The organism is Nitrososphaera sp. (assembly GCF_013388945.1).
GTDB lineage: Archaea > Thermoproteota > Nitrososphaeria > Nitrososphaerales > Nitrososphaeraceae > Nitrososphaera.
This window is the reverse complement of the sequence record NZ_JACAEH010000002.1, coordinates 109362-160708: the sequence shown is the minus strand read 5'-3', so window position 1 is coordinate 160708 and position 51347 is coordinate 109362. Positions and strand designations below refer to the sequence as shown.

Here is a 51347-nt window from a genome sequence, read left to right as displayed (position 1 = left end):
TCTGAATCTTTTTGGCCCTCAGCAACGCGTACATGAATTCCTTGCGCTTTTCAACCGTATGTATCTTTGGCCTAGCCGCGTTCCTCGCAAATTCCTGCAGTTTTGCGTTTTCAACGTCTGCCTTTTTGATCTCCTTGCGAAGGATGCGCTCTGCGCGAATCCGTATCTGGCGTGCCATTATGGGGCTCTTGCCAGAAGTGGATATCGCCACCTGCATGACGCCTTCGATGTTTATCACAGAAGCGTAGGAAAAGTCGCTGTATGCCGGGTCGTCGACTGAATACACAAACGCGCCTTTTTCGCGCCCCTTCTGGCATAATTTCCGGTTCAATTCTCTGTCGTCAGTCGACGCAAGCACCAGGAAAGGATCGTCATAGCCATCAAGGATGCCTGCGTCCTTTATCCTGGCCTTTACCGCCTCTATCTTGCCTGCCTTTGCCTGGGCGTTGAGGTACTTGTTGAACCTGCTGCTGATTACAGTTATCCTGCAGCCCTGGCCCAGAAGCGCGTTGACCTTCCTGACCCCTTCTGTGCCGCCGCCAATTACTATGACATGCTTGCCCTTCAGGTTCAGGTCGACTATCAACTAAATGACACCGAAAAGCCGGGAGTCACTTGTTATCATTGTCTATTTAACACTTCAGTGGGGTGCCTTTTTCAAGTAGTTGGCGTCAACCGTGACAGGTATCTGGTACGGCGAGTCCAGCAGGACGACTGTCGCTTCCTGCTTTTCATAGTCGACGCGGGTTATCTTGGCCTTCATGCCCTTGAACGGGCCGGCGATGACCTCTACCGTGTCGTCTATTGAAAGTTCCGTTACCGTCGGCTTCTTTACGAGGTACCCTTCGATGTCCTTGAAGGGCAGGTCGCCACGGATTTGGCCCCGGACGTGCCTGATTCCTGCCAAGCCCTCGTAGGCGACGTTGGAATCTGGCGCCTCGACTATGATGTAGCCCTTGAAGCTGTCAAGGACCATGACGGAGCGGATGCCTATCTTTTTCGCAGTGACTTTGGTGTAAAGCATGTCTGCCACCATGCGCTCCTGGCCGCCTGTCGTGCGTATCGCAAAGAACTTGCTGTCGCTTGCTGGCTTGTCGCTCACAGGCGCCGGCTTGGGTGCTTCTACCTGCACCTGTGCTGGCTGTTCTGCAGGCTTTACCTCCGCTTCAGCCTCTGCAGGCTGCTCGGCAGCCTCCATACCCTGTTCATCTTCAAAGCTGATATCTCCCAGGTCGTCTTCTTGGGAATCTTTTAGCTTATCGCTCATGTATAGCCAATCTACGCGAAGTGCCTTTGCAATATAAGTCTACTTTAAATTGGTGCCGAAATTACAACGGTTCTCAAGTGTCCCGCTATATACTGGTCGCCTCAAGCCAGGACCTCGCTGGCGCCACGATGATTGATCACCTCACAAGCGAGGAGGGGTTCGGGCCTGACGGCCTCTCACCCAGGTACGGCGACATTGCCCTGCACGTGACAAAAGAGAGCCTCCTCACACTTGAAGACCTGGACAAAACATACCCTGACGCCCGGGCGTTTGTTTTTCTCTCAAAGCACAGGTCTGATAGCGGTATACCTACCCTCACGTGCCACTGCACCGGCAACTTCTCCGACGCGCCCTTTGGGGGCAACCCCGGCGAGATTGCAATGGCGTGGCCCGCCCTGCAAAAGGCGTACCTGAAGGCCATAGCGAAGGCAGGGGTGCCCGGCTACGACGTGATAATCGAGGCCACACACCACGGGCCCACGTCGCTTGCAAAGCCCGTGCTGTTTATCGAGCTTGGCTCGTCGGAAAAGCAGTGGGCCGACAGAAATGCCGCAAAGGCGATGTGCAGGTGTATACTTGGTGTGCTGCAGAACGTCGAGCCGTGCAAGAAGGTGGGCGTCGCAATAGGCGGAACGCATTATCCGACAAAGTTCAACAAGCTCTTGCTTGAATCCGACTTTGGGCTTGCAGCCGTTGCGTCAAAGCACAGCCTTGGCGCAATCGACGAGCGGATGCTTGACCAGATGATAAGGAAAAGCTCTGAAAAGGTGACGCACGTCATCCTTGACGCAAAGGGGCTTGGCAGCCACAAGGACAGGATAACCAAACTTGCAGAAAAAACAGGCCTTGAGGTCATGAAAGTTTGAAATATCATGGGTGCCATAATGCAGGCATGAGAGGCGCACTTTTCGCAAGCGACGTTTACGCGCTTTTAAGGACGGTCCCAAAAGGCAAGGTCACGACCTACGGCGACCTGGCAAAGGCACTTGGGCACCCGCGCGCTGCACGCGCAATCGGCAGGATAATGAACGCAAACCCTGACCCTATAGTCGTCCCGTGCCACAGAGTCGTCGCGTCAGACGGCGGAATAGGCGGCTACGCCTACGGGACGAAGGTGAAAAAGGACATACTTGAAAACGAGGGCCTGTCGTTTGAAGGCGACAGGATTAAAGATTTTGAAAAAAGGCGCGCAGTCCTGAAAAAGAACTAGCGTGCCTTGGATGCCGCTACAAGCTCGCGCAGGTGTGCAAGCGACCTCACGTGACCGCCGTTGACCTGCTTGTACAGGTGCCAGTACACGTCGTTTGGTATCTCCTTGCGGTCCTTCATGACCTTGAGGTGGTAGCGCATGGACCTGACGCGGATGACATAAACCTGCTTCTTGCCGGTCCTTGCAGTCCCCTTGCCCTTCTTTGAGCCCGGGCCCTTGCCGTGGATCTTCCAGACGGAGCGCTTTTCGTGCGCACGCCCCCTTGAAGTCCCGCGGGTCTTGACGGTCCATATCGCGCCGCTTTTCACAAGCGAGCGTATGTTGTCACGCGTGATCGAGTCTGCGACGTCTTCCAGCTTGTCAGGCTCAAACCTCACGCGGTTCACGCCGACGCCGAGTATCCTTGCGACCAGCTCGCGCTTTTTGCCGATGTTGACTACCATTTACTTGTCCTCCTTCTTCGGGGCAAGCTTGCCCGCGTTCAGGATCTTGAACTTTGCCTTTGTGGCCTGTTCGATTATCTCCTTGCGCTTGCGGGTGCCCACCGTGCGCGCAAGCCTAACCGCGTCCTTTTTCGGGTCAAGCCCTGCAAGGTCTGCAGGATTGTATACGATGTTATCCGTGTAGCCTGACGGGTGTAGGCCCCTTGCGTCCTTCGGGCCGCGGTAGCCTATCTTGACTATTGCAGGCACGCCTGCCTTCTGCTTCCTCATCTTGTTGTCCTTGCCCTTTGGCTTACGCCAGTTCTCTGCAAGCCTGTCGTACCTCCAGCTCTCCTGCCTGATGAACTTGGGGCGCTTGCTTGAGACCTTTTTGCGCGCGGCAAGTAACTCCTCGTTAATCACCATAGCGATACGTAGGCATGAAAACCCGTTTTTAATAAATACCTTTGCCCGGGGCTCTACTTGAAGATAAAAAGCGTGAGCGCGTAGCACCTGCCGTTGTACGTTACGTCGACTGTGCGCGACGCCGACCTGTCGTCGTCGCTTGCCGCGCCCTCTGAAAACAGGCCCGACAATTCACGGATTTCATTTTCTTGAAGCCTTATCGAATATTCCCAGTGCTTGCTTCCCTTTCTCTGCGCGTCCTGGACGGCGTTTTCTGCCACCTTCATGGCTTCTGACAGGGCGGGGACGCGCAGCACAGTCTCTCTGTCAAGCTCTTTTTTGCTCTCGGTACAGGACCTGACCTCGAGCCACGCGTCTGCCATCACCTCGAGTCGTTGTGGCGCACGTATAACGGTTAGCCCGCAGCTGTAATTAGCAAGGATGAGCAAGTTACACCAATGTGGGAAAAGCTGGAACGAGAAGCCGCCAGGGCCGGGCTCGACGGGTTTTCGCAGGTCGTCGAGCAGGCAACGGCTGCGATGCTTGCTGAAAGAAGCGCCGGCATGATGGAAGGCGGCCTTGTAAAGGGTGGGCTTGTGGAACTTGCCTGCGTCAACAAGCTGGCCGTAGTAAGCGACCTGCACGGCGACTCGCAGACGCTCTTTCGCATACTGGACGCGCTAGGCGATTTCCTTCAGGACAAGGGAAACAAGCTCGTCTTTCTTGGCGACTATGTCGACAGGGGCAGCGACTCTGCCTGCGTGCTGTATTCCGTGTGCCATTTGAAAAGCAAACACCCGGACTCTGTCGTTCTCATGCGGGGCAACCACGAGGCGCCAGCAGAGTTCCCGTTCTCGCCCCACGACCTCCCGTACGAGATGGAAGACAGGTTCGGCGCTTTTGCAAAGTCGCTCTACAAGCAGGTTCTCTCGCTTTTCAGGCTCATGACACTTGCGACAATAGTAAACGGCAAACTGTTGCTCGTGCACGGTGGCCTGCCAACAGAAGAGTCTGATCCGCAGGCGATTGCAGGCGCGCAGGAAAACCACGTGCGGAGCAGGGCGCTCGAAGAGCTCCTGTGGAACGACCCTCAGCCTGCAGGCGGCTGGGCACCGTCGCACAGGGGCATCGGCAGGTACTTTGGCCCTGACGTAACAGAGCGTTGGCTCAGGGCCACAAACACACAGGTCGTGGTACGCGGCCACGAGCCCTGCGATGGCTTTCGGGTCGACCACCACGGAAGGGTGCTCACGCTCTTTTCAAGCAAAGAGGCCTACCAGAGCTTTGGCGCCGCGTACCTGGTGGCAGGCGGAAAAGAGCTGGCAAAAGTGCAGTACGCAAGTGACCTTGCACGGTACGCGATAAGGCTATGACGGGTACGGTATGTCGACGACTTTCAGGTCTTCGGCGGCCTCGACGTTTCCGTGAATAGCCGACGCCTCCTGCACAAGCGCGGACGTCTCGTCGTAGCGGGCGCTAAAGTGCGTCAAAAACAGCTTCTTGACCTCCGCCTGCTTGGCAAGCGTGGCGGCTTCTGTCGCGGTAGAGTGCGACGTCTCTAGCGCCTTTTGCAGCTTGTCATGAGCGTAGGTCGACTCGAACACCAGTATGTCGCATCCTTTGAAAAACTGCGCCAGCTTGTCAGTCGGCCGGGTGTCGCCTGATATGCCTATCTTCCTTCCCGGCCTTGGCGGGCCGACCACGTCTGAAGATTTCACCACCCTGCCCTTGTGCTCCACGTCCTGCCCTCGCTGGAGCCTGCTGTAAAGCCCGCCTTCGGGGATGCCCAGCTTTTTCACGAGCTCGACGTTGAACTGTCCTGGCCTGTCGCGCTCGTCCAGCCTGAACGACAGCGCCGGTATGGAGTGCTTTGCCTCGCAGCACGACACCTGGTAGCCCTCCTCCTCGACCACGACCCCTTCCTTTTCGATTGTGTGTATTGCAACTTCAAACGTGAGGCCGAAGTTTATTATCCTCATGTTTTCAAGCAGGAACTCCTTGAGCCTCGGCTGGCCGTAGATCTCAAGGGGGCGCTCCCTGCCCTGCAGCGCCATCGTCTGCAATAGCCCGAGGAGCCCGACGCAGTGGTCTGCGTGCATGTGGCTGACAAACACCTTCATCTTCCTGTTCATTCCAAGGCCGGCCTTGATGAAGTTGCGCTGCATGCCCTCTCCTGCGTCAAACAGCAAGAGCTCGCCGTCGCGCAGTATGGCAACCGACGACAGACCGCGCTCGACTGTCGGGGCGGCCGACGACGTGCCAAGGAAGACCATCTGCATGTTTGCCAACGCAGATGCTACAGTGGGGCCGGATTTATGTTTGAATGGTCAGCTACCGGCGCCGGTGACGTTGCGAAGCGACGGCGGGACCTCCAGCTCCTTTGAGGTAAAACGCTCCCTCGGCTCCATGCCGTACTGCTCTCTCAGCTCGTCCTCCTGCTCCTGCTGCCTCTCGGCGGAAAACGACGGGCCTATGTGGCCGAACCATAGATACACGAGTATGATTGTCGCAAGCGACAGGCCCATCACCAGTATGGCTGCTGCCACGGTCTTCATGCTCTTGGAGTAGTCGGCTTCGCCCTTCTTCTGGTGAGACATCGCCACTGCAAATTCCGCAGAAATAAGACAAAAGCGTTCAGCAGTTTTTGACCGGTATTTTTATCTGCATCATTTGCGCGGCGCTAGAAAAGCGAGATGGCTGCCTCTGCAAGCGCCTTGCTCAGGTCGACCCTTGCATACTTGCCGGGAATAGAGTTTGTCGCCACTATCTCCTGCACGCCTGCAGCCTGTATCTTGGAGGCCGCGTCGCCTATCAAGAGCGCGTGGGCGCACATTGCGTAAACCCTTGCTGCTCCGCCTTTTTTCAGGACGCCTGCAGCCTTTACGATACTGCCCCCGCTGCTTATCATGTCGTCTACAAGGATTGCATCCCTTCCAGACACGTCGGCGCCTATCTCGGGGTCGACTGTAACCTCTCCTGTAGTCCTGTCGCGGGTCTTCTTCAGGGCCACAAAGTCTGTGTTTAAAAGCCGCGCAAACTCTTCGACCCTCGCCGCGCCGCCGGCGTCCGGCGAGACTGCTATCGGACGCGCCAAGCCCATGCCTGCCGCGTGCTGGGCAAGGAGCGGTATCGAGGAGATGTTCTTTATCCTTGCAAAGTGCGCAAGCCCAGCCTGGCTGTGCATGTCGACTGTCACAACAGACGACACTCCTGCTGCTTCGAGGAGCTTTGCGACAAGCGCGATGCTGACGACCTCGCCTTCCAAAAACGCCTTGTCCTGCCTTGCATAAGCAAGGTAGGGGATGACTGCGCACACCTTGGAGCCGGCGTCGGCGCACTTTCTTGCAATCATCATCGCCTGCATGAGGTGCGAGTCAGTCGGAGGGTGGGTGGACTGGACTATTATGCACCTCTCGCCGACAGGTCCTGCAAGCCTTATCTTGCTCTCGCCGTCGGAAAACACGCGGAGCTCTGCCTGCACCAGCGCGGCGTCAAGGTGGGCCGCCACCATGCCGGCAAGCTCTGGCGAGGAGGGCCCGGCGACAACTGTCAGGTCTGACAAGCGCTTTCCCCACTTGTTCGTCTGCGCATCCTATAATACCTATTCTTTTGACATAAATACCCCGAATTGCAGAAGGAGCATTGCCGATGCGTGCCCTCGCTGTCGCTGCAATCGCGCTCTTGCTCACGACGCTGCCGGCCTACGCTCAGGATTTCTCCTTTCAAAACGAGTCGTCGTACGTTGACGAAACCCGGATAATGCACGTGCTTGGGGAGGTGCGAAACGACTCGCAAAGCGCTGCCACAAACGTCAGGATAACGGCGTCGTTTTACGACAGCCAGGGCAACCTGCTTGCAGAGCAGACACAGGCTCCAAAAATCCGGGTGATAAATCCCGGCGGGGTCGCGCCCTTTGAGATGCGCTACATTGACTCTGCCACCGTGAGCCAGGTGGCAAGGTACGAGCTTACAGCAACTGGACAGGAGGCGGAGTCCAAGCCTGCAAGCCTGAAGATACTATCTGCAAGCTCGCGCCTTGACGTGCTCGGACTGTATTTCATAAACGTGAACGCCAGAAACGACGGGAGCGAGACTGCCACAAACCCGATAGTGATAGCAACACTCTATGACAAAGACGGCAAGGTAGTCGCAGTGGGCGAGGCGCTTGCCGAAGGGGGCGACAGGGTGACCGACCTGTCGCCGGGGCAGAACGCTGGCTTTGGCGTTGTGGTGTCTGAGCGACTGCAGACGTACAAGGCAGCGCGCTTTAGCCTTGTGGCAGACTCGGACCAGTACGTTTCTGAGGTGGCGACAGCAGAGGCAGCTGGCGTAGGTGTGAGCTCGAACAAGGACTTTACAGGCGCCAGCAGCGGCTGCCTGATTGCGACTGCCGCGTTTGGAAGCGAGCTTGCGCCACAGGTGCAGACCCTGCGCAACTTCCGCGACGGCATAGCGCTCAACACCCTGGCAGGCTCGAGCTTTATGGCAGTCTTTAACGGCTGGTACTACTCCTTCAGCCCGCAGGTGGCGGATTTCGAGCGGGGCCAGCCCTGGCTCAAGGAGGCAGTCAGGGCGTCCGTATACCCTCTGCTTGGCATACTTGACCTGAGCACACAGGTCTACGGCGCGCTTGCGTTCAACGGCGAGGCGGCAATAATTGGCGCCGGCCTCACAGCAAGCGCCCTCATCGGCCTGCTTTATTTTGCACCCCTCTCGGCGGTCCTTGCCCTGCAGGGCAGGCGCAGGCAGTGGAACATTGGCAGGGCAAAATACGTACTTGTCGCGGCCTGGGCGTCAAGCCTTGCGCTGCTTGGGGCCGGCGAGCTGACAGGCGGCGCGCTGCTCATGGCCGGCACCGCGCTCCTTGTGCTGTCGGCGATAAGCACCGTGATAATAGCAGTCGCAAGGGCTGCTAGATTGTGAACCGCTCTATCCTGCCTGTCTGCAGGATCCTGTTGACAAGACCTACGAACCTGTCCATGTCTATCCCGTGGTAGCTGCCGGAAGCGCCGTCCAGCTTTTTCATAGCCCTGCCAAGTATCGACAGGCAGATGTCGCGCTCGTCCTTCAGGTCGTGCACAAAGGCAGCCGCCACGAGGATGATGCCGTTTATCAGGTCCCGCTCGCTCCCCTTTGGAGTCGCCTTCCACACGGCCTCAAGCGCCTCGTGAGTACCCCAGTACTTTTCCTCGTTGAAGAGCTCTATCGCATGTTTTATGGCCTCGTCCTTTGGCAGGTCTTTTTCGACGATGTGCTCAAAGCTTGCAATCGGCGATATCTTTTGGAGCCTACCGACAAGGTTGTCGATGCCCATAGAGTCGGGGATGCTCGTGTCAAACTCGATGTACTTTTTGGATACCCGGGAGTCGCGCACGATGGCGCCGCGCACAAGCTCCCGCGCCCTTTCAAGGAGCACGGTCGCGTCCTTTGGAGTATATTCCTTGTTCTGCAGGTGGATGAAGTAGCGCTTCACCATTCTTGCCTTGATTTTCAGGAAAAATAAACGTCGCGCAAAATAGCATTGGCTAATAATGTTAGCCCAGGCTAACATTTATTACGCAGAATCCCGGATCCTATGTTGCAGGTTATGCTCAGCGCAAAGCTACTACTAGCGGCAGTTGTAGCCGCCGCTGTCCTCGGTACGGCTTTTGCCGCCGCCTCGCTTGGGTCGCCGGCACAGGCGCAGAAGGAGGAAAAGCTGGTGCAGGGCCACGCGCTCGAGTCATACACGACTACAGGCGACGTGCTTGACCCCGAGCACCAGGACACGAGGGCAAACCCTGCAGAGATAGACCCCGACAGGTACCTCCGCGAGTTCAACTACGGGCGCACGTCGACGCTTCCTGACGGCACGACCATGCGAGAGTTTACAATAATAGCCGACGACAAACAAACCCTTGAAGTCTCGCCGGGCGTGTTTTACAACGCGTGGACGTTCAACGGCACCATACCCGGCCCCACGATAAGGGCGACTGAGGGTGACCTTGTCAGGATTAATTTCATCAACAACGGCTCAAAGCCTCACACGATGCACTTTCACAGCATTCACGAGGCGCAGATGGACGGAGTCTTTGAAGTCATTGCTCCCGGCGGCCAGTTCACCTACGAGTTTAGGGCAGAGCCTTACGGGCTGTTTCTGTATCACTGCCACGTGCAGCCCATCGAGGAGCACATCGCCCACGGGCTGTACGGCGTCTACATCATAGACCCAAAGGAGGGCAGGCCTGACGCCGACGAAATGGTCATACTGATGAACGGCTACGACACCGACTTTGACACTGAAAACAACTTTTACACCGTGAACGGAATCCCGTTCTATTACATGCACCACCCGATACAGATAGAAAAGGACAGGCTGGTGCGCGTGTACCTTGTCAACATACTCGAGTTTGACCCGATAAACAACTTTCACCTGCACGGCAACGTGTACAACGTCTACAGGACTGGCACGGGCCTGACCGTCGACGAATCCACAGACATGATAACGATGAGCCAAGGCGAGCGCTCGATACTGGAATTCTCGTACAAGTATCCAGGCACGTACATGTTCCACGCGCACAAGACCGAGTTTGCTGAGAAGGGCTGGGTCGGGACGTTTCTGGTAAAGGAGTGAGGTAGATGCAAGCAACTGCCAGCACCGGGAAAATTGTCGCAAGCGCGCTGATACCGCTTGTCATACTCGGCGGCATGATAGCGTTCCTGTTCTGGCCGGGAAACGACATCCTGAACTTTGGGACGCCGCTGCCCGACGTCACGGTGGAGCGCATCGAATTCGGCGAGCGGCTGATAACCGCGCACATACGCAACACGGGGCCTGAAACCGTGGACATTGCGCAGGCAGACGTGAACGACAGGATAAGGCCGGCTGCAATCGAGCCTTCAAAGACACTTGAAAGGTACGGCGCGGCGCGGGTGGTAATCCCGTACGACTGGAACGAGGGGCAGCCCTACGAGGTGGGCATCACAACCTCTGACGGGACAAGGTTTGCAGGAAGCGTCGAGGCCGCGACCATGACGCCAAAACCAGACGCAGGGCAGGTCTCGCTCCTTGCGCTCCTTGGCACCTACGTGGGGATAATACCGGTGCTGATAGGCTTGCTGTGGCTGCCGTTCCTGAAGCAGCTGTCGCAGGGCAAGTACATGTTCTTTATCAGCCTGACTGCCGGTCTGCTCCTTTTCCTTGGCATAGACGCGGTTGTGGAGGCAAACGAGATCTCTGCACAGACAGTCGCAGGATCGGTTGGTGGCGCCGTGCTCATCGCGACTGTGACTGTCTTCTCGTTCCTTGGACTGCTCTACGTGTCAGAAAGGCTGGTTGAAAGAAACAACCAGCAAAAGGCCACAATCGCAGGCGCCTCCTCTGTCGCGCTCATGATAGCGATAGGAATCGGCCTGCACAACCTCGGGGAGGGCTTGGCAATAGGCGGCGCAATGGTTGCCGGCGAAGTCGCGCTGAGCACGTTCCTCATAGTCGGGTTCACGCTGCACAACACCACCGAGGGCCTTGCTATAGTGGCGCCTGTAGCCCGGCAAAAACCAAAGATTGCGTACCTTGCCCTTCTTGGGTTCATAGCCGGCGCCCCGGCAATCGCAGGCGCGTGGATAGGCGGCTTCGTCGCTTCCCCGATAGCATCGGTAGTGTTTCTGGCAGTCGGCGCGGGCGCGGTATTCCAGGTCGTCTATGCGATATTCAAGTTCGCAGGCGGAAAGGAAAAGCTGCTCAGCGGTCCGGTGGTCGCAGGCATAGCTGCAGGCATGATCCTGATGTATCTTACCGCGCTTTTGATATGAAGGTAAATATCCCGCGTCGGCTCATCCGGGAGCCATGAAGACGCTCACGCTTGACGACCAGACCTACAGGCGCCTCTCGTCTGTCCTGAGCGACATGATGCACGCCAAGGGGCATGACGTGGACTATGGCGACGTGATAAACGAGCTGATAAACGTGTACCAGGACAGCATTACATTCTCTGGCGAGAACGCGGGCGGATAGGCCTTAAATTGCCGGAACGCCTACCTCCGAACATGCGATTGGCTGCGTGGCCTGCGCTTCTTGCACTTCTCGCCGCGTTTCCTTCTGCTTACGCTCAGCCAAGCGACATCGAGCTCTTGAATTCTGATTATACGTTCATAGACGCCGAGGGCATGACAAACGTCGTCGGCGTCGTGAACAACAAAGGAGTGGAACCGATAAGCGTCGTCATGGCACTTGACCTTTCCGACGGGACGACTTTGCTTGAAGAGCCGTACGCAAAGGTGATGTTCCCTGACAGAGGCGCACCGTTCAAGTTCCGCGTGCCGGCGGGCCTGCAGGCAGATGGCAAGCCCTACGTGGCAAGCGTAGAGCGCGTCGACCAACCGCTTTACGACGAGCTGGTTTTCAACTATTCAAACATGGCGGTGGGCGAGGAAAGGGCTCTTTCGGGCACGGTGACCAACGCCGGACAATTCCCGTTCTACAACGTGACTGTGTTTGCGTCGGTGCACGACGACCAGATGGTCCAGATAGACTCGTCCAGAAGCGCCGCGATACCAGTGCTTGAGCCGGGGCAGACCGCAGAATTTTCCATGGTTCCAGACGACTCGATAAAGGAAGAGACCATGTACTACAGCTGCGCCGGCTACGACCCGAACGCGCCTATACCGACGATACCTGCCGGCGACGGCAAGTACATCGGGTACAACATGCAGACAATATCAAAGGTGAGCAGCCTGCGCTACGACAACGCGACTGACAGCCTGCTTTTTGGCATCAAGCCCTACATACCTTCCGGCGGTTCGCTATCGCTCAAATTTGCACAGGCGCAGCAGAACCAGACCATTGCAGTCTTTATGGACGACCAGCTGCGCGACGACGCGGTGGTGACCATGGACGGCAGGACCGTCTCGCTTGAGGTGTTTATCCCGCCCGGCGACCACCAGGTGCAGGTGCAGGGAATAAGGGCCATCCCCGAGTTTCCCTTTGCGGCGCTCGGGCTTGCGGCAATGACAGCGGCTGCAATAGCGGCAGCAAGGCTCAGGGCAGCACTTAAAATCCCCTGACATAGCATGCCATCCGTGCACTTTGCCAAGATAGTGAAGGGCCGGCAGGGGACGAGCCTGGAACTGTACGACTCGGACCTTCAAAAGATAGAGTCAGAGTCGTTTGCAGACCTCTACACGCTGAACTTTCACCTGCAGACGCTTGCAAGCAAGCACGGGATACAGGAGGCGCTGATGGTGGTGCACGACACAAAATCCGGCAGAGTCGACCTCGCCCTTGCGCGCGGGGAAAACTCGTTTTTCGTTAGCTAGCCCTGTAGTTGCGCTGCGCGACTGCGACCTTCATGATCGTGTGGCAGACCGGGCACTCGGCCCAACTGTGGCCTCCAAAATACTGCCAGGTGTAGCCGCACCTCTTGTAGGTGCAGGTCAGCCACTTGCCCCTGGGCGCTTTTGCCCAGTCGTCCTGCATCGGCTTTCTTGCCCTGCGCGCCGCGCGGGGGAACCTCTTGCCACCATAGGCCGGCATGGACGCATCATGGACGCGCCGCAATTTAAAACACGCCGTTGTGGATAATATCTATATAATATACATAGATTCTTTGTTTAGAACTATGTTCTATGAGTCACTATATTAATTTGGCAAATAATATATAGAACGTTACCACAACGGCAATCGATGAACAAGGCAATCATTGCAGGGATGGCTGCCGGTGTTCTGGTGGTGGGGCTTGTTTTTAGTCCGCTGTTTAACAGCCCCATTTTTGGATCGGCACAAGCTCAAAACCAAGGCACCGGCGTCACAAGGCACTACACCATGGTTGCAGACGAGATGGAAGTCCAGGTGGCTCCAGACAATCCTCTGCATCCAGGTGGCATCATGTACAACGCAATGGTCTTCAACGACACTATCCCCGGTCCGGTGGTCGCTGCTAACGTTGGCGACACAATAGAATTCACTCTTGTAAACGAGGGGACCACCATACACAGCCTCGACTTCCACGCAGGCATAGGCGACGCACTCTCTGGCAACGTCGCACCCGGCGAGAGCAAGACATGGACACTGCAAGCAAAAACGGCAGGAGCATTCCTGTACCACTGCGGTGCTGACGGCCTCTTTGGAGTGTGGGAGCACATTGCCAACGGCATGTACGGTGGCATCATAGTGCACCCGAAGAGGGAAGCTCCGGCAAAGGAGTTCTACATGGTTTTCGGTGAGATCTACAACGGCGCTGACAAGGGACTCTTTGAAGGTGCTGGAAATCAGACAGGAAGCTTTGACGTAGGTAAGCTTCTGGCTGACGACCCAGATCTGGTACTGACCAACGGCGTGGCACACAAGTACGTGCCGGGCATCGGACAAGCGACACCGCTACCTCTGAACCCTGACGCGCAGGTCTTCAAGGTCAAGCCGGGCGAGCTGACAAGATGGTACATCGTCAACCCAGGTCCTAACGGCTACGTCGGATTCCACTTCATCAATGGAATGATCGACGTAAGGGATGGCAACGTCCGGGGCAACTTCCTTGGCCGGCCTGTGCTGCAGGACGAGACTTGGACCATACCTCCAGGCTCTGCGAGCGTCATCGAAGCCACCTTCCCTGAAGGAACCTATGTGGGCGTTGACCACAACATGAGTCATGTGCTCAAGGGCGCGGCGTTCGTGGTAGTCTCCTCAGACGAGGCTCAGCCCGACGACCACCCAGAAGGCACACGGGTTCCCTCAAAGGCGGAGCTGGGCGGACGGACGTAATAATGGAAGGTTGACCTTCCACCCCTTTTTATTTTACCTCAAAGCTTTTCTATCCTGATCTTCGCTTCTAGCCGTTGGCCAAGCGCCAGTTCACGATTGACATCGGCAAGGAACAGATACCGGTGGAAGGCCACGTGCACAGAAACGTCGCCGTCAAATACCTCATGAAGCGCCGCCGCTCGGTTCTAATGACCAAAAACCCGGAGAAGGTGGAAAAGCTGTACGCCGACCTCCCGACGACTATAAAGATAATCGGCAAGCAGGTGACCAAAGAATACAAGGTAACCTGGCAGCGGGAGGGCACCGAGGACACGTACGCCGGCTCGCGCTTTGTGTTCACGATGGACGAGGTAAACGGAGCGGCCTAGAGCTCGTCCATCCCAAAGGCGTGAAAGCACTGGTTGCACTTGAACTTCTCTTTGCCAGGCGTGCCGCTTAGAACCACAAGGTCGCCTTTGGCCTTGCACTTGGGGCACCTGCCGTAGATGGTCTTCTTTACCACGCCTTTGAGTCAAAGATGTCAAATAAAAATCAGCTGCGCCACGGGGCTTTGTAAAAAAGTCTACCTTAAAAGAACTAATTCTGCGCACGAGATTGTCTTTGCCTCTTGCCATCCTGCAAAATTGTATCATTTTTTCGTGCTCAAAATGTTACATGATGTAACATTTTTTCTGCAGGTAGAAAAGGGGTCAGGACCTGTCCGGATTGGGTAGAGTCCAAGCTTGGCTTTGTAAATGTGCAGGCAGAGGCATCTAGAGGCGACTTTTTTTACAAAGCCGCGCCACGGTAAACCATTATACCGGCAAGCGTCCCAGCTTGTGCGTTGAACAGCGTCAACTTTGTCGTGCTAGGCGATCACGCAATTGCAGGCGAGCTTGGCAAGAAGGGGACTGCCACCGACCTTGCAATCTATGACCGCAAGACTGCAGAAACGGTCTACACCTGGACGGCGCCTCTGACGTTTCCAGACAAGATCCAGCCGCTACTGCAGGCAGTCAACATGGCAGAATACGCTATTTTGAACGTCGCCAAGCTGGACAGGTTTCTGGGCGAGCAGATACTTGCCCTTGACTACGCCGGCATGAGAGACGGCTTTATACTCCATTCCTACGAGGTGGACCGCGAAAAACTGAAAGGACTGCTAAAGAACACGTCGCTTGCAAACTATCGCTTCTTGGACAGCGCCGACGAGCTGAAGCAGGAAATATCGAAAGTGCAGCCCAAGCCCGGCAGCGGGCCGGTGATGATACCTGTAGACCACGCGTTTGACGTAAAAGGCGTCGGCACCGTCGTTTTAGGCGTCGTCAAGCAGGGAACGGTCAAGGCCTACGACGAGCTGACAATCCTGCCGCAGAACAAGGGCGTGCTGGTAAAGTCGATACAGATGCACGACGACCCTGTTGAAAGCTCGGCAAGCCCCGCAAGGGTCGGCCTTGCCATAAAGGGGCTTTCTGCAGCCGACATATCGAGGGGAGACATCATCTGCGCGCAGGGCGCGGCGCAGGTCTCGTCGGGGCCATTGAAGACAAAATTTGAAAAGAGCCCGTTCTTCAAGGGCGACCTTGCCGAGAACCAGATGTACATGCTGTCTTTGGGTCTGCAGATAAGGCCGGTCAGGATAAAGCAGGCAGGCGATGTCCTTGAAATGACGCCTGAAAAGCCGCTTGCCTGCGTGAAGGGGCAGGCATGCGTGCTCTTAAAGCCGGACAGCGCAAGCACGCGCATAATCGGCAAAGGCATCATCCAATAACGCTTATCACGGCGCGCTGCCAGCTATCCTTGTGCACCGGCGCGTACACTCGGAGAAAAAGGGCGTGCGGGTTTTTGCGATAGCGGAGAGCTTCAAAAAAGGCACCGCAAAATCGGTGCTTGCCGGAGTAGTCATGCGCCGCGACTTGGTGGTGGACGGCATGGCGTTTGGCACCGCCACGATAGGCGGGGACGACGCGACTGAGAGCATCATTTCAATGCACAGGTCGCTTGCACGCGACGACGTGAACTGCATCATCCTTGACGGGCTCGTGATAAGCATGTACAACATCATAGACGGCGGCAGGGTGTCTGACAAAACCGGGCTACCAGTGATAGCAGTCACGTTTGAAGACTCGCCGGGGCTTGAAAGCGCGATAAAGCACCATTTTCCAGATGGCTGGCAGGACAAACTTGCGCAGTACGAAAAACTCGGTACAAGGGAGCGCGTGACGCTCAGGACCGGAAAGCACCTTTACATCCGCTGCTGGGGCCTGAATGGCAAGCGCGCGGTCTCGGTGCTTAACGCTTTTACGCTGCAGGGCGCGATCCCCGAGCCGGTCAAGGTTGCAAAACTTGCGGCGCGCTCGGCGCTGTCGCTCTAAAAGTCAGAGTGGACTTCCTCCTGGTGCTTCTGCCTTTCCTTCTCGGTCTTGAAATACGCGTTACAAAAGTTGCACTTGAATTTCAACGGATGAGAGTTGTCCCAACCTTGACTGGGCATAGGAATTGTTGAACAGGGTTGTTATTATAACTTCACGAATGTATAAATTACAACCGCCGAGAATGATCGGCATCGGTGGGGTGGCAGAGCGGTCATGCGTTCGCCTGCAGTTGCCCAAGCAGCCAGCGAATTTAAAGGGGTTCGACTCCCCTCCCCACCTTTTCCAAACACCTAAAACCGACTGCACGTCTGTTGATATTGTTGAAAAAGTTCCTGCACTCTTTTGTGGTCCCGGCAGACATTGACAGGGTGTGGGAGTTTTACACCGACATCGGCCACCTTGAAGTCATAACGCCGCCGCACATGCGCCTTAGGGTAGTCAAGTCCAGCACTGGAAGCAAACTGCAGCAAGGAACCGAGGTGTGGCTGGAAGGAAACCTGGTGGTAAAAAGCGCGTGGCACTCTAGGATAACCGAGCTAAAGCCGTACGTCTACGTTGACGAGATGCTTGAGGGCAGGTTCAAAACGTGGAAGCACACGCACGCTTTTGAGCGCGCCGGCGGCGGAACAAAGGTCATCGACGAAATAGAGTTTGAACTTCGCTACGGTCTCCTTGGCGGGATGCTTGAAGGCTATGCCTACCGGCAGCTGGAAAAGATATTTGCACACCGCAAAACAGCGACGATAGAAGCGCTCAGATGACGCCGACTGACTTTGCAAGCAGCCTTGCGGATTCCTTGTCGAGCCTGACCTTGCTCAGGATTGTGTATCTGTCAGGCCTGAGCGACTGAGCCTTGACAAGCGCCTGCACCACGTCCTTTTCAGACAGTCCAATCTGCTTTGCCTTCGTGGGCGCGCCCATGTTCTCAAGGGTGTGTCTCACCTTCTGCCAGTCCAGGCCGTGCAGCTTTGCCATCATTATCGTACCAAGCCCCACGCGCTCGCCGTGGAGCCCGCAGTCAGAGCCGGCGACGTACTCGAGCGCGTGGCTGAACAGGTGCTCCGAGCCCGAGCACGGCCGGCTGCTGCCTGCGATGCAGGCCGCGACGCCGGCGCTGATCAGTGCTTCGACAATGGTCCTGACGCTGAACCTGTCCTTGCGTTTCAGCTTTTCAGACTCGTCAAGTATTATCTTGGCAGACATGTATGCCAAGTTTGCCGCATACGAGCCAAAGTACTCGCCCACTTCATCGCGGGCCAGCTCCCAGTCCTTGACTGCAGTTATTTTCGCCACCAGGTCGCCGCAGCCACCGGCCAAAAGCCTCGGGGGCGCCTGCGACATGAGGTGCGTGTCTGCAAGCACGCCTATCGGGGTGTTTGCCTTTATTGAATGAGGCTTGTCCGTGCCCCTCACGGAGACAAACGGGCTTGATATGCCGTCATGCGAGGCCGACGTGGGCACGCTCAGAAAAGGTCTAGCTAGACTGAAGGCGGTCATCTTTGCCACGTCGACAGAGCGGCCGCCGCCAAAGCCCAGCACGAAATCGGGATCGTCCTTTTTTATAGAGTCGTGCAGCTTTTTGACAGTCGCCATCGACGCGTCGCTGACTGTGTGCCACCTGCTTGCAATTGACCACTTGTCAAGAGATTCCTTACACTCTTTGCCCGCCCTCTTTTTCACCACCGCGCCGGTGATGACTGCCACGTTTTTTGCAGCGGGTCCAAGCGACGTCACGATGGCGCCCACGTCTGACACGACGCCGTCACCTATCAGTATCTTCCTTGGAAGCTCCATGAGGTGCGCCGGCGGCGAGGCCACCTTGAGGCCCTTACTCGTCAATGTCACCTGATGTCTCTGCCTCCCCTTCAAGCGGCTCCGCGCTGCTCTTGCCAATCACTTCTGATGCCGCAAAGCCGTTTCCAACCTTTGTTATCTTTATCCTAGGCGAGTCGCCCACCTTTGCGCCCGGCACGAAAACCACGAGCCCCTGGATCTTTGCGACGCCGCTGTCGCCCCTCCTGCTCATAGACTCTATCTTCACGTCGTACTCGTCGCCGACCTTGACTGGCGCAAGCCTGAAAGGCCTGGGGCCGCCAAATCTCCTCGGGCCCCTTGCGCCGGAACCTCTATCTCCCAAGACAACACCAAGTATGGATTGTTGATATTTCAACTTACTGGGCCGGCGAGACTTGTATCTCAAAAGAGTGGTGCCCTGACTGCCCGGCAGAGTCAGTCACGGTGACAGTAACTTCGTAGGTGCCCGGAGAATCAAACGCCCGGGTCGCGTTCATGCTGCGGACCACGCTCCCGTCGGGGAAGCCCCACTCGAACTGGTACGGCGGCTTGCCTCCGCTGGCAAGGCCCCTGAACGACCCTGCCTCGCCGACTGCAAGCTCGTTTTTCACCTGCCCTCCTGACTGCAGCGGCTTTATCTCCTCAGGCGGCGGGAAAAAGAGCTGGGGCATGTACGCCACTATGAGGACTGCCGCCACGCCGGCGCCAACCGCGGCTATCCATACAGCCGACTTTACCACGGCCCGTAGAGCCGGCCTTCTATTAATAAAAATAACCCATCCAGCGCCGGCTTTGTCAAAGAAGTCGAGTCAGATGTAGTGTTTACATTATCAAAGCATCTTCCGTTGTTACCTTGGATAGCCTTGTTTTGTACCCTCTCACCTATCTCTTCGGCTGAACGAAAGGTCGCGGATCGAAAAGAACCCTTATCGACCTTATTTTCCAGCCGTCGACGTGGACCAATATGGATGTAAAGACCGTTGCAGGCGGCTTGGCAAGAGTCGTCTCGTGGAAAATGCAGACGTCATTGCCATCGGCAAAAATCTTTTTGATATCCAGTTTCGGCAGGTGCAAGCTGAAATTATACTTCAGGTATGCTTCAGCATTGTCAAACGAATTAAGGGGCGACACGTACGATACGTCGTCCTTCAGGTAGCTTCTGGCAGATTCAAAGTCTTCGCGTTCTACTGCCTGCAGGTACTCCATCACTATTTCCTTCGCGCTTTTTGCAGATTCATTTTTTTGCATGACACTCTATAGGTGGCACTGGATTTATCTCCGCGTTATCTCGGGCTTTCGATTTAGGGAAGCTTGTTCAGACATGAACCGATTTAACAAAGCTATCAACGCCGCCTATCCAAATATTTAATACGGGCTCGGACCCACCTACCGGCGACTTCACCTACGTTATAGTGTGACGCCGATACAGTGACAATATTGCAGCGTAAACCTCCCTACCAAGAACCTGCAAGCCAGAACATAATGGCAGTGATACTGCAGAGTCTGCCCCAGGAGGCGGCGCTTACAAAGATAGAGTACGAAGGCCCCAAGATAGCGCTCTATTCCAAGAACCCGTCTTACCTGATGCAGAACAGCCAGCTGGTTTCCAACATGGTAAACACGATAAAGAAGCGCATCGTGGTCAGGACCGACGAGTCGATACGCAAGCCGCAGGGCGAGTCTGCAGAGATAATATCAAAATCGATACCTGTGGAGGCCGGCGCCGCCGGCACGTTCTTTGACCCCGTGCTTGGCGAGGCGGTTGTCTTTGCGAAAAAACCCTGGATGCTTGCGCAGACTGGCGAGGAGTTTGACAACATCGACCTTGCAGAAAAGACGGGCTGGCGCGTCAAGGTCCGGCGCGCCCCCCGAAGCATGGAGTTTGTGCAGTACGCCTACCGCATACTGGGCGAGACTGTTGCAGAGCGCACGCGCTTTTACCGCGAAGTAGGCGACAAGATATTCCGCGACAGGCTTGCCGAGTCTGCAGAGGCGTCGCTCATGACGCTCGGGGGGTTTGCCGAGGTGGGGCGCTCGTGCATGCTTCTTTCGACGCCAGAGAGCAAGGTGCTCCTTGACTGCGGCATAAACGAGACTGCAAAAGACACGCTCCTGGCTTACCCGCGATTTGACGTGGCAGCCGTTGCCATGGACGAGATAGACGCAGTGGTGGTAACGCACGCGCACATGGATCACGCAGGCTTTCTGCCGACGCTTTTCAAGTACGGCTACGCAGGCCCCGTCTACTGCACCGAGCCCACTGTCATGCTGATGGCAATACTCCAGCGCGACTATGTAAAGCGCACTTCGGGCGCGCTCTACTCCGACGCGGACGTCGAGCAGACGCTGGTGCACGCAATACCACTCCCGCACGGAATCGTGACTGACATATCGCCTGACGTAAAGCTGGTGCTGTCAAACTCGGGCCACATCCTGGGCTCTGCGTCGGCGCACCTGCACATCGGAAACGGCGGCCACAACCTCGTATACACAGGCGACCTGAAGTTTGGCAGGACGCTCTCGCTTGACAACGCCTCGTGGAACTTTCCACGCGTCGAGACCATGATAATAGAGAGCACGTTTGGAGGCAAGGAGGACATTTTATGCCCGCGGGAAGAGGCCGAGGCCAGCCTTGCCCGCGCAATAACGTCTGCAGTCCACACCGGAGGCCGCGTGCTTTTGCCAGTGCCTGCTGTAGGCATTTCGCAGGAGCTCCTGCTGGTGCTTGATGCAATGGCAAAATCAGGCAGGATACCGCAATCAAGGATAATGGTAGAAAAAATAGTCTCCGAAGCCACCGCAGTCTATGAAACCTATGTCGAGTTCCTGTCAAGGGAGCTTCGGCCGGTCATGGGCGAGTCGGAAGCAAGCCCCTTTGGCGCCAGGTTTGAGACAGTCGAGTTTGCCCAGATAAAGCAGGGCGAGCCGGCAGTGGTGCTTGCGCCCTCGTCGATGCTTGCAGGCGGCGCTTCGGCGCTTTACTTCAAGCAACTGGCAGGCGACCCGGCAAGCAAGGTGATACTCACTTCTTATCAGGCGGTAGACACGCCGGGCAGGCTGCTGCAGGACGGCGCAAGGCAGGTGACAGTCGACGGCGAATCTGTAAACGTGCGCTGCCACGTCGAGCGCATTGACGGGTTTGCAAGCCACAGCGACTACAACCAGCTGATGGCTTACGTCAGCAGGCTGCGCCCGAAGCTGCGCCGCGTTCTTGTCAACCACGGCGAGAGGCCCAAGGCGCAGAACCTTGCAAGCTCGATAAACAAGATCTTCAAGATACAGACGCAGCACCCGCTCGTGCAGGAAGCTATAAAGCTACTTTAGGTCGTAGGCGCCCCGCCAGACCTTGACGCCCGGTGGAGTCAGCACGATGCGCTCCTCGCCAAGGCGCGCAATGTCTCCGCCGATTGACTGCGCGTACGCGTACAGATCTTCAACAACCTTGCGCAGCTCTTCGACGTCTTTTTGCGCAAGCGGGGTCACGCGCAGGATAACTATCATGTGCTTTTTGATGTCCTCTTTGATGGCGGTGATGTCACTCACGTCCCGTAGTGTCAGTGCCTTCAGGTAGACCGGAGGCTTGTGGGTCGTGGTGGATCTGTCCGTCATCTGTTGAGGTGCAGCTTGATTCGCAGTCAGCTCTCAATAGTCTAGCTGGTCAATTCTCGTTCACCGGGTGGTCGATTTTAGCTTTAAAATGCCGATCCGTGTTCCGGAAATCAGATCCGGATGCTTTCAAGCCAGCCGTTGTCCGCAGGCGCTACTGCTATTTCCCTTTCAGAGCCGCCGGCCCTTACCCTGACCTTGGACCGCGCGTCCTTGGGCGCGTCGGAGTAGCGCAGCGCAATCGACGCGGCAGTAGCAATGGCGCTGTCGTCGCTTTTTCCGCGAAGTATGCAGACCGGGCCGACATAGTCTTTTGCTTCCAGTACGACGTCGGCGTCCTCTACAAGTGCCAGCATAACCTCGTTTTCGTCCTTGTTCCTGCCGACCACAAGCTTGGCGTCCCCTGTGAGCCTGAAATGCCTCCCGACTTTTAAGAGCTCGATGTCGTTTATAGACGGGATGTCCTGCGCGTGCTGCATCGCGTCTTCGACGCGCTTTGAAAACGCCGGGTCGGTAAGCAGGCAGCCGCCGGCGGCGTTTGGCGGCTCTTGCACGCCGAAATGCTTTGCAAGTGCCAGCTGACCCTTTCTCGACCTACCCTTGATGTCGCCCATGTTCTCGCGCTTTATCAGGCCGGATTTTTCCGCGTCTGTTGGCGGCATGTGCTTTGCAGAAAGCGGGCGCAACACCTTTCCTTCAAGCCCCGTCTCGCTCTCGATTATGTGGAGAGCCCTGTTGTTCTGGCTCATCGGGCGCTGGAACAGCACCTCTCCTGTTATTATGAAATCCGCGCCGGTCTTTTCCATGTGCTCCTTGGCCGCGCCGTACATCATCTGCCTGCAGTCGATGCACGGGTTCATCCCCGAGCCGTAGCCGTGCTTGGGGTCCTTTAGCATGCGCAGGTACTCTTCTCCAAAATACACCGTCTTTAGCTTGATTCCAATCTCGTCTGCGACCTCCTTTACCCGGTGTCCGCAGCCCTTGCCGCAGTCAAAGTCGCAGAAGGGCGTCTTTATCGCGACAGCTTCGACATCGACTCCCTGCTCCAGCATCATCCTTACGGCAAGGCTGCTGTCAAGGCCGCCTGAAAGCAGCGCTACTGCCTTTGGCTTTTTCTCTTCTTTCTGACCGTCCTGCGACATGATGGAAGCTTGCGTCACCGTGGGTATAAATTTGTGTGCCCCGTCTCTGACTCACACGCGATCACGGGTTAGCCTTTAGCTCCTCTGCGTGCTCTTTAAACGGGGTGAATGTAGTGCGACTGCATGGTATTTGTGGCTTTCTTACAAAAGCAAGGCCTGCAGGTCTACCTCAAACGCTGCGACAGGCACCCTCAGCTTGAAACTGTCGATTGCTAGGGGCGTTATCTCGCCTATGGTGCCCACTTGCCTGTCGCCCTTCATCACGGCGGCGCACCTGCCCTTGATGAAGAGCTGGTCCTGCGACGCCTTTGTTGTAACCTGCATTCCAAACGCGGACGCAAGCGCTTGGAGCGCCGATTTTATCTCCGTATAGTCGGCCTCGCCGTGCGCTATGGCTGCCGCAATGTGCCACGACTCTTCTATCCTGTCGGTTTTCCTGAAGACCTTGCCTATTTCAAACAGCCTCTGCGGGTACTCTTCGTGCACGTTTCTGGCAAGCGACTGCAAAAGCGACGGGACAAGTGCGTCCCTTAAAATGTCGTGCTCGGCGCTCTTGCTGCCGTCCACCGCAAGGATCTCTCCTTCGGGCGCCCTGCCTGCAAGCTCGTACTGCACCTGCCTGCTAGAGAGGGAAAAGTTGAACGCCTCTATCATGCCAAGGCCGGCCATCGTGTCGCGCGCGGCGTCAAAGCGCGCCGACATTTCAGAGCGCTGGCCTGCGACGGGGGAAGAAGGAAACGTCGGCTCGATGTTGTAAAGCCCGTAGCCTATCGCCACTTCCTCCGCAAGGTCGACGGGGGAAAAGATGTCCGTCCTGTAGCGCGGTATCGTGCAGGTTACACTGTCCTTTGCAGCCTTGGCGTCGAGCCTGCATTTTTTCAGGCAGCCAACAATCTGCGCCGGCGAAAGTTCCAGCCCCAAGATCTCGTTGACATAGCCTGCGTCGACTGACATCTTTACAGGCTTCATGTCCGGCGTATCGCGTTTTTTGCCGTCGACGATTGAAACGGACCTTATCTCAAAGCCCGCGTCTGCGAGGGTCATCGCAAGGACTGCAAGCACGTCGTCTGCAGCCTTTCTGTCAGTCGCAGTGACTTCTACAAACAGGTTCCTGCATTTTGCATCGACTTTTGTGGCCTCGCCGTTTATGATGGGCGGCAATGATAGCGTCGTGCCCTTGCCGTCGATTATTGCTGGATACTTGTTACCAAGCAGGTGGCCGTACTCGCGGCCCGTCTGGGTTTCTTCAAGGACCTGCTTTACAGTCATCTCGCCTTTTTCGCCAAGGGGCACAAACGAGTGGCCGCCGCTCACAAGCGTGTATTTTATCGGCCCCTTGATGGCGTCGAGGTTGTGGATCCCGATGGAAGCCTTTTTCCTGCGCCTGCCCGGTCCGTTGTGCAGGTCTTCCTGCATTGCGATTATCTGCTTTATCGACTCGTCGTCCAGCCTGCCGTTTCTGGCTACAAGCGCCGCCACAAAGGGCCTGACGCCTTTGACCTTCTTGTCGACCCTTACTGAAATGCCGCTCTTGCCTGACGCCTTGAACTTCGGCGCGCCTGTCTTTTTGCCAAGCAGTCCAGAGAGCGCCCTTGCGATGCCATAGTCTGACGAAAAGTCGGGCCTGTTTGGGTTGTACTCTACCCTCACTATGTTGCCGTCCGTCCCTTCTATGTCAAGGCCCACAAACGGCAGCATCTCAAGCGCCCTGTCTATTTTGACTCCGGGCACCATCTTTTTCAGCCTGTCAAGGGAGACGTTTACGACTGGCATCTTGGCACGCTCCTGAGCCATGACAGCCTGTTGCCGTATATGTCGCGCACGTCGTCAAGGTTGAACCGCAGCATCGCGATGCGCTCAAGGCCGCCGCCCCAGGCAAGGACGGGGTTTTTGATGCCAAGCGGTTTTGTCACTTCGGGCCTGAATATCCCCATCCCGAAAAGCTCCACCCATTTTTGCAGCCTGTCGTTGTATACCATGCTCTGTAGCGACGGCTCTGTGTAAGGGAAGAACGTCGGCCAGAACTTGACCTTCTTTATGCCCATGCGCGCGTAAAACTCTTTTTGCAGGCCCATGAGGTCGCGCAAAGACGCCTTTGGGGTGGTCGCGACTCCTTCTACTTGGTGGAACTCGACCAGGTGCTTGTACGAGACCTTCTCGTTGCGGAACACCCTGCCGACTGAAAAGAACCTGGCGCTCCCGGGTTTTTGCGCCGCTAGGTGCTGGAGTGTTACGGGAGTGGTGTGCGTGCGGAGCACTATGCGCTGTGCTTCTTTTGTGTCCCAGCCGCCCCAGCCGGCCCTGTGCACTGCCGACACCTTTGCTATCTGGTCCTTGCTTGCCGGTACGGGCTGGCTCTGCCCTGAAATGTAAAAGGTGTCCTGCATCTCCCTTGCCGGGTGGTCCTGCGGCGTAAACAGCGCGTCAAAGTTCCAAAAGCCAGACTGCACCATCGGCCCGTCTATTTCTGAAAAGCCGAGGCCCACAAAGATCTCTTTCACTTCCTCGATGATGTCAACCAGCGGGTGGCGCCTGCCCGGGTAGACGGCCGGCGCCGGCGCCTCGACATCAAGCGCGCTGAACTCGACGTTTTTCCATTTCCCGGACGTTATCAATTCTGGGCTGAGCCTGCGCTCCTGCGGCTTTTCGCTCTCGATCGCCGGAAGGATGGCCCTGCCTGCTTCTGTTATCGATATCTGCGTCTTTTTCTGCTCGCTTGAAGTTATGTAGCCGGGCCTCTTTTTCAAGAGTGCAAGCCCTGCCTTTTCCTGCTCGCTCAGCTGTGACTCGTCGGCGCTTCCCTTTGCCAGCCTTACAAGCGCAAGTTCTTCAGGCGACTGGGGCGCCTGCAACGCCGATATTGTGCCGCCCTGCCCGAACTGTATCCACTGGTTGCGCCTTGCGCCTGCGACAGCCGCGTTTACCTCGTCGCCCTTGAGCGCGCCGCTTGCAAGCACCTTTGCCATCGTGTCCCTGCCCTCCTTGACTGCCCTGACAAGCCTGCGCTCCGGCAGGCCGAATTGCGCGGCACCCCTGCCTTCTGCGTCAAGCGACACTGCAAAAGTGGAAGATTCAGAAACTGCAATCAGGCCCTTGAATTTCAGCCACTCGACTCCGCGCCGGGCCTGGTCTGCAGAAAGGCCGGACGCCCCCGCAAGCGCCTCGATAGACGCCTGCTCGCCCTGCGAGAGCGCCTTCAGGATTGCCCTTTCAATCGGGTGGAGCGCGGAGGCGTCGCTACTCATTGTTCAGGGTTGACATGTGGGAAGAGTTTTTAAACGTTAGCGCGATGTCTTTGCATCATGTCTTCTCCCGCGGAAGAACCGGCAGAAAAGGGCGACTTTACAGTCACGCCGTGGGAGGTCGAAGGCGAAATAGACTACAACCGCCTCGTGGAAAAGTTCGGCACGCAGCCCATAACGCCTGCTATACTGTCTAAAATGAAAAAGCTGACAGGAGAGGTCCACCCGATGCTGAAGCTTGGATACTTTTTTTCCCACCGAGACTTTGACTGGGTGCTTGACAAAAAGGAAAAGGGCGAGGATTTCTATCTGTACACCGGCCGGGGGCCGTCGGGGATGGTCCACATGGGCCACGTCATGCCGTGGATATTCACAAAGTACCTGCAAGACAGGTTTGGCTCAAAACTTTTGTTCCAGATAACCGACGACGAAAAGTTCCTGTACGGGCAGGACAGGACCCGCGAAGAGACGAGGCGCTACACGTACGAGAACATACTTGACATTATAGCCATCGGATTTGACCCAAAAAAGACGAGGATTATAGTCGACACAAAGCACATCCAGCACCTCTACCCGCTTGCGACAGAGATAGCCAAGCGCATAACTTTCTCGACTGCAAAAGCGGTCTTTGGCTTTACCAACTCTACCAACATAGGCATGATAGGCTTCCCTCCTGTCCAGGCCGCGCCTTGCTTTCTGCCGTCAGTGATAGAAGGCAGGAACGTGCCGGTGCTGATACCTGCCGCAATTGACCAGGACCCGTACTGGCGCATGACTCGCGACGTGGCCGACAGGATGGGCTACTACAAGCCGGCGCAGATACACAGCAAGTTCCTGCCCGGCCTCGGGATGATGGGCAAGATGTCGTCGTCAAAACCCGAGACTGCCATTTTCACGACGGACGAGCCAGAAGTCGTCGAGAAAAAAACGTCGTCGTCCTTTACAGGCGGCCAGCCGACGGTGGCGCTCCAGCGCCAGCTTGGTGGCAACCCGACGGGCTGCCCTGTGTTCTGGTACCTGCGCTACTTCTTTGACACCGAAAAACAGTCCGACGAGCGGCTGCTAAAGTGCAGGAGCGGCAACCTGCTCTGTGGCGAGTGCAAGGGCGACCTTGCAAAGGGCGCAGTGCCGTTTGTCACGCAGTTCAAGAAGCGGCGCGAAAAGGCAAGGGACGTGGTTGCCAAGTTCATGTACGACGAGCAGCCGATAGAGCCATGAAGTTCCAGTTTGAATGCGACGGTAGGTACGAGGCCGAGAAACTTGCTGCATTAGTGTCGGTCCAGAAGGACGGCACAGTATACGTGGCCGGCGTCACGGCAGTCATCGGGAGCGAGGTCGTGGTAAAACTCAAGGACAAGTCGTCGCACGCAGTAGTCCTGAAGGACAGGAAAAACGCCGAGCGCCTCGAGGCGCTTTTGAAAAGCATCGCCGCCGGCAAGTCCACCGTCGTTTCAAGCGACTTTGCCGGGTCGGTGGCGGAGATATCCGTGAAGGACTAGCACAGGTCCTTGTTCATCTCGTCGGTGAGGGCCTCCTGCACCTTTCGGAAATACAGGCCAGTCGAGTAGGGCATCATCGGGATGTACTCCTCAATAACGTTCATCACATAGGGCACGGCCCTCTTTGAGACGTTCATCTTGAACTTCATCCAGAGAACCCTGTCCTGCTCAAAGTGCACCTTGTCCTTGAGGTGCTCCGGCACCACCTCTATGGACCTGTCCTCGATGCGCTTGTACCAGTATGCCAGGACATCTGGATCAAGGCCCTCTCTCAGGCCCTTTATCGTGCCGACTATCTTGTTCTCTGCAAATTCTATGGGTGTTTCCGGGAACATTCCGGCAGTCGCTGCACATCGGAGGATAAAATCCCGGTAATCAAAGATTGTTGAGCCTGTCTTACTTTGGCCTTAACAACCGGCCGTTTCTGTCAATCTCGCCTGCGCGGATGCGGGTTGACGATATCGGCAGGCCGTCCTCTGCCTTCACCATCTCGACTGCTATCACCTCTGCCGGGGGCAGGCCGTTTTTCCTGCGTATCTCGTTGAGCTTGGGGCCCTTTGCCTTGGTCTCGGCACTTGCGACGAGCGCGCCAACCTCGCCGGTCGTGACCGCAGGCCCGAACTCGCTGTCAAGCCTCGCTATCTGGTACTTGACGTCGCCAAACTTTTCAGAGATGGCCCGCTTTAGGTTTGCGACGCGCTGGTCAAAACCGTGGTTCAGCTTCTTGCCCTTGTAAGAGGATGCAAACTCGTTGCTTGTCACGCCGATTATCACCCTGTCGCCGACCTCAAACGCCCTTGCCAGGAGCGCGATGTGCCCTGCGTGTATCTCGTCAAACGTGCCACCCGTAGCCACGACGCGGAACCTAGCCAACGCTAGTGGTAGGCTTGTTGGGATATTAATGTCGATGCTAGCTCTTTTGGAATATCTTTATCGCCTGCGGAGGGCAGACGTTCTCGCACGCAAGGCAGAATATGCAGTCTTTTTCTCTTGCCATGAACGCCTTCTTCTCCGATGCAGGGTGGCCCGGAGTCTCGAGCCACTCGTAGACGTTGACAGGGCAGGCCTCTATGCAGGCGCCGTCAGCGACACAGATGTCGAAATCGACGCAGACGTTGGTACCCCAGATTCCAAGCTGGCCGGGCGCGTCGTATGGGCCCCAGACTGCGATTCCTTTGAACTTGCCTGCCTGCTGCCTCTTTTCCTTGAACTTGACGTCAATGGGCCCTTCGACCTTTGAGTAGCTAGTGCCGGAACCTGAAAGCGATACAGTGGTGTCGCCTCCACCTGCAGCGGGGGCCTGCGGCGCGGCCATTGCCGGCGCGGGCTTGGGCGCTGCGGCTGCCTGCGCGGGCGGGGGCGCGGTAGCGCTCCTTGCCTTTGGCTTTAGCGCAAGTGGCGTGTTTTCTTCAAGCTTCTTTATCGCCTGCTCAAGTGTCAGCTTTTCTGCCTTCTGGTACTGGGCAATCATCTTGTCGCCGATCTTGGTGTTGCGGATTATAGTATCAATGACCATCTTGGCGTGCCTGTCGGCAGTCTGGCGGTAGTTCCTTATCCAGTAAGGGTCGCCAAAGTATTCCAGCTGTCTTATCTGGTAAATGAGATCTACCACCTCGCCGGTCACAATCTCGACTGTTATGTTGGGCTCTGCCGAGAGCTCCTCGCCGGTGACCGGGTCGGTGCCCTTTTCGGTCCACTTGTAGGTGACGTATATCCTGTCTGCGTGTGTCTGCATGGTAAAGCCCGAGCTTCTCAGGTCGTTCTGTATGCTTGCAATATCGGCCTTTTCCGTGATCTCTATTGGGATGCGGTAAAGGCCAAGCTTGTTTCCGTGGAGCGGGTAGACGCCCTTTTTGGAAGTCTCTGACAGCATCGTCCATACTCGGTCCTTGAGTAAGGCAGACATCACTTAGCTAGGAATTTGAATAGCCTAAAAGTATTTCGCTTATGCGGATGGCATGGTTCTTACCAAATACACAGGTGTTTCCAGTGGAAATATGGTGCACAATGCACCATTTTGAGCACGAAAAAATGGTGCAATTTTTGCGAGTAATTAAGTCAGCCACGGAAGCTGCGTCGATGATCCTGAGGATAGACGACGTTATAGCCTCAAGCAAGTCCGGAGGCGCTCCGGCCATGCCGCAGGGCGATATGGGCATGCAGGAACGATTTCTGAAAATACGGGAGGTTTGCGTCACACATTGATGCATCGGTGGCCGAATTACCCACCCATACAATACTATCACAAAACTTCAACATAATGCCACGTTATCAGCACCGACTCTTGATGCAGGTCTTCTTTAATTTTTTGCTTAAAATGTCGTAGATGACGATTGAATGTTCTGTCGGGTGTTGTGATTATCGAAAGCACATAACTATCGGTAATCTCATCTTTCCCTGACTTTGGACGATAATAGCCCGTACCGGTTAGCTTTGTGGCGCCTTGATATTTCGGCCAAATCTGGTTTACGATTCTGTCCACCTTATCTGGGTCTATCTCTTTGCCGTTTCTTGTTCTTGTAGGTATATAGAAATCGATTTTTATTGCTCTAGAGCGGCCCAACTTGTACGTGGTGTAGCGCATGCCAGCCTATAACTCTGTGTTATGAACGGTCCTGCGATTTTATCAATTACTGGCAGCACTGCCCCCGCATTCCGAACATGCTACTTTTTAGCATACCAAATGCATAGTCAACCAATGGGGACAACTAACTTTGGAAACATCTTGGTAGCAGTCGATGGCTCGGACCAATCAATGAGGGCGGTTGATGCCGCCATATCTCTAGCAGCAAAGTACGATTCTATATTAACAGCCCTCTACGTCATCTACATACCGTTTGGGGAAAGACTCTACCCGCGCGCGGTCTGGTACGAGGAGTTCATCAAGGAAATACACGGGGAGGCCAAGGATTGGCTTGCGGAAATTCAAAAGAGGGGTAAGGAAAATGGAGTAGCAATTGAACTGAAAATGAATGAGACTACGGAATCAGTTGCTGCAGAAATAGTAAGGTATGCCAAAGAGAATAAAACCGAACTTGTTGTAGTAGGTTCAAGGGGCAAGTCCGACCTGGAAAAACTATTTCTGGGTAGTGTTGCGGCGGGCGTATTGGCCTATGCCCCGTGCCCTGTACTGGTTGTAAGATAATGATAGCCAGAGTCAAATTGTAATCATTACCATTTTGCCTACCCCGTACTTAAATAGAACCTTGCGGGATGCCATTTTCAATGGCAAAAGTAAAGAAAAGAAGAAAAAGCTCCACAAAGAAAAGTGTAAATTCAAAGTCAGGCTACCGAAGGAAATCCGCTTGACTAATGACTTTATACCGAAGCGCAAGATAGAGGACTAACATTGAAACAAAAGGAGACTGTGCTTAACTTGCATAACTCCGGTATCCTGCCAGAAGTAATTGCAATGCAGCTCGACATTAGCAAGGAAGAAGTTATCCGCATCATCAACGATACAAACGTTCAAGACCAGGGGACGCCCGCCAAACAGGCTTCGGCGTCTTTGGACGTATTTTATCTTGATGCACTGGTTAACATTGACAATATCATCAAGTCTGCACAGCTGGAAATGTGGAAATCATTAAAGAGTGAAATGGAGTTTAACATATCCACAGAAGACACACAAAATGCTCTTGCGAAATTAGCAGGGTCTAAAGTTACCCTTGTAATATTGTACATCGACATAGTTGGATCAACAAGGCTCTCAATGACCTTGCCAGTCGACAAGTTGGCCGCAATAGTCCGTGCGTTTACACATGAAATGTCTCTAATCGTGTCTGCGTATGGAGGCTATGTCCTAAAGTACTTGGGAGACGCAATCCTCGCATTTTTTGTTGCCGCCGACAAGTCCAATATGTACATTCCATGTAGCAATGCGGTGAACTGTGCAAGATCCATGATCAGGGCAGTAAAAGAAGGATTCAACCCACTCCTGAACCAAGAGGGCTATCCAGAGCTGGGCGTTCGTGTAGGCATAGATGTGGGCGAAGTCGTAGTAGTACAATATGGATGGAATGTTCAGTCTTCAGGCCTAGACAATGACAATTCGATAGTAATGAAAAAGCCGCATCACGACATTCTTGGCTACACGATCAGCGTAGCGTCTAAAATTACAGGCATCGCGGAACCGAATCAAATTGTAATTGGCCAGTATGTATATGACGCACTTGACAAAGAACAGAGAGACGCTTTTAAACAGCTGTCGACTCCGGAAATGTGGAATTATGTTAGCAGCAAGACAGGAAAGCTGTACAACCTGTACGGCCCTTCGACCTAACTAGTTTCCACATTAATCGCCATCATCATCCTCAACATCATCTTCCTTTCGTAGTTCATTGATTTTGTCCATCAGTTCGGTCTGATTTCTCTCCAGCGATTCTAATCTCAGCCTCAAGTTCTTGACAATGAGGCTCAATCTACTGATCTCTGTATTTGTGCTTGATGTAAGCGAGTCCAGCTGGTCGTACTCTCGATCATCCATCTCTATCCCAATTCGGGATTGTACCTGTCGGTGCTCTTAACCTTTTGATCTTGCCATCATCCTGCAATTCTTATCAAGATAAATGATGTATGAAACCAAGAAAACTCCCGACGTATGTCACTGTCCTGAAATGGCAGCAGTCATTTATTGTAGTTTTATTATCTCGTCCCAAGTACCCGTCAGCGAGAACATGAAGTACTTGTCATGGCCACCCGACTCAAATTCTAGGATGTCTCCGGCCGCTATCTGTGTTTTGAATAACTTGTTCAGGAACTGCATGAAGCTTGGGCCTGCTACTATGCTCCGCGCTTCATGCTCAAACGGCTTGGTGTAATATTTTTTCAGGGTCTCGGTTAATCCGACATTGGCAAGTTCTTCGACCAAATTACTCAACTCTACAAAAGTAGAGTTTCTCTTGTATATCTTGATTATTGCCACACAAAATTACCTCGCTCGTAATGAGCCGAGCCCGGATATATCTTTTCCACACACACATTTCAGAGCGATACAAACAGACTTATTGCAGAGATATTCGCAATGATGTGCAATATGTATCGAGTTTGCAAGTCCTGCGGCAAAGAGTTTCAGGATCTCACAGAGGGCGTAGCATATTCAAGTGCTGTTAAAGGTCATCTGGCCTTCTGTTCAGACGAGTGCTGTAAGAACTATCTGAATCTCCCTGCAAAGCGATAGGTTCTATCTAATACACATCGTATTGGTTTGATGCGGGTTTGAAAAAGTCTCAAGTAATATACGGGTGAAGGCAATCAGGTACGTGCATGAATTCTTGCGGGATGACCCAAAGTTAAAGTACGACGTGTGCACCTCCTGCAAGACGAGGACCCAACTTACCTGTACGAATGCGGCTCGTGTTGGAGTTGCCACGGGAAACAAGTCTAGGGGCCTTCAGCCTATCAAAATATTTTATGCATGTTTCAATCCCGGATCTAAGAATCTTCCAGCTTCGATCAAGCGCCACGTATTCCTTGCGCCACCAGTATCGAGTAGCATCCAAGACCGCAATCTTCGCATATTGGTCTAGCCTATATGGTAGAACGGTGTAGTATGGTCATGCCGATAGAACACATTGACACACAAGCGCACGAACGCGCCTTCCTGCTGGCAGAGCTAGAGTCACTAGGCCTGCGTCCGATTCAACTAAATGAGTTCAATGACAACCATGAGCTCCACGATTTGATCGACATTATCAAAAAGAGCCTTCTAAGAGAGCACAACCGAATAGTATAGGCGCCATAGTACGCTTTAGCCTCATCTCGGTCAAAAAAATAACGCCATTGGTCTGCTTCGCAGACCTGCGCTGCTTGAACGTGCCAACTCTCTCACGACATCAAATCTAGTGCCATTCGCAGATCCGCGAGCTCTTTTTCAATTACTTTCTTGTCCGATTTTTCAGCATATTTTAGCAAGCGGTTGCAGGCTTCGATCTCTGCTCGAATTATGTCCTTCTTGTCATGACAGAGTGCATGTGTCTGATCAACAAAGGCATAGGTAACTTTACTTCCGGTGCCTTGGCAGCCGCATGTTTTGGCAATGACAACGATGGCTTCATTTTCATTTTGAATAATGTTCATGATGTCGTTATGCCTTTCACGCATATAAGGTAACATGATACATTTTGTCGATATACCGGCGACATCACGCAAAGCCGTCAAGGTGACGACAGGAACAGAGACACGATTGCGCCTCTTTATATAGTGCGTTCACTAATATGTACCGTTTATCCGTTATAGTAATGCAAATCTCATCACTGTGTTCGGTATGCACCAAGGCAGTAGCGATCTCAGACCCAGAATCTGGCGAGACTTTCTGTGGCAACTGCGGTCAGGTATTGTCAGATAAGACTGTGGAGACACGAGCTGAATGGCGCAACTTTAGTGCTGAAACGACTCATAGAACCAGAACGGGAGACCCCGCCTCACTGGCCCGGCACGACATGGGACTCGCCACAGTCATCGGAAGGGAAAACACAGACGCACGTGGGGCGCTTTTGAGCGCGATGGTGCGTTCTGCAATTGGCAGATGGAGGACGTGGGACGGCAGGGGCATGAGCCATTCCTCTTCAGATAGGAACCTTCAGAAAGCCTTTGACGAGCTTAACAGGTTGAAAACTAGACTCAATCTGTCTAGCGCGATGGTAGAGAAGACCGCCTACATCTATAGGAAAGCTAATGAGAAAAAGCTGGCAAGAGGAAGGAGTATCTCCTCTCTTCTAGGCGCGTGTATATACATTTCATGTAGAGAACTTGGGAGTTCACTATCTCTCAGGGATATCGCAGAAAACACCGGTGTCAAAAGAAATAACTTGGCCAGAATGTACCGGATAATTCTGCTGGCACTTGACCTGAAGATACCTGAGATAGACCCTGTACTATGCATCGTTAGAATAGCTAACAAGGCAGGTCTAAGCGAAAAGACAAAGCGGCAGGCAATCCGTACTATGGATGATGCCGCAAAGGAGAAACGAGCAGGCAAGAACCCTATGGGATTTGCAGCATCAATTCTCTATACGGCGTGCCTGATAAACGGCGAACACGTTAACCAAAGGACCCTAGCCGACGCTGCAGGCGTGACAGAAGTAACACTCAGGAATAGGTTGAAAGACTTTAGACAATCTCTGACGACAGAACACCCCGTCGCTTATGCCTAAGCAGGAAGCGGTGTGAAGGCGTTCCAATCTCAATTGCCATGTCTGGAGCTGGGATGAGGTCAAACTCGACATTGAACTAGGTTCCACATGGCCAGAATCTACAGAACGTGAGTACTTCGGCGACGTAAGTCCCTGAAGCGATTTCAAAGCCTCCTAGTTATTGTCCAATGTTGCATATACTATTACTCCCCGGTCTAACCCCATCTCCTTAAGCAACAAAATCGAAAGATAATTACTCATCGTCTGGGCAGGTCATTTCCCGAATCGCCCTGTAGCGCTTGTCCATCTCCTCGGCCTTTTCTGTCACCTGCTCAAGCGAGTACTGCGACTTTGGGAAGAACCACCTTATCCCTACCTTGTGGCCGATGCCGTCCATGTCGTATATCATGCCCCTGTCAGACTCGACTCCGTACTTTTTGTCAACGACGTGCTCGCGCACCTCAAGCCCGCGCTTTGTCTTGTCCTCCATGACGTAGTGCGGCGGCCTGTCGTAGATGAAGTAAAAGCCGCCCCTCTTCACAAGGTCCGACGGGTCTATCTGCACGTACAAAAATAGGGAAGAGAGGGCTTATTTCTCTATCGGGTTTCCTATCATGTTGCCCCACTCGGTCCACGAGCCGTCGTAGTTTCGCACCGACGGGTAGCCAAGCAGGTACTTCAGCACGAACCAGCTGTGCGACGAGCGCTCGCCTATCCTGCAGTACGCAATTACGTGTTTGTCTGGCGTCACGCCCTTGCCCTCGTACAGTGCCTTTAATTCGTCGGCGCTCTTGAACGTGCCGTCCGTGTCCTTGACTGCCTGCGCCCAGGGGATGTTCTTTGCGCCGGGTATGTGGCCCCCGCGCTGGGCGTGCTCCATCGGGTATTCAGGAGGCGCCGTTATCTCGCCTGAAAACTCTTTTGGCGACCTCACGTCGACGAGCACCGTCTGCTCCATCTTATCAAGGGCCCTGCGCACGTCGGGCATGTAGGCGCGCACGCCCTCGTCTGCGGGGTTTGCCACGTACTTTGTTTGAGCGACGGCAGGCTCGTCCTTTGTGTATTCACGCCTTTCAAGCTCCCACTTTTTCCTGCCGCCGTTCATTATCCTGATCTTTTTGTGGCCGTAGTACTGGAAAACCCAGAACGCAAAGGCGGCAAACCAGTTGTTAAAGTCGCCGTACATCACAAGCTCGGTGTCGGGCGTCGCGCCCACCCTGCCCATCAGGGCCTCGAACTGCTGCTTGCTGATGATGTCCCGCCTTACAGGATCGTTTATGTCGCGCTTCCACCAGACAAGGTGTGCGCCCTTGACGTGGCCCTGCCTGTACGAGTTTTCAGGGTCATAGTCGACTTCAAGTATCCTTATCTTTGGGTTGCTGATGTTGGCCGCAACCCAGTCGGTCTCGCAAAGCACTTCGGGATGAGAGTAGCCTGCCATGAGAGAAATGCGCTGCCCATGTTATTAAACATCGTTGGGATGCGGTGCATTGCAAAGCACACCCACACAAGATATACCAGATTTCAGACTGTTACAGCATGAAAGGCAGCCAGCAGGTTGCAGGCGGCGTCAGAAAGAAACTTGCAGATACTGTCGGTGCCGGGGCGGCCCTCTGGGCAATGGGCTATGCTTTAGGAATGATCCTGTTTGCGTTTGTGCCAGTAGCTATGATAGGCTTGATTGTACTGCCGATAATGGCTCCGGTAACAGTCTATGTCGCGTTTTCAAGGCTCAAGACAGGCGCGCCGGTTTCATACGTCCTGCTCGTGGCTTCGACCTGGACAGCAATTGCAGTGGCATTTGACTATGCCTTTCTGGTCAGCGCATTCAGCGCACAGGACTACTATGACCTCGACGTCCTAGTCTATTACGCTCTCACGTTTCTCATCCCCGCAGCAGTCGGGGCAAGGTACAGGCGCAACTAAAGGCATTTTAAGTCCCGCCATGTGATAGCAGTGCGGGATGGGCAAGATCCGCAGCGTAGCGATAATCACAAAGAGAAAGAACGCCGACGCTATCTCCGCGGCCACAAAGATAGCAAGTATTTTCTCTGCAGGCGGCGTCGTGGCGCTTGCGGTGCCGCCGCTCAGGATAAGGGGCTGCAGAGCGGTCAGGCCCGAAGAGATAGAAAAGCAGGCCGACCTTGTCGTCGCAATAGGCGGCGACGGCACGACGCTCAAGGCGTTTCGGATGGTGCCCGGCAAGGTTCCATTACTTTCAATAAACATCGGCGGGCACAGGGGCATCCTTTCAGAGATAGACACCAAAAACCTGGAAAACGCGGTGGCCGAGATTCTTGCAGGAAGGGGCTTTTACGACTCGCGCCTTCGGATTCAGGCGTCTTCTGGCAAGACAAGGTTCCCGCCGGCTTTAAACGAGATATTGATAACAAGGGCAGACCTGACCCGCACGCCCACCTACACCATCAAGATAATGGGCGACGAGATAACGTCAAGGATGGACGGCATCTTTATTTCCACGCCTACCGGCTCGACCGGCCACTCGCTTTCAGTCGGAGGACCCGTTCTGCACGAGGGAATGGACTGCCTGATACTGACGCCGGTCGCGCCGGTGAACAGACTGCCGCAGATAGTCGTGCCGGTCGAGGACATCCTTGTCAAGAGCACGCACAGGTCGTACGTCGTAGTGGACGGGCAGGAGAGCTTTAAGGTAGAGGCAGGCCAGAAGATAAGGATCTCCCGCTACAGGCAGGACGCCAGGTTCTTGCGCCTCCACAAGAAGGGAATGAGGCAGCTGGAAAAACTTGGCTTCTGAGGTCCTCGACGCAAGCGCCTTTTACGCCGGCACGCCTTTTCTCTCTGGCAGAGAGTGCTACACCACAAGCAGGGTGCTTGACGAGATAAAGCATGTCAAGAGCGCGGCCCTTGAAGGCCTGATTGACGCAGGGAACCTTAAAGTGGTCGACCCCGAGCCCCGGCACGTAAAGGCGGCAAGAAAGGCCGCGGAAAAGACCGGCGACCTGCAGAAATTATCGGAAGCAGACATTTCCGTTCTGGCGCTTGCGATGCAGCTTGAAAGCATGCTCATAACAGACGACTATGCGCTTGCAAACGTGGCCGCAACTCTTGGAATCAAGGTCAGCTCGTCGTCGGGCAAGGGCATCAAGGAAACAAGGAAGTGGATCTCGTACTGCAGCGCTTGCGGCAAGGCGTTTGGACCAAATGAGACGGAATGCCCGCTGTGTGGCAACAAGCTGAAAAGGAGGTACAAAGTCATCAGGGGCCCTCAAAAAGAGTCCTCTGCATGACGGCGTCCTGCTTTGCCATAGTGTCAAGCACCTTGCGGACGCGCTGCGCACGAGCAAGCCCGAATCCCGGGATTGTAGCAAGCTCTGCTGCTGTTGCGGTCAGGGCACGCTGGGGCGTCTTGAACTTGTCAAGCATCCTTGCTGCAAGCTTGTCGCCGACGCCGGGCACCGACGACAGTACGGACAGCTGCTGCAGGTAGAACGGGTTTTCCTTCCGAATCTTTTTCAAAAGTGGCCCCGATGCTTTGTTTTGCAGCCCCTTGTTTGCCATCGCAAGCAAGAGCGCGGCCGTCTGCTCGGCGTCCGGCGCGTGTATGACAGGTATCCGGAATTCCATCGCAACGGTGGCAAGCGCCTCAAGCGCAAGCGGCATGCGCTCTGCCAGCCTCCTTGCCTTTCCCTCCTCGACGTCTTCAGGGATCTCCTTGAGCACTGCAATGTCGCCCTGTATCACGACTACGGGCTTGGCATAGTGCTTGACAAGCTCCGAGCACTGCACGTAGAGCCGGCCGTCATAGATGGAGCTTACAAGGTCGTGAACGGTCTTGCGCTCGACTGCGACTTCAGGCGAAACGACATAGTCGCCGACTGCAAGCTGCGCAAAATCTACAGAAGCGCCTGCGGCGCGCAAAAAGTCTGGAACACCACTGGGGCGCTCCCGGTCGTCGACTACAATTCGCGCAGGCACGAAAATGCTAGGCCCGCCCGGGCTATATTATTTCACTCGGCCTTTGGCTTTGGCCCTGCGCCATGGCTTCCGCGTATCATCTCGTTTATCTTGTTCTCGACTTCCTTGAGGTTCTCCTTCACGCGGGCTTCCTGCTTTTCAAGGACCTTGGCGCGCGTGGCCGAAAGCTCCTTCTTTTCTTCAAGCTCCTTTACTACGTCGTCCTTTTTGGCCTTGACCATGACAGAGCCTGCAGCCTTGTAAACAGCGTCGTCCGCGCCGGCCTTTTTCAGCTCTTCAAGCGCGCGGTCCGTCTCCACGCTTTCCACCTCCATCTGCTGCTTTTGCATCATTATTGCCTGGAGGTTCTGCTGGAGCTGCTGCAGTCGCGATACCTGCTCTTTGAGCCACGGCGGGAGTTCCTGTTCACTCATGTTCGCATGACGTTAGCCTGACTGACATAAAATCATAGCGTTGGGTTCTCGATGCACTTGAGCGACGCGTCGGCAAGCCGCAAGTACGAGTTGAGGTTTGCCCGGAAAGACGCAAGGTCGTCAGTCTCTACTGAAAAAGCGATAAAAGGTTTTTGCAGGGAAATGTCGAGCCTCTCGTTTTTCCCCTGCAGTTTTTTCATGTCAGGCGCAAGGGCGGAATAAACAGCCCCCGCCTTCCTGCCGGCGCGGATGGTTACTTTAGCTTTGCAGCTTTTCGACGTCAATGTCGTATGCGCCCGATGCTATCTTGTAGCTGCACTTGGGGCACTCCCATATCCCCGACGCGATGCGGGAAAACTTGAGCGAGCCGCACGACGGGCACCTGCGCTTCTTGTGGAGCGTCCTGTAGACCTTGCCGTAGCGCTTGCGCACCGTTGCGCCGAACTTGACGCCGTGGCCCTTGAGGGCCGTCGAACTGCGCTTACCTGCCAAATCCTGTTGCCTCCTTTATTTTGGCCCGTACTTGCTCTCCTTTAATCCTTGCTGTCTCGGCGGCCTTTCTTATCTGGTCGGGAGAAAATCCGCCCGTGAACCCCTTCTGGAGCGCGCAGTAGCCCTCGTCCGTGGTGTCTATTGTTATCCTGGCGTCCATGCAGCCTTCCTCTTCCGATGCAGGGTCGACCAGTATCGCGTCGCCAATCCTTACCTGCGTTATCGAGACCGGGACTGTTGTGACTGGCATAGGCATGGTGCTCCCGGTGTCCACGACCTTGTCGTCCTTCATTTCAAGGATCGGTATCTTCGCAGTCAGGATTGCAGAAACAGCTGCGTACGACGTCGCGTCAAACAGGTTGCCGTCGGCGTTGACGATAGAGCAGTCCACAAAGATAGTGTAGACTATTTTGCCAGGCACAAGCACGAGCTTGCCGAGGTCGACCATCTCCGACTCGCGGATTCCCCTGTCCACAACCCTTGCAAGCTCTACCGTTTCCTCGTCGGGAGGGCCAGGCTCGACGTGAGGAGATGCTATCGGCAGGACCTCGCCTGACACAATCAGGGCGCCCTTGTCTTCCAGCCCCTCAAACGGCTCGCCTGTCTCGACCTTGACGCCTGCAATCACTTCCGAGTTGCCAAGCTTTACGCGTGCAGAGCCGTTGGCCTTCTTTATGACGTCGACTTCGATCTCGAGCGGGCGCTGCTCGTCAAAGGCGCGGCCGTCAAGCCTTCTGCCCTTTGCGAGGTTGTCAAGCATCTGCTGCCTGCGCAGGTGCTCCACTATTATCGTAGAACGCTTTGATACGCTCATTGTTCTTCCTTTACCTCCGTTTCGTTTCCAAAGTACTTTTGCATCAGCGCCTGGCGCTGGATGTCGTAGACCATCTTGCAGCCCACAAGCGCCTTGTCGAGGCACTCGTTGAACTGCTCAGGCGACAGCCTGCCGTCAAGCTGCATCAGCGTTATCTGGCCTAAGGTAGGCATGTACGCCACCGGCATGTCTGCGCCTCCTTCCTTGTCCTCGGTGTCGTTGATGTCAAGGACAATCTTGTCGTCAACCTTGCCTGCCGCGCACGCGGCGACAATGTCGCGCATGTTGATGCCCGCGTCTGCAAGTGCGACTGAAGCTGCGGTAATGCCTGCGCACCTGGAGCCGCCGTCTGACTGCAGCACTTCGACAAACACGTCTATTGCTGCGCGTGGATAGTCTTCAAGCATCACCGCCGGCTCGAGCGCCTCGCGCATCACCTTGGATATCTCTACCTCCCTCCTTGACGGCGCGGGGTTCTTGCGCGTGTCAGTGGAGAAGGGCGACATGTGGTACCTGCACCTGAGGACGCACCGGTCTGACTGCGCAAGGTGCTTGGGGTGGACTTCCCTTGGCCCGTACACCGCTGCGACTATCTTGTTCTTGCCAAACTCTATGAAGGCCGAGCCGTCGGCGTTTTTGACCGTGCCGACGGTTATCTTGACCTGGCGCAGCTCGTCAATCGTGCGCCCGTCCGTCCTCTTGCCGTTTTCATCTATCAGATTTCTTGTTTGAGTCATTTTTCACTTTCAACCTCCAGTTCTCCCTCCGCCGGATCGGCAGGGGCTGCAGCTGGTTCTGCAGTTTTTTGCGCCTCGTTGCTTGCCGCCGGCGCACCTTGCGGCTCGTCTGGAACGTTCAGAAGCACCTTTATCCTCTGGGTCAGGTTTGCGGTGTGGGCTTCTTCCTCTACCATGCGTATAGCCTTCACCGCCATCTCCACGCCTTCAGGCGTCCTGCCCGTGACCACAACTATGCCGTTCTGGCCTATCAGGACGCGCGTCTGCGTCGCCTGCTCGATTGTCTGTATCATCGAGCCGCGCTTGCCTATCAGCCTTGGGACGCGCGTGGGCGATATCTTCAAAAGTTCGCCCCTTGGTATTTTGCCAAGGTCGCGGTCCTGGAGCGTCAGCATCGGGTCTCGGGTCCTGTCAAAGGCAGCGACCCGTGCGGTTATCATGTCGCCCACTGCGAGGTGCTTGCTCATGTCGTCTCGGGCCGGCGAAAAGTCCCGCCCAAAGACGTCTGAAGCCGGCAGGTGTGCAGAGAAGCACGAGTTGATGTCGACTTCCCACGAAAGCGACGTGTGGTCGGTTATCTTGCCAATAACTAGGTCGTTCACCCTCGGTATGTAGACGCCCGAGAGCGGGATGACCTTGGCGCCGTCGCGGCCAGTCTCTGCTATGCCTATACGGGTTGCGTAGAGCGCGTTGCCGGACTTGACCACGTTCATCAATGGCCGGTAGTTGCCTTCGGCTATCTTGTCTCCTGGTATAACGTATCTCCTGCGAATGTCGTTCATTGTCAATTCACCACGGGATAAACCCCGTCGGAAAACGTCTTGCTCATTTTTCTCTCCTTGCTAGCCAGTACAAATGTCTGACTTATATTTTAACTGGCAGCTAGCCTTCCTTGACCTCGGCGGTGCCCTTTGTCACCGAGCCGAGCCTGTCTATGAACGTGCCCCTCAGGCCTGCGTTCATCTCGATTGTCACTTTAAGAGAGCCGTCGGCAAGCCACTCCTCGCCCTTCAGCTCGCCTGTGGATTTTATCACGCTGTAGGACTGGCCCGCGTACTGCGGAGGGACCCTCACTATCAGCTTTGATATCTCGGACTTTAATGGCAGGATTGCCCTGAGAGCGTCCACGACGTCCTTTGCCTGGTCCTCTGCGCGCTTGTGCGGGTCTATGCTCACCCGGGCCTGCTCCATCGCTGCCTCTATCCTCATGATAGGGTGTGGGACGTGCGTCTTGGGGTCGACAAAGCTCTGGTGAATGTAGGCGACTATCTGCTTGCGCTTTTCTTCCACCATCTTGCGGCGCTGGTCGGTTGTGAGGTGGAGCTCGCCCCTTGCCATTATCTGCTTGGCCACTTCCGTCGGGTCTGCGGTCTTGAAGTGCTTCATCAGCTTCTCCGTGGATGCACGGGAGCCCTTGTTTGCGTCAGAGTATATCTCGTCTGACACGAGAATCGATGAAATGTCTGCCCTCTTGCCCAGCTTGTACTCCAGCGCCGGGTCGGGCTTGACCAGTAGCTCGAACTTGTCGCCTTCAACTGCGAGGCGGACTATGGTGAACTTGTCTGTCATTTCCGGTAATTTGCTTCCGGCTGTATTTATGCGTGTCAAGCCATGCCAGATAATTTTTGCAAGTTTCGGTAGATTTTTAAGGACGTTTTGGCGAACTTTCGTGGTATTGGCTTCTCCCACGGTTGAAGTTGTTGAAAAATCCGATGAAAGAATAGTTGTCAAGTTTACAAACGTTCCCAGGCAGTACGTAAACGCGCTGCGCAGGCTTGCCATAAGCGAGGTACCGACGCTTGCAATCGATGATGTTGTGATGCTTGAAAACTCGTCTGTCATGCACGACGAGGCAGTGGCCCATCGCCTCGGGCTCATACCGCTCCGCACCGACCCCGGCAGGTTTGTCATGCCCCACGAGTGCGACTGTGGCAGTGCACTTGGATGCTCAAAGTGCAGGGTGCTGCTGGTTCTTGACTCTGAAGCGACTGACAAGAGCAAGGAAGTGCTGTCAGGCGAGCTGGTGTCAGAGGACGAGACCGTGAAACCGGTGAGCAAGGACATACCGATAATCGCGCTTGCGCCAAGCCAGAAACTAAAGTTTGAAGCCTATGCAAGGCTTGGAACGGGCAAGCAGCACGCCAAGTGGCAGCCCACTTCTGCGGCAGTTGTCAAGGACGGCAAGGACGAAAGCGAGATTATCCTGATGCTTGAATCAAACGGCGCGCTCACTGCAGAAGAGATCCTGAAAGAGGCCGCCGAAAGGCTGCAGTCAAAGATCAAGAACTTCAAGCAAGTGATAGGCTCGCTCAAGATCCCCAAGAACGCCTAGGTACGTTTATTTGGGGATACAAGTTTTGATTAGGAGCGTATAGAGACGTATGTTCGCTAACACTCTAGTTGATAACACCGTGTGGACTCTTCGCAACGCGGCCAAGAAATCCAAGGCCCCGATCTGGAAGGACCTCGAGAGGCGCATCTCCGGCCCAAGGTCCAACAGGAGCGAGGTCAACCTCGGCACGCTTGCGCAGGTAACAAAGGCAAACGAAATAGTCATGGTGCCGGGCAAGCTTTTGGGCACTGGAAGCCTCGGGCACAAGCTCACCGTGTGCGCGTTTTCGATATCAGAGCCGGCCGCAAGAAAGGTCGGAGTAGCAGGCGGCAAGGTAATCACTCTGGAAGACCTGATAAAGAAATATCCTGAAGGAAAAGGGGTGCGCATAATTGGCTGACAAAAAACCGCAGACAATAGTTGTGGATGCGACAAACCACATCGCAGGCAGGATGTGCTCGCACGTTTCAAAGCTTCTCCTGCAGGGCAACAAGGTTGCGATTGTAAACGCAGAGAAGGCGATGCTTTCTGGCAACCGCTACAAGACAATCGAGCAGTACAAGGAACACCTCGAGATAAACTCCGTCACAAACCCGATTCACGGCCCGTTCCACCCGAGGCGCCCCGACACGATGCTCACCAAAATGGTGAGGGGCATGGTGCCAAAGCAAAAGACCCACGGCATAGAGGCATTTGGGCGCCTCAGAGTATATATCGGGGTCCCGGAGGAAATGAAGAGCGCCAAGATGCAGAGCTTTGAAGATTCCAAGATAACAAGGCCTGAGGCCAACTACATTTCAATCGGCGATGTCGCCAAGCAGATAGGATGGAAGGGAGCGGCATGACCACAAAGGTAGAGCTTTATCCGGGCCAGAGAAAGACGAGCAAGGCTGTAGCCACGATAAACAAGGGCACAGGCAAAGTCAGGATAAACAACATACCGGCAGAACTGGTGCAGCCAGAAGTGGCAAAGGAGCTCGTCCTGACGCCGCTCACGCTCATTGGCGACCAGCGCAACAAGATAGACATCAACGTCAAGGTAGCAGGCGGCGGATTCATGGGCCAGGCCTTTGCAAGCGCAGTGGCTATTTCCCGCGCCCTCACAGGCGAGGAGAAGGGCGGCAAGGACCCCAAGGACCACCCGTTCACAAAGAGCGTGAGGGAAGAGATACGCAAAAAGCTGACCGAGTACGACCGCCACCTTCTCGCAGGCGACCACAGGCAGTCCGAGTCAAAGAAGTTCGGTGGCCCTGGCGCAAGGCGCAGAAAGCAGAAATCGTACCGCTAGTTCTTGCCTGAAAGGGTGTAGACGCGGTACATCCTGTCTGTTATCCTGTTCCGGTACTTCCACGCTTCGGCGCTCAGCTTCATTTCGGAAAACAGTGCCTTTTCAGACGGGTGCAACAGCTCGTACACGTCCTCGCCTACAGATATCGTGTTTGGCGCCGTGAGCGACGTTATCTTGGCCGCCACGTTCATGCAGTATCCCAGTATGTCGATAGGCGAGCTCTTGTCGTGGCCGTACTGCACGATGACGTTTTCGCCCACGTCCATGCCTATCTTGACGCCAAGCTCGGGATAATCATATTGGTTGAGGATGGGGTTTATGCCGTTCTTGACGACTGTCAGCATCGAGTGTGCGCACTGTACAGCCCTGTCGCAGGCCGCAAGCCTGTTGTAGCTTGCAGGAAAGAACGCTATCACGGCGTCGCCGACGTACTTTAGCACAAAGCCGCCGTGGCTCTCTATAACAGACGATATCTCTTGCGTAAACGCGCGAATTATGGTAACGAGTTTGTCGACAGGAAGAGTCATGCTCATGTTGGTCGAGCCCACCAGGTCGGCGTACATTATGACAAGTGGGATCTTGCTGCTGACGTGGTTCAGCAGATAGTCCTGGCCGGGCTTGAGCGACGAGTCGTACTGATACCTGCGCTTGAGCGCGCGCCAGAGCTTGTCCTGCGTCTGGGCGACCAGCGTTTCAGAATCTACGACTGCAGTGCCTTTTTCAGAACCGCCCATCATCATGCCGACAAGCGACTTGCTCGTGCTGTCGTCGCGCTTTATCTCCTTCATTTCTTCCTTCTTGTCGTCCTTCTTGGCTTCCGGCAAGGTCAGCCTTCTCGATATCCGCGCTGCTGAGATTTAAAGTCATTGAGAATATATTCTGGGTCTTGCGCCAGCTGGGTGGATGAGGATACCGCTCAAAGGAAGCGACCACTTCTGCAGCCAGGTGAACGCCGCGTTTGAAAAGATACAGCAAGGCTACCTAGAGTCGGTAAAACCAGCAATCGAGATGCGCAAGGCAAGCGCGATGCTGGGCGACGGCACTGTCACGCAGGCAGACACGTTTGACCCCCAGAACGTCCAGAACTTTTACCAGCGGCTTGAAAACCAGCTCGAAGGCTGGATGAAGACAGGGATATCGCGCTCCAACACCGACGACTTGCACCGGCTCTTCTGCCAGTTCAACAAAGACGTCGGCAAGTACTACATTTCAGGCTACTTTGGTGTCCAGTTCCACGCGCTGCCCTACTACAAGGCAGACAGGCGCGTGGTTGAAATCCAGAAGGAGCTCGCCAAGATTGCCGAGGGCGCGACTGCGATATTTTCAGACATGACAGGCAAGGTCGACAAGGCACTGCACGACGAGCTTGCAAGGCGGGGCTTTGCAGACATGGAGTTCCAGGAGCTTTTCACAAAGATGTTTGAAGACGAGGCCCTTGCAGGCGACCTCGACAGGAAAGCAAAAGCAGTCGAGGGTCAGTTCCCCGAGTTCCAGGACATGGGCGAGAAGAAGAACCGGCTGTTTGCAGAGCTGAACGACCTGATGATAGAGCTGTACCAGACCGCGCCGGCTGGCATCGACTACAACAGGCTCATGCAGGGCGAGGAGGGGGTCTGCACGTATTTTGACATAGAACTGATAAAGAACCGCAAGACAAGCAAACGCGAAGCCGTCTTTGAGACAAAAAAGATACCGCAAGACGACGCGGACAGGGTGACGGCAGAGCTTGAAGCGGTAGCGGACGCCCTCAGAAAGGCGCGCAAGGCCTAGTCAGAGTCTGTAAACTCTTCGATGTGCAGTCCCGTGCTTGTGCCCCTGTCCAGGCTTTCTGGGCTTACAGGGCCGCCCTTGGGTTTCTTCTTCTTGGCAGGGCCGGGAAGGTGCAGCACGCGCTGGGGGAACGGTATCTCTATTCCCTTTGCGTCCAGCTCGCGCTTTACCTGCTCCACAAGCTGCTTCTTCATGTCAAACCACACTGAAAACGGCACCCAGCACCAGACGTTTATCTGGACAGACGAGTCGCCAAGGTTGTTGACATAGAGGTCGGGCACAGGCTCCACGAGTACAAGCGGGGTCCGCATCAGGCTGTTTTTTATCACGTCGATGACTTCGACAGTATCTTCCTTGTACGCGACGCCTATGCTGAACTCGACGCGCCTTGCAACAGCGCCGGAGAAGTTGCGTATTTCTGACAGGAACACGTCGCTATTTGGCATGCGGACATACGTCCCGTCGAACATCCTAAAGCGCGCCGAAAGCGCGGTCACTTCTACCACGACGCCAGCGACGTCAGGCAGCTTGCCGGTTATCAGCACAGGGTCGCCCACCTTCATGGGCTTGTCAAAATGCAGGAATATTCCCGAGATAAGATTTGAGACAAGCGACTGGGTCGCAAATCCTATCACGATGCCCGCTATGCCACCTGCAAGGAACACGCCGGACAGGTCCAGGCCGGACACTCCAAGAGCCGACAGCAGGGCAATGGCAATAATGCCGTAGTAGAACGTTCTGCCCAGGTTCTTGCGCGCGTCGTGCGGGAGCTTGGAACCTATGACCCGGGTAGTAAAGAGCCTGACTCCGTGCGCAATGGCAAAGCCGGCCACAATTACAATTACAGTGAGGATGATGGAGTCGAGCGCTACCTCTGCTCCAAACAGGTTGACCTGTCCAGGGAACCCGAATATCGATGTCGAGTTCGTGAGTTCTGCCACGACACCAGAGATACCAACCGCTAGTATCTATGTTTTAAGGTCAAAACATTTACAAACGATGCCGCCAACCAATCCTGATCCTTGCAGGAGATCCTGGGACGGCACGTGCTCAAGCGCGATATGGAAGAAAGAACCATCCTACTTGGCAGTAACAAGGTAGTCTTTGGAAGCGAAGGCACCGCGTTCAGGTACAGGCGCTATGACGGAAGCGCGCTTGTCTCCGACTCGCTCATAGTCACAGACAGCCGCGAGACGCACCTGGGCATCTTTCCAAACCCGCCCACAAGGGTTCCAAGAGAAGTCGCAAAGAACGTCTACATAAAGTTCAAGTCGCCGGTCATCGTCGACCACAAAAGCGTCGCGGTGCTATACTCCAAGATACCCATAGAGATCGGCGTCTACAGGCAGCACAAGGACGAAGAACTATTGATAGACGTGTTTTCGCTCACGCCGCCCCGCTACGCGCTGTACGGCACGCCGGAGGCAGGCGTAGTGTGCAGGTACGTGGAGGCGGATGCGGCCACCGAAGAGTCGGCCCTTGAAGTAAAGCAGTACGAGGAAGCCAGGGTGCGCATACGCATCACAAACGACATCAACAACGTCATCAGAGTCAGCAGGATAATAATCCCCATAGACGACGTCGTGCTCGAGCACCGAAACGACGACGCATGGGTTCCGGGGAGCGTCGAGATGCAGCTTGACTCTGCTTTTGGCAAGGACGTTGTCTCAGTCAGGCTCATGGACACCAGAGTCAAGCGCATCGACAAGACAAGCGCCAAGAAGACCGAGGACACGCTCATCTTCTCGATGGACGGCGGCTACTGAACCACGTGGATGAGGTCGACCAGGTTCCGCTTTGGCTTTGGCTGGAGCATCTTTTGCGGGTATCCAATGCACAGTATCGACGACGGGACAAGCGCCGTGCCAAGGGCTTCCATCACCTTCTTTTCGTCTATCATGCCTATCCACACCGAGCTGAGCTCAAGCGCGTGGGCGGCAAGCTGCGCGTATGCTGCAGCAAGCGTGGCGTCCTGCACCGAGAACTTTCTTATTATCTCCTGCGGAAAGTTGAGCTTGACCCTCTCAGGGTTCATGCAGAACACGAGCACTTCAGGCGCGTTGACGTACGGCTGTTTGTTTGCCGCATCTACGAGCTTTTTCTTGACCTCCGGGTTTTTCACGTGGAATATCTCAAACCCCTGAAAGCCGCCGGCAGTTGGCGCCGTGTCGGCTGCGGCAAATATCATCTCCATCTTCCAGTCCTCCACCTGCCTGTCCTCGAACTTGCGCTGCGACCTGCGGTTCAGCATCACGTTGAACAGGTTGGTCTGGAGCACGTCCTCCGCGCCTTCCACCTGCTCCGGCGCCTCCTCTTTTGGGTACAGCTTGTCGCTTTCCTCGCCGGAATACAGGCGTGAGAGAATATCTGATGGATACATCACCCTACCTTGGAGCCCGAGGGAAGAAAAGATTTGCTGTTTTCCAGCCCTGCAACGGGGCTCATGGATTAAATAGCGTTCTACCTGCATTTTCCGCATGGAATGCGCAGTTTACGATACATACGTGACAAAGAAGGACGGTAAGATGATGCACTTTGACGTCGTGGTCGAGGCAAGCACCCCCCACGAAAAGGCCATCCAGTACGGCCAGGAATGGCTCGCAACAGTCGGCCAGGCGGGACAGAAGATGACCTCTGAAGAATGCCAGTTCTGCCACATCCAGGAAGCCCCGCCGTTTGTGGAAAAGTCCATCAAGCAGGCAGGCTACTGGATCCAGAAGATGGAAGGCTGCCCGAGGTAGCCTACCCTTTTACCCATTTTTCTGTCTGTGCTATTTCGTCAATCCTGTCTTCAAGCATTGCAAGCCTCTGCGGCTCAGAGCCGTAGCGGTAGACAGACTTTGTCATGCCGTCAATTGTTATCGACGTCGTCTGCGACGGCAGGTCGGTCACGGCTTGCTCGTACCTGTCTGCAAGCGAGAAAAAGCCGGCGCGGTAAAACTCGCTGACAAGCTCCTGCACGTCTTGCTCAGGTATCTGGGCAGTCTGCGTCCCTTCCACTGCGACAAAAGCCCTGCCCTCGTACACCACGGTGCCGTTTCCGTGTACCGTGACAATATAGTCAGGGCAGAAGCCAAAGCACACGGTCCTTTCAAGAGTTATGGTGACGTCCTCGTACTGGCCCCTGTCGCCGTATGGAAACGGCATGATTGAAAAGGCCATCACGAACGCGACGCCGACGGCTATTCCGGCGGCAAACCCTGCAGAGCTCACGGATGCCCTTGCTTGAGGAGCTTATTGAATTTTTGGTACGCAGGCACAAATTATAATTAAGGCGCAAGGCTGTTGCGTAGCGTTGAACGCAGACAGCGTGTGGAACCCGGGCAGGCAGAGGGCACCGTCCTACGACGACATAGTCAAGGCCCACGAGATGATGGACGGGATAGTGAGAAAGACCCCCCTGCAGTATTCCAACACGTTCTCGAGGCTTGCAGGGACGAACATGTACCTGAAGCTTGAATGCCTGCAGCTGACGGGCTCATTCAAGGTGCGCGGCGCGCTTGCCAAGATAGGCAGGCTGACAGAAAAGCAGGCAGGGCACGGCGTCATTGCGGCATCTGCAGGCAACCACGCGCAGGGAGTCGCGTTTGCAAGCGCCCGGAAAAACGTCTCGTGCACGATTGTCATGCCCAAGAACGCGTCGCCGGCCAAGGTGGCCGCAACAAAGTCGTACGGGGCAGAGGTCGTCCAGAGGGGCTTTAACTATGACGAGGCGTGGGAGGCCACGCAGGAGATAGCCAAGAGAGAGGGGCGCACCATCATCCACGCGTTTGATGACCCGGATGTCATTGCAGGCCAGGGAACAGTCGGGCTTGAACTTTTGCAGGACCTGCCCGGAGTCGACAGGATCTACCTGCCAGTCGGAGGCGGCGGGCTTGCGGCAGGGCTGTCGATAGCAATCAAGGCAAAGAGGCCAAACGTCAAGGTAATAGGCGTCGAGTCAAAGGCGTTCCCGGCCATGAAAGAGTCGGTGAAAAAAGGCTCGCTCCAGTCCGTCAAGGCAGGCTACACCATAGCCGACGGCATATCGGTCAAGAGCCCGGGCAGGCTCACCTTTGACATCGTGAGCAAGAACCTCGACGACATCGTGCTTGTAGACGACACTGCAATAGTAAAGACAATGTTCCTTCTCATGGAGCGCGCCAAGCTGGTGGTAGAGCCGGCGGGGGCGGCAAGCCTTGCGTACCTGCTTTCAAACGGCCACCCGGCGGGCAAGAAGGAGAAGGTGGTTTCAATACTGTCAGGCGGAAACGTCGACATGTATTTGCTCGGGCAGGTAGTGGCAAAGGGTCTGATGCAGATGGGAAGGATGGTCAAGATCTTTATCCTGCTCCCAGACAAGCCCGGCGCGCTCAAGGAAGTCGTCGACGGCATTGCAGAGCTTTCGGTGAACATCGTCGAAGTGGAGCACGACAGGCTCAGCTCCAACATACCTGCAGGAACTGCTGGCGTCTACCTGAGCCTGGAGCTCGAAAGCGAAAAGAACGTACCGAAACTGATAGAGATGTTCAAAAAGAAGGGAATAGAGTTCCGCGTGGTCAGCTGATGTAGCCGTATTCGCGAAATCCTGCCTTGTCCGCGGTCTTGCCGCCGACGCCTATCAGCACGAACTCTTGTTTTGTCTTTGTGACTGCAGAGTTGTAGTCTATCTCCTTGCGGTGCAGCCTCTCGTACTCGTCTATCGACAGCTTGACGCGCTCGCCGATGTCGCTTTCAAGGTCCATGCCCTTCACTA

73 protein-coding genes and 1 tRNA gene (1 of these 74 only partly in view) are annotated in these 51347 nt (G+C 55.2%); 32 read left to right on the top strand and 42 right to left on the bottom strand.

Annotated elements, in window-relative coordinates; all coding sequences use genetic code 11:
- Both HXY31_RS01475 and HXY31_RS01470 read right to left on the bottom strand, forming a co-directional pair.
- Positions 1-586, bottom strand: a 586-nt coding sequence (locus tag HXY31_RS01475; protein WP_292638814.1) for a bifunctional precorrin-2 dehydrogenase/sirohydrochlorin ferrochelatase, incomplete at its 3' end; no start/stop codon positions are given.
- A gap of 54 nt (positions 587-640) precedes the next feature.
- On the bottom strand, positions 641-1267 hold the full coding sequence (locus HXY31_RS01470) for a transcription elongation factor Spt5 (RefSeq protein ID WP_292638812.1): 627 nt from the start codon (positions 1265-1267) through the stop codon (positions 641-643).
- A 77-nt stretch (positions 1268-1344) separates the two neighbouring features.
- Between HXY31_RS01470 and HXY31_RS01465 the strand changes: the two genes are divergently transcribed.
- Both HXY31_RS01465 and HXY31_RS01460 read left to right on the top strand, forming a co-directional pair.
- The gene (locus HXY31_RS01465; protein ID WP_292638810.1) at positions 1345-2133 is read left to right on the top strand and encodes a D-aminoacyl-tRNA deacylase; all 789 of its coding nucleotides are present in this window, start codon (positions 1345-1347) and stop codon (positions 2131-2133) included.
- Between the two features lie 26 nt (positions 2134-2159).
- Positions 2160-2477: an MGMT family protein gene (locus tag HXY31_RS01460; protein ID WP_292638808.1), complete on the top strand. Its 318-nt coding sequence runs from the start codon at positions 2160-2162 to the stop codon at positions 2475-2477.
- On the opposite strand, the gene HXY31_RS01455 is transcribed toward HXY31_RS01460, so the two are convergent.
- From HXY31_RS01455 to HXY31_RS01445, 3 genes are read right to left on the bottom strand one after another with little or no spacing between them, the layout of a single operon-like run.
- Positions 2474-2920: a 50S ribosomal protein L19e gene (locus tag HXY31_RS01455; protein WP_292638805.1), complete on the bottom strand. Its 447-nt coding sequence runs from the start codon at positions 2918-2920 to the stop codon at positions 2474-2476. The two genes, HXY31_RS01460 and HXY31_RS01455, sit on opposite strands and share 4 nt — an antisense overlap.
- On the bottom strand, positions 2921-3325 hold the full coding sequence (locus HXY31_RS01450; protein ID WP_292638803.1) for a 50S ribosomal protein L32e: 405 nt from the start codon (positions 3323-3325) through the stop codon (positions 2921-2923).
- Positions 3326-3378: 53 nt separating this feature from the next.
- Complete coding sequence (locus HXY31_RS01445; protein ID WP_292638800.1) at positions 3379-3687, bottom strand: hypothetical protein; 309 nt, start codon at positions 3685-3687, stop codon at positions 3379-3381.
- A 75-nt stretch (positions 3688-3762) separates the two neighbouring features.
- Between HXY31_RS01445 and HXY31_RS01440 the strand changes: the two genes are divergently transcribed.
- Positions 3763-4677: a metallophosphoesterase family protein gene (locus tag HXY31_RS01440; RefSeq protein ID WP_292638797.1), complete on the top strand. Its 915-nt coding sequence runs from the start codon at positions 3763-3765 to the stop codon at positions 4675-4677.
- Here HXY31_RS01440 and rnz read toward each other — a convergent pair.
- The 3 genes from rnz to HXY31_RS01425 all read right to left on the bottom strand — a co-directional run bounded on the left by rnz (position 4672) and on the right by HXY31_RS01425 (position 6866).
- The gene (gene rnz, locus HXY31_RS01435; RefSeq protein ID WP_292638819.1) at positions 4672-5583 is read right to left on the bottom strand and encodes a ribonuclease Z; all 912 of its coding nucleotides are present in this window, start codon (positions 5581-5583) and stop codon (positions 4672-4674) included. The two genes, HXY31_RS01440 and rnz, sit on opposite strands and share 6 nt — an antisense overlap.
- Positions 5584-5631: 48 nt before the next feature.
- On the bottom strand, positions 5632-5901 hold the full coding sequence (locus HXY31_RS01430; RefSeq protein ID WP_292638795.1) for a hypothetical protein: 270 nt from the start codon (positions 5899-5901) through the stop codon (positions 5632-5634).
- A gap of 83 nt (positions 5902-5984) precedes the next feature.
- Positions 5985-6866 (bottom strand): ribose-phosphate pyrophosphokinase, encoded by an 882-nt coding sequence (locus HXY31_RS01425; protein ID WP_292638793.1) that lies wholly within the window; start codon positions 6864-6866, stop codon positions 5985-5987.
- Between the two features lie 86 nt (positions 6867-6952).
- Here HXY31_RS01425 and HXY31_RS01420 point away from each other — a divergent pair, with 86 nt between their 5' ends.
- Positions 6953-8227, top strand: a complete 1275-nt coding sequence (locus HXY31_RS01420) for a CFI-box-CTERM domain-containing protein (RefSeq protein ID WP_292638791.1) — start codon at positions 6953-6955, stop codon at positions 8225-8227.
- On the opposite strand, the gene HXY31_RS01415 is transcribed toward HXY31_RS01420, so the two are convergent.
- Positions 8217-8777 (bottom strand): DUF309 domain-containing protein, encoded by a 561-nt coding sequence (locus HXY31_RS01415; RefSeq protein ID WP_292638788.1) that lies wholly within the window; start codon positions 8775-8777, stop codon positions 8217-8219. The two genes, HXY31_RS01420 and HXY31_RS01415, sit on opposite strands and share 11 nt — an antisense overlap.
- Before the next feature lie 114 nt (positions 8778-8891).
- On the opposite strand from HXY31_RS01415, the gene HXY31_RS01410 reads away from it, so the two are divergent.
- The 5 genes from HXY31_RS01410 to HXY31_RS01390 are packed head-to-tail and all read left to right on the top strand — an operon-like array spanning position 8892 to position 12598.
- A complete protein-coding gene (locus HXY31_RS01410) occupies positions 8892-9917 on the top strand; it encodes a multicopper oxidase domain-containing protein (RefSeq protein ID WP_292638816.1) in 1026 nt (341 codons plus the stop codon).
- Between the two features lie 5 nt (positions 9918-9922).
- On the top strand, positions 9923-11095 hold the full coding sequence (locus HXY31_RS01405; RefSeq protein ID WP_292638786.1) for a divalent cation transporter: 1173 nt from the start codon (positions 9923-9925) through the stop codon (positions 11093-11095).
- A 34-nt stretch (positions 11096-11129) separates the two neighbouring features.
- Positions 11130-11297, top strand: coding sequence for a hypothetical protein (locus HXY31_RS01400; protein WP_292638784.1), 168 nt, complete (start codon positions 11130-11132; stop codon positions 11295-11297).
- 32 nt (positions 11298-11329) lie between these two features.
- Positions 11330-12346: an FxLYD domain-containing protein gene (locus HXY31_RS01395; protein ID WP_292638781.1), complete on the top strand. Its 1017-nt coding sequence runs from the start codon at positions 11330-11332 to the stop codon at positions 12344-12346.
- A gap of 15 nt (positions 12347-12361) precedes the next feature.
- On the top strand, positions 12362-12598 hold the full coding sequence (locus HXY31_RS01390; RefSeq protein WP_292638778.1) for a hypothetical protein: 237 nt from the start codon (positions 12362-12364) through the stop codon (positions 12596-12598).
- On the opposite strand, the gene HXY31_RS01385 is transcribed toward HXY31_RS01390, so the two are convergent.
- The gene (locus HXY31_RS01385) at positions 12591-12815 is read right to left on the bottom strand and encodes a hypothetical protein (RefSeq protein WP_292638776.1); all 225 of its coding nucleotides are present in this window, start codon (positions 12813-12815) and stop codon (positions 12591-12593) included. The two genes, HXY31_RS01390 and HXY31_RS01385, sit on opposite strands and share 8 nt — an antisense overlap.
- Positions 12816-12965: 150 nt before the next feature.
- Here HXY31_RS01385 and HXY31_RS01380 point away from each other — a divergent pair, with 150 nt between their 5' ends.
- Both HXY31_RS01380 and HXY31_RS01375 read left to right on the top strand, forming a co-directional pair.
- On the top strand, positions 12966-14039 hold the full coding sequence (locus HXY31_RS01380) for a multicopper oxidase domain-containing protein (RefSeq protein ID WP_292638774.1): 1074 nt from the start codon (positions 12966-12968) through the stop codon (positions 14037-14039).
- A gap of 74 nt (positions 14040-14113) precedes the next feature.
- Positions 14114-14407: a hypothetical protein gene (locus HXY31_RS01375; RefSeq protein WP_292638772.1), complete on the top strand. Its 294-nt coding sequence runs from the start codon at positions 14114-14116 to the stop codon at positions 14405-14407.
- On the opposite strand, the gene HXY31_RS01370 is transcribed toward HXY31_RS01375, so the two are convergent.
- Positions 14404-14541, bottom strand: a complete 138-nt coding sequence (locus tag HXY31_RS01370) for a hypothetical protein (RefSeq protein ID WP_292638770.1) — start codon at positions 14539-14541, stop codon at positions 14404-14406. The two genes, HXY31_RS01375 and HXY31_RS01370, sit on opposite strands and share 4 nt — an antisense overlap.
- Positions 14542-14862: 321 nt before the next feature.
- Between HXY31_RS01370 and HXY31_RS01365 the strand changes: the two genes are divergently transcribed.
- Together HXY31_RS01365 and HXY31_RS01360 are read left to right on the top strand one after the other, a co-directional pair.
- Positions 14863-15789, top strand: a complete 927-nt coding sequence (locus HXY31_RS01365; protein WP_292638768.1) for an EF-Tu/IF-2/RF-3 family GTPase — start codon at positions 14863-14865, stop codon at positions 15787-15789.
- A 31-nt stretch (positions 15790-15820) separates the two neighbouring features.
- Entirely contained in the window at positions 15821-16393 is a 573-nt protein-coding gene (locus tag HXY31_RS01360; RefSeq protein WP_292638766.1) for a DUF99 family protein, read from the top strand.
- On the opposite strand, the gene HXY31_RS01355 is transcribed toward HXY31_RS01360, so the two are convergent.
- On the bottom strand, positions 16390-16512 hold the full coding sequence (locus tag HXY31_RS01355) for a hypothetical protein (protein WP_292638764.1): 123 nt from the start codon (positions 16510-16512) through the stop codon (positions 16390-16392). The two genes, HXY31_RS01360 and HXY31_RS01355, sit on opposite strands and share 4 nt — an antisense overlap.
- A 74-nt stretch (positions 16513-16586) precedes the next feature.
- On the opposite strand from HXY31_RS01355, the gene HXY31_RS01350 reads away from it, so the two are divergent.
- Both HXY31_RS01350 and HXY31_RS01345 read left to right on the top strand, forming a co-directional pair.
- Positions 16587-16672: transfer RNA gene (locus HXY31_RS01350), tRNA-Cys, on the top strand.
- A 41-nt stretch (positions 16673-16713) separates the two neighbouring features.
- Entirely contained in the window at positions 16714-17154 is a 441-nt protein-coding gene (locus tag HXY31_RS01345; RefSeq protein WP_292638763.1) for an SRPBCC family protein, read from the top strand.
- Here the strand turns inward: HXY31_RS01345 and HXY31_RS01340 are convergent.
- The 4 genes from HXY31_RS01340 to HXY31_RS01325 form a co-directional block, all read right to left on the bottom strand.
- Entirely contained in the window at positions 17147-18187 is a 1041-nt protein-coding gene (locus HXY31_RS01340; RefSeq protein ID WP_366933060.1) for an NAD(P)-dependent glycerol-1-phosphate dehydrogenase, read from the bottom strand. The genes HXY31_RS01345 and HXY31_RS01340 overlap by 8 nt on opposite strands.
- 34 nt (positions 18188-18221) lie before the next feature.
- Positions 18222-18530 carry a TRAM domain-containing protein gene (locus tag HXY31_RS01335; protein ID WP_292638759.1) on the bottom strand — a complete coding sequence of 103 codons (309 nt, stop codon included), beginning with the start codon at positions 18528-18530 and terminating at the stop codon, positions 18222-18224.
- Between the two features lie 34 nt (positions 18531-18564).
- Complete coding sequence (locus HXY31_RS01330) at positions 18565-18927, bottom strand: PKD domain-containing protein (protein WP_292638758.1); 363 nt, start codon at positions 18925-18927, stop codon at positions 18565-18567.
- A gap of 142 nt (positions 18928-19069) precedes the next feature.
- A complete protein-coding gene (locus HXY31_RS01325) occupies positions 19070-19435 on the bottom strand; it encodes a nuclear transport factor 2 family protein (protein ID WP_292638756.1) in 366 nt (121 codons plus the stop codon).
- A 180-nt stretch (positions 19436-19615) separates the two neighbouring features.
- Here HXY31_RS01325 and HXY31_RS01320 point away from each other — a divergent pair, with 180 nt between their 5' ends.
- Positions 19616-21511 (top strand): beta-CASP ribonuclease aCPSF1, encoded by a 1896-nt coding sequence (locus HXY31_RS01320; protein ID WP_366933056.1) that lies wholly within the window; start codon positions 19616-19618, stop codon positions 21509-21511.
- Here the strand turns inward: HXY31_RS01320 and sepF are convergent.
- The 4 genes from sepF to HXY31_RS01300 all read right to left on the bottom strand — a co-directional run bounded on the left by sepF (position 21503) and on the right by HXY31_RS01300 (position 26180).
- Positions 21503-21796, bottom strand: a complete 294-nt coding sequence (gene sepF / locus HXY31_RS01315) for a cell division protein SepF (RefSeq protein WP_292638751.1) — start codon at positions 21794-21796, stop codon at positions 21503-21505. The genes HXY31_RS01320 and sepF overlap by 9 nt on opposite strands.
- A gap of 110 nt (positions 21797-21906) precedes the next feature.
- Positions 21907-22935 (bottom strand): tRNA (5-methylaminomethyl-2-thiouridylate)-methyltransferase, encoded by a 1029-nt coding sequence (locus HXY31_RS01310; protein ID WP_292638748.1) that lies wholly within the window; start codon positions 22933-22935, stop codon positions 21907-21909.
- A gap of 141 nt (positions 22936-23076) precedes the next feature.
- Positions 23077-24708, bottom strand: coding sequence for a phenylalanine--tRNA ligase subunit beta (gene pheT, locus HXY31_RS01305; RefSeq protein ID WP_292638746.1), 1632 nt, complete (start codon positions 24706-24708; stop codon positions 23077-23079).
- Complete coding sequence (locus HXY31_RS01300) at positions 24696-26180, bottom strand: phenylalanine--tRNA ligase subunit alpha (RefSeq protein WP_292638743.1); 1485 nt, start codon at positions 26178-26180, stop codon at positions 24696-24698. The genes pheT and HXY31_RS01300 overlap by 13 nt, the downstream gene beginning before the upstream one ends.
- A gap of 57 nt (positions 26181-26237) precedes the next feature.
- Here HXY31_RS01300 and HXY31_RS01295 point away from each other — a divergent pair, with 57 nt between their 5' ends.
- Positions 26238-27395 (top strand): tryptophan--tRNA ligase, encoded by a 1158-nt coding sequence (locus HXY31_RS01295; RefSeq protein WP_292638740.1) that lies wholly within the window; start codon positions 26238-26240, stop codon positions 27393-27395.
- Positions 27392-27676 carry a hypothetical protein gene (locus HXY31_RS01290; RefSeq protein WP_292638738.1) on the top strand — a complete coding sequence of 95 codons (285 nt, stop codon included), beginning with the start codon at positions 27392-27394 and terminating at the stop codon, positions 27674-27676. Before HXY31_RS01295 ends, HXY31_RS01290 begins: the two co-directional genes overlap by 4 nt.
- Here HXY31_RS01290 and HXY31_RS01285 read toward each other — a convergent pair.
- From HXY31_RS01285 to HXY31_RS12320, 4 genes are all read right to left on the bottom strand, one after another.
- A complete protein-coding gene (locus tag HXY31_RS01285) occupies positions 27673-28011 on the bottom strand; it encodes a hypothetical protein (RefSeq protein WP_292638736.1) in 339 nt (112 codons plus the stop codon). The genes HXY31_RS01290 and HXY31_RS01285 overlap by 4 nt on opposite strands.
- Before the next feature lie 61 nt (positions 28012-28072).
- On the bottom strand, positions 28073-28549 hold the full coding sequence (locus HXY31_RS01280) for a phosphopantetheine adenylyltransferase (RefSeq protein WP_292638734.1): 477 nt from the start codon (positions 28547-28549) through the stop codon (positions 28073-28075).
- 37 nt (positions 28550-28586) lie between these two features.
- Complete coding sequence (locus HXY31_RS12325) at positions 28587-28898, bottom strand: 4Fe-4S binding protein (RefSeq protein ID WP_366933059.1); 312 nt, start codon at positions 28896-28898, stop codon at positions 28587-28589.
- A gap of 1020 nt (positions 28899-29918) precedes the next feature.
- The gene (locus tag HXY31_RS12320; protein ID WP_366933055.1) at positions 29919-30260 is read right to left on the bottom strand and encodes a DUF3574 domain-containing protein; all 342 of its coding nucleotides are present in this window, start codon (positions 30258-30260) and stop codon (positions 29919-29921) included.
- Positions 30261-30374: 114 nt separating this feature from the next.
- Here HXY31_RS12320 and HXY31_RS01270 point away from each other — a divergent pair, with 114 nt between their 5' ends.
- Together HXY31_RS01270 and HXY31_RS01265 are read left to right on the top strand one after the other, a co-directional pair.
- Positions 30375-30821: a universal stress protein gene (locus HXY31_RS01270; RefSeq protein WP_292638728.1), complete on the top strand. Its 447-nt coding sequence runs from the start codon at positions 30375-30377 to the stop codon at positions 30819-30821.
- Between the two features lie 204 nt (positions 30822-31025).
- The gene (locus tag HXY31_RS01265) at positions 31026-31958 is read left to right on the top strand and encodes an adenylate/guanylate cyclase domain-containing protein (protein ID WP_292638726.1); all 933 of its coding nucleotides are present in this window, start codon (positions 31026-31028) and stop codon (positions 31956-31958) included.
- Positions 31959-31970: 12 nt separating this feature from the next.
- Here HXY31_RS01265 and HXY31_RS01260 read toward each other — a convergent pair whose 3' ends face one another.
- The 3 genes from HXY31_RS01260 to HXY31_RS01250 form a co-directional block, all read right to left on the bottom strand.
- A complete protein-coding gene (locus tag HXY31_RS01260) occupies positions 31971-32096 on the bottom strand; it encodes a hypothetical protein (protein WP_292638723.1) in 126 nt (41 codons plus the stop codon).
- A 210-nt stretch (positions 32097-32306) separates the two neighbouring features.
- Entirely contained in the window at positions 32307-32600 is a 294-nt protein-coding gene (locus HXY31_RS01255) for a hypothetical protein (protein ID WP_292638720.1), read from the bottom strand.
- 902 nt (positions 32601-33502) lie between these two features.
- Positions 33503-33754, bottom strand: coding sequence for a hypothetical protein (locus tag HXY31_RS01250; RefSeq protein ID WP_292638717.1), 252 nt, complete (start codon positions 33752-33754; stop codon positions 33503-33505).
- 161 nt (positions 33755-33915) lie between these two features.
- On the opposite strand from HXY31_RS01250, the gene HXY31_RS01245 reads away from it, so the two are divergent.
- Positions 33916-34830 carry a TFIIB-type zinc ribbon-containing protein gene (locus HXY31_RS01245; protein WP_366933054.1) on the top strand — a complete coding sequence of 305 codons (915 nt, stop codon included), beginning with the start codon at positions 33916-33918 and terminating at the stop codon, positions 34828-34830.
- 232 nt (positions 34831-35062) lie between these two features.
- Here HXY31_RS01245 and HXY31_RS01240 read toward each other — a convergent pair whose 3' ends face one another.
- Both HXY31_RS01240 and HXY31_RS01235 read right to left on the bottom strand, forming a co-directional pair.
- Positions 35063-35374: a hypothetical protein gene (locus HXY31_RS01240; RefSeq protein WP_292638714.1), complete on the bottom strand. Its 312-nt coding sequence runs from the start codon at positions 35372-35374 to the stop codon at positions 35063-35065.
- Between the two features lie 24 nt (positions 35375-35398).
- A complete protein-coding gene (locus HXY31_RS01235) occupies positions 35399-36250 on the bottom strand; it encodes a sulfurtransferase (protein WP_292638712.1) in 852 nt (283 codons plus the stop codon).
- A 98-nt stretch (positions 36251-36348) separates the two neighbouring features.
- Here HXY31_RS01235 and HXY31_RS01230 point away from each other — a divergent pair, with 98 nt between their 5' ends.
- Genes HXY31_RS01230 through HXY31_RS01220 form a run of 3 tightly spaced genes read left to right on the top strand, consistent with a single transcriptional unit; the run spans position 36349 to position 38078 of the window.
- Positions 36349-36735: a hypothetical protein gene (locus HXY31_RS01230; RefSeq protein ID WP_292638709.1), complete on the top strand. Its 387-nt coding sequence runs from the start codon at positions 36349-36351 to the stop codon at positions 36733-36735.
- Between the two features lie 37 nt (positions 36736-36772).
- Positions 36773-37585, top strand: coding sequence for an NAD(+)/NADH kinase (locus tag HXY31_RS01225; protein ID WP_292638707.1), 813 nt, complete (start codon positions 36773-36775; stop codon positions 37583-37585).
- Complete coding sequence (locus HXY31_RS01220; protein ID WP_292638704.1) at positions 37575-38078, top strand: PIN domain-containing protein; 504 nt, start codon at positions 37575-37577, stop codon at positions 38076-38078. The genes HXY31_RS01225 and HXY31_RS01220 overlap by 11 nt, the downstream gene beginning before the upstream one ends.
- On the opposite strand, the gene HXY31_RS01215 is transcribed toward HXY31_RS01220, so the two are convergent.
- From HXY31_RS01215 to HXY31_RS01180, 8 genes are all read right to left on the bottom strand, one after another.
- Positions 38047-38766 (bottom strand): ERCC4 domain-containing protein, encoded by a 720-nt coding sequence (locus tag HXY31_RS01215; RefSeq protein ID WP_292638701.1) that lies wholly within the window; start codon positions 38764-38766, stop codon positions 38047-38049. The two genes, HXY31_RS01220 and HXY31_RS01215, sit on opposite strands and share 32 nt — an antisense overlap.
- Before the next feature lie 32 nt (positions 38767-38798).
- Entirely contained in the window at positions 38799-39179 is a 381-nt protein-coding gene (locus HXY31_RS01210; RefSeq protein WP_292638698.1) for a prefoldin subunit beta, read from the bottom strand.
- Positions 39180-39211: 32 nt separating this feature from the next.
- Positions 39212-39463, bottom strand: coding sequence for a KEOPS complex subunit Pcc1 (locus HXY31_RS01205; RefSeq protein ID WP_292638695.1), 252 nt, complete (start codon positions 39461-39463; stop codon positions 39212-39214).
- Positions 39438-39671 carry a transposase gene (locus tag HXY31_RS01200; RefSeq protein WP_292638694.1) on the bottom strand — a complete coding sequence of 78 codons (234 nt, stop codon included), beginning with the start codon at positions 39669-39671 and terminating at the stop codon, positions 39438-39440. Before HXY31_RS01200 ends, HXY31_RS01205 begins: the two co-directional genes overlap by 26 nt.
- Entirely contained in the window at positions 39661-40485 is an 825-nt protein-coding gene (rrp42, locus tag HXY31_RS01195; protein WP_292638692.1) for an exosome complex protein Rrp42, read from the bottom strand. The genes HXY31_RS01200 and rrp42 overlap by 11 nt, the downstream gene beginning before the upstream one ends.
- The gene (rrp41, locus tag HXY31_RS01190; RefSeq protein ID WP_292638690.1) at positions 40482-41222 is read right to left on the bottom strand and encodes an exosome complex exonuclease Rrp41; all 741 of its coding nucleotides are present in this window, start codon (positions 41220-41222) and stop codon (positions 40482-40484) included. The genes rrp42 and rrp41 overlap by 4 nt, the downstream gene beginning before the upstream one ends.
- Positions 41219-42004, bottom strand: coding sequence for an exosome complex RNA-binding protein Rrp4 (rrp4, locus tag HXY31_RS01185; protein WP_292638687.1), 786 nt, complete (start codon positions 42002-42004; stop codon positions 41219-41221). Before rrp4 ends, rrp41 begins: the two co-directional genes overlap by 4 nt.
- Positions 42005-42104: 100 nt before the next feature.
- On the bottom strand, positions 42105-42791 hold the full coding sequence (locus tag HXY31_RS01180) for a ribosome assembly factor SBDS (protein WP_292638684.1): 687 nt from the start codon (positions 42789-42791) through the stop codon (positions 42105-42107).
- A gap of 106 nt (positions 42792-42897) precedes the next feature.
- On the opposite strand from HXY31_RS01180, the gene HXY31_RS01175 reads away from it, so the two are divergent.
- Genes HXY31_RS01175 through rpsI form a run of 4 tightly spaced genes read left to right on the top strand, consistent with a single transcriptional unit; the run spans position 42898 to position 44842 of the window.
- Positions 42898-43554, top strand: coding sequence for a DNA-directed RNA polymerase subunit D (locus tag HXY31_RS01175; protein ID WP_292638681.1), 657 nt, complete (start codon positions 42898-42900; stop codon positions 43552-43554).
- 49 nt (positions 43555-43603) lie between these two features.
- Positions 43604-43954 (top strand): 50S ribosomal protein L18e, encoded by a 351-nt coding sequence (locus tag HXY31_RS01170; protein WP_292638680.1) that lies wholly within the window; start codon positions 43604-43606, stop codon positions 43952-43954.
- Positions 43947-44399, top strand: a complete 453-nt coding sequence (locus HXY31_RS01165) for a 50S ribosomal protein L13 (protein ID WP_292638677.1) — start codon at positions 43947-43949, stop codon at positions 44397-44399. Before HXY31_RS01170 ends, HXY31_RS01165 begins: the two co-directional genes overlap by 8 nt.
- A complete protein-coding gene (rpsI, locus tag HXY31_RS01160) occupies positions 44396-44842 on the top strand; it encodes a 30S ribosomal protein S9 (RefSeq protein WP_292638674.1) in 447 nt (148 codons plus the stop codon). The genes HXY31_RS01165 and rpsI overlap by 4 nt, the downstream gene beginning before the upstream one ends.
- Here the strand turns inward: rpsI and HXY31_RS01155 are convergent.
- Positions 44839-45666, bottom strand: coding sequence for an adenylate/guanylate cyclase domain-containing protein (locus tag HXY31_RS01155; protein ID WP_292638671.1), 828 nt, complete (start codon positions 45664-45666; stop codon positions 44839-44841). The two genes, rpsI and HXY31_RS01155, sit on opposite strands and share 4 nt — an antisense overlap.
- A gap of 79 nt (positions 45667-45745) precedes the next feature.
- Here HXY31_RS01155 and HXY31_RS01150 point away from each other — a divergent pair, with 79 nt between their 5' ends.
- Positions 45746-46612: a hypothetical protein gene (locus HXY31_RS01150; protein WP_292638668.1), complete on the top strand. Its 867-nt coding sequence runs from the start codon at positions 45746-45748 to the stop codon at positions 46610-46612.
- Here the strand turns inward: HXY31_RS01150 and HXY31_RS01145 are convergent.
- Positions 46609-47553 carry a mechanosensitive ion channel family protein gene (locus HXY31_RS01145; RefSeq protein WP_292638666.1) on the bottom strand — a complete coding sequence of 315 codons (945 nt, stop codon included), beginning with the start codon at positions 47551-47553 and terminating at the stop codon, positions 46609-46611. The two genes, HXY31_RS01150 and HXY31_RS01145, sit on opposite strands and share 4 nt — an antisense overlap.
- Positions 47554-47634: 81 nt before the next feature.
- Between HXY31_RS01145 and HXY31_RS01140 the strand changes: the two genes are divergently transcribed.
- Positions 47635-48378 (top strand): DUF432 domain-containing protein, encoded by a 744-nt coding sequence (locus tag HXY31_RS01140; protein WP_292638664.1) that lies wholly within the window; start codon positions 47635-47637, stop codon positions 48376-48378.
- Here HXY31_RS01140 and HXY31_RS01135 read toward each other — a convergent pair.
- A complete protein-coding gene (locus tag HXY31_RS01135) occupies positions 48372-48992 on the bottom strand; it encodes a nitroreductase family protein (protein ID WP_292638662.1) in 621 nt (206 codons plus the stop codon). The two genes, HXY31_RS01140 and HXY31_RS01135, sit on opposite strands and share 7 nt — an antisense overlap.
- Positions 48993-49089: 97 nt before the next feature.
- Here HXY31_RS01135 and HXY31_RS01130 point away from each other — a divergent pair, with 97 nt between their 5' ends.
- Complete coding sequence (locus HXY31_RS01130; protein ID WP_292638659.1) at positions 49090-49353, top strand: DUF2024 family protein; 264 nt, start codon at positions 49090-49092, stop codon at positions 49351-49353.
- 1 nt (position 49354) lies between these two features.
- Here the strand turns inward: HXY31_RS01130 and HXY31_RS01125 are convergent, their stop codons facing one another.
- Positions 49355-49825, bottom strand: coding sequence for a DUF6438 domain-containing protein (locus tag HXY31_RS01125; RefSeq protein WP_292638655.1), 471 nt, complete (start codon positions 49823-49825; stop codon positions 49355-49357).
- Positions 49826-49907: 82 nt separating this feature from the next.
- Here HXY31_RS01125 and ilvA point away from each other — a divergent pair, with 82 nt between their 5' ends.
- Positions 49908-51158 (top strand): threonine ammonia-lyase, encoded by a 1251-nt coding sequence (gene ilvA, locus HXY31_RS01120; RefSeq protein ID WP_292638653.1) that lies wholly within the window; start codon positions 49908-49910, stop codon positions 51156-51158.
- On the opposite strand, the gene HXY31_RS01115 is transcribed toward ilvA, so the two are convergent.
- Positions 51151-51347, bottom strand: the final stretch of a protein-coding gene (locus HXY31_RS01115; protein ID WP_292638651.1) for a hydroxymethylglutaryl-CoA synthase. It continues 1204 nt past the right edge of the window; only the last 197 of its 1401 coding nucleotides appear in the window; its start codon lies beyond the right edge, outside the window; the stop codon is at positions 51151-51153. The two genes, ilvA and HXY31_RS01115, sit on opposite strands and share 8 nt — an antisense overlap.

What these genes read in the sequence shown, in the direction of transcription:
- HXY31_RS01455 (WP_292638805.1), bottom strand. Translation starts at nt 2,920, where the DNA reads ATGGTAGTCAACATCGGCAAAAAGCGCGAGCTGGTCGCAAGGATACTC.
- pheT (WP_292638746.1), bottom strand. Translation starts at nt 24,708, where the DNA reads ATGCCAGTCGTAAACGTCTCCCTTGACAGGCTGAAAAAGATGGTGCCC.
- HXY31_RS01245 (WP_366933054.1), top strand. Translation starts at nt 33,916, where the DNA reads ATGCAAATCTCATCACTGTGTTCGGTATGCACCAAGGCAGTAGCGATC.
- HXY31_RS01235 (WP_292638712.1), bottom strand. Translation starts at nt 36,250, where the DNA reads ATGGCAGGCTACTCTCATCCCGAAGTGCTTTGCGAGACCGACTGGGTT.
- rrp4 (WP_292638687.1), bottom strand. Translation starts at nt 42,004, where the DNA reads ATGAACGACATTCGCAGGAGATACGTTATACCAGGAGACAAGATAGCC.
- HXY31_RS01440 (WP_292638797.1), top strand. Translation starts at nt 3,763, where the DNA reads ATGTGGGAAAAGCTGGAACGAGAAGCCGCCAGGGCCGGGCTCGACGGG.
- rnz (WP_292638819.1), bottom strand. Translation starts at nt 5,583, where the DNA reads ATGCAGATGGTCTTCCTTGGCACGTCGTCGGCCGCCCCGACAGTCGAG.
- HXY31_RS01285 (WP_292638736.1), bottom strand. Translation starts at nt 28,011, where the DNA reads ATGTTCCCGGAAACACCCATAGAATTTGCAGAGAACAAGATAGTCGGC.
- HXY31_RS01400 (WP_292638784.1), top strand. Translation starts at nt 11,130, where the DNA reads ATGAAGACGCTCACGCTTGACGACCAGACCTACAGGCGCCTCTCGTCT.
- HXY31_RS12320 (WP_366933055.1), bottom strand. Translation starts at nt 30,260, where the DNA reads ATGCGCTACACCACGTACAAGTTGGGCCGCTCTAGAGCAATAAAAATC.
- HXY31_RS01430 (WP_292638795.1), bottom strand. Translation starts at nt 5,901, where the DNA reads ATGTCTCACCAGAAGAAGGGCGAAGCCGACTACTCCAAGAGCATGAAG.
- sepF (WP_292638751.1), bottom strand. Translation starts at nt 21,796, where the DNA reads ATGACGGACAGATCCACCACGACCCACAAGCCTCCGGTCTACCTGAAG.
- rpsI (WP_292638674.1), top strand. Translation starts at nt 44,396, where the DNA reads ATGACCACAAAGGTAGAGCTTTATCCGGGCCAGAGAAAGACGAGCAAG.
- HXY31_RS01290 (WP_292638738.1), top strand. Translation starts at nt 27,392, where the DNA reads ATGAAGTTCCAGTTTGAATGCGACGGTAGGTACGAGGCCGAGAAACTT.
- HXY31_RS01130 (WP_292638659.1), top strand. Translation starts at nt 49,090, where the DNA reads ATGGAATGCGCAGTTTACGATACATACGTGACAAAGAAGGACGGTAAG.
- HXY31_RS01450 (WP_292638803.1), bottom strand. Translation starts at nt 3,325, where the DNA reads ATGGTGATTAACGAGGAGTTACTTGCCGCGCGCAAAAAGGTCTCAAGC.
- HXY31_RS01230 (WP_292638709.1), top strand. Translation starts at nt 36,349, where the DNA reads ATGAAAGGCAGCCAGCAGGTTGCAGGCGGCGTCAGAAAGAAACTTGCA.
- HXY31_RS01135 (WP_292638662.1), bottom strand. Translation starts at nt 48,992, where the DNA reads ATGTATCCATCAGATATTCTCTCACGCCTGTATTCCGGCGAGGAAAGC.
- HXY31_RS01170 (WP_292638680.1), top strand. Translation starts at nt 43,604, where the DNA reads ATGTTCGCTAACACTCTAGTTGATAACACCGTGTGGACTCTTCGCAAC.
- HXY31_RS01250 (WP_292638717.1), bottom strand. Translation starts at nt 33,754, where the DNA reads ATGAACATTATTCAAAATGAAAATGAAGCCATCGTTGTCATTGCCAAA.
- rrp41 (WP_292638690.1), bottom strand. Translation starts at nt 41,222, where the DNA reads ATGACTCAAACAAGAAATCTGATAGATGAAAACGGCAAGAGGACGGAC.
- HXY31_RS01420 (WP_292638791.1), top strand. Translation starts at nt 6,953, where the DNA reads ATGCGTGCCCTCGCTGTCGCTGCAATCGCGCTCTTGCTCACGACGCTG.
- HXY31_RS01310 (WP_292638748.1), bottom strand. Translation starts at nt 22,935, where the DNA reads ATGTCGCAGGACGGTCAGAAAGAAGAGAAAAAGCCAAAGGCAGTAGCG.
- HXY31_RS01385 (WP_292638776.1), bottom strand. Translation starts at nt 12,815, where the DNA reads ATGCCGGCCTATGGTGGCAAGAGGTTCCCCCGCGCGGCGCGCAGGGCA.
- HXY31_RS01270 (WP_292638728.1), top strand. Translation starts at nt 30,375, where the DNA reads ATGGGGACAACTAACTTTGGAAACATCTTGGTAGCAGTCGATGGCTCG.
- HXY31_RS01295 (WP_292638740.1), top strand. Translation starts at nt 26,238, where the DNA reads ATGTCTTCTCCCGCGGAAGAACCGGCAGAAAAGGGCGACTTTACAGTC.
- HXY31_RS01395 (WP_292638781.1), top strand. Translation starts at nt 11,330, where the DNA reads ATGCGATTGGCTGCGTGGCCTGCGCTTCTTGCACTTCTCGCCGCGTTT.
- HXY31_RS01460 (WP_292638808.1), top strand. Translation starts at nt 2,160, where the DNA reads ATGAGAGGCGCACTTTTCGCAAGCGACGTTTACGCGCTTTTAAGGACG.
- HXY31_RS01300 (WP_292638743.1), bottom strand. Translation starts at nt 26,180, where the DNA reads ATGAGTAGCGACGCCTCCGCGCTCCACCCGATTGAAAGGGCAATCCTG.
- HXY31_RS01340 (WP_366933060.1), bottom strand. Translation starts at nt 18,187, where the DNA reads ATGGAGCTTCCAAGGAAGATACTGATAGGTGACGGCGTCGTGTCAGAC.
- HXY31_RS01325 (WP_292638756.1), bottom strand. Translation starts at nt 19,435, where the DNA reads ATGCAAAAAAATGAATCTGCAAAAAGCGCGAAGGAAATAGTGATGGAG.
- HXY31_RS01180 (WP_292638684.1), bottom strand. Translation starts at nt 42,791, where the DNA reads ATGACAGACAAGTTCACCATAGTCCGCCTCGCAGTTGAAGGCGACAAG.
- HXY31_RS01445 (WP_292638800.1), bottom strand. Translation starts at nt 3,687, where the DNA reads ATGGCAGACGCGTGGCTCGAGGTCAGGTCCTGTACCGAGAGCAAAAAA.
- HXY31_RS01355 (WP_292638764.1), bottom strand. Translation starts at nt 16,512, where the DNA reads ATGCCCAGTCAAGGTTGGGACAACTCTCATCCGTTGAAATTCAAGTGC.
- HXY31_RS01470 (WP_292638812.1), bottom strand. Translation starts at nt 1,267, where the DNA reads ATGAGCGATAAGCTAAAAGATTCCCAAGAAGACGACCTGGGAGATATC.
- HXY31_RS01210 (WP_292638698.1), bottom strand. Translation starts at nt 39,179, where the DNA reads ATGAGTGAACAGGAACTCCCGCCGTGGCTCAAAGAGCAGGTATCGCGA.
- HXY31_RS01225 (WP_292638707.1), top strand. Translation starts at nt 36,773, where the DNA reads ATGGGCAAGATCCGCAGCGTAGCGATAATCACAAAGAGAAAGAACGCC.
- HXY31_RS01410 (WP_292638816.1), top strand. Translation starts at nt 8,892, where the DNA reads ATGCTCAGCGCAAAGCTACTACTAGCGGCAGTTGTAGCCGCCGCTGTC.
- HXY31_RS01380 (WP_292638774.1), top strand. Translation starts at nt 12,966, where the DNA reads ATGAACAAGGCAATCATTGCAGGGATGGCTGCCGGTGTTCTGGTGGTG.
- HXY31_RS01405 (WP_292638786.1), top strand. Translation starts at nt 9,923, where the DNA reads ATGCAAGCAACTGCCAGCACCGGGAAAATTGTCGCAAGCGCGCTGATA.
- HXY31_RS01150 (WP_292638668.1), top strand. Translation starts at nt 45,746, where the DNA reads ATGAGGATACCGCTCAAAGGAAGCGACCACTTCTGCAGCCAGGTGAAC.
- rrp42 (WP_292638692.1), bottom strand. Translation starts at nt 40,485, where the DNA reads ATGAGCGTATCAAAGCGTTCTACGATAATAGTGGAGCACCTGCGCAGG.